The 42,008-nt window shown below is 68.3% G+C and carries 37 protein-coding genes and 2 pseudogenes; 19 read left to right on the forward strand and 20 right to left on the reverse strand.

All coding sequences use genetic code 11. The features are described 5' to 3' along the window. The 4 genes and pseudogenes from WMK75_RS09840 to WMK75_RS09855 all read left to right on the forward strand — a co-directional run. A pseudogene (locus tag WMK75_RS09840) lies at positions 1 to 572 on the forward strand (DNA recombination/repair protein RecA); the annotation flags it as partial. A 111-nt stretch (positions 573 to 683) separates the two neighbouring features. After that, positions 684 to 3,341: an alanine--tRNA ligase gene (alaS, locus tag WMK75_RS09845; RefSeq protein WP_347267506.1), complete on the forward strand. Its 2,658-nt coding sequence runs from the start codon at positions 684 to 686 to the stop codon at positions 3,339 to 3,341. Continuing rightward, entirely contained in the window at positions 3,338 to 3,628 is a 291-nt protein-coding gene (locus tag WMK75_RS09850; RefSeq protein WP_347267507.1) for a DUF1330 domain-containing protein, read from the forward strand. Before alaS ends, WMK75_RS09850 begins: the two co-directional genes overlap by 4 nt. Before the next feature lie 65 nt (positions 3,629 to 3,693). After that, entirely contained in the window at positions 3,694 to 4,488 is a 795-nt protein-coding gene (locus WMK75_RS09855) for a class II glutamine amidotransferase (RefSeq protein WP_347267508.1), read from the forward strand. A 105-nt stretch (positions 4,489 to 4,593) separates the two neighbouring features. Here the strand turns inward: WMK75_RS09855 and WMK75_RS09860 are convergent, their stop codons facing one another. The 3 genes from WMK75_RS09860 to WMK75_RS09870 form a co-directional block, all read right to left on the reverse strand. Then, entirely contained in the window at positions 4,594 to 4,815 is a 222-nt protein-coding gene (locus WMK75_RS09860; protein WP_347267509.1) for a hypothetical protein, read from the reverse strand. Between the two features lie 165 nt (positions 4,816 to 4,980). Continuing rightward, on the reverse strand, positions 4,981 to 5,379 hold the full coding sequence (locus WMK75_RS09865) for a carboxymuconolactone decarboxylase family protein (protein WP_347267510.1): 399 nt from the start codon (positions 5,377 to 5,379) through the stop codon (positions 4,981 to 4,983). Further along, a complete protein-coding gene (locus WMK75_RS09870; protein ID WP_347267511.1) occupies positions 5,379 to 6,197 on the reverse strand; it encodes a cyclase family protein in 819 nt (272 codons plus the stop codon). Before WMK75_RS09870 ends, WMK75_RS09865 begins: the two co-directional genes overlap by 1 nt. Positions 6,198 to 6,374: 177 nt before the next feature. Between WMK75_RS09870 and WMK75_RS09875 the strand changes: the two genes are divergently transcribed. The 3 genes from WMK75_RS09875 to WMK75_RS09885 are packed head-to-tail and all read left to right on the forward strand — an operon-like array spanning position 6,375 to position 8,524. After that, positions 6,375 to 7,667 carry an adenylosuccinate synthase gene (locus tag WMK75_RS09875; protein ID WP_347267512.1) on the forward strand — a complete coding sequence of 431 codons (1,293 nt, stop codon included), beginning with the start codon at positions 6,375 to 6,377 and terminating at the stop codon, positions 7,665 to 7,667. Between the two features lie 3 nt (positions 7,668 to 7,670). Continuing rightward, positions 7,671 to 7,883, forward strand: coding sequence for a DUF2842 domain-containing protein (locus WMK75_RS09880; RefSeq protein ID WP_347267513.1), 213 nt, complete (start codon positions 7,671 to 7,673; stop codon positions 7,881 to 7,883). Next, positions 7,880 to 8,524, forward strand: a complete 645-nt coding sequence (locus tag WMK75_RS09885) for a thiamine diphosphokinase (RefSeq protein ID WP_347267514.1) — start codon at positions 7,880 to 7,882, stop codon at positions 8,522 to 8,524. Before WMK75_RS09880 ends, WMK75_RS09885 begins: the two co-directional genes overlap by 4 nt. Positions 8,525 to 8,548: 24 nt before the next feature. Here WMK75_RS09885 and WMK75_RS09890 read toward each other — a convergent pair whose 3' ends face one another. The 8 genes from WMK75_RS09890 to WMK75_RS09925 all read right to left on the reverse strand — a co-directional run bounded on the left by WMK75_RS09890 (position 8,549) and on the right by WMK75_RS09925 (position 19,946). Further along, the gene (locus WMK75_RS09890) at positions 8,549 to 9,670 is read right to left on the reverse strand and encodes an MBL fold metallo-hydrolase (protein WP_347267515.1); all 1,122 of its coding nucleotides are present in this window, start codon (positions 9,668 to 9,670) and stop codon (positions 8,549 to 8,551) included. Next, positions 9,667 to 12,030 (reverse strand): S8 family serine peptidase, encoded by a 2,364-nt coding sequence (locus WMK75_RS09895; protein WP_347267516.1) that lies wholly within the window; start codon positions 12,028 to 12,030, stop codon positions 9,667 to 9,669. The genes WMK75_RS09890 and WMK75_RS09895 overlap by 4 nt, the downstream gene beginning before the upstream one ends. A 3-nt stretch (positions 12,031 to 12,033) precedes the next feature. After that, the gene (locus WMK75_RS09900) at positions 12,034 to 12,801 is read right to left on the reverse strand and encodes a DUF2182 domain-containing protein (protein ID WP_347267517.1); all 768 of its coding nucleotides are present in this window, start codon (positions 12,799 to 12,801) and stop codon (positions 12,034 to 12,036) included. Further along, the gene (locus WMK75_RS09905; protein ID WP_347267518.1) at positions 12,779 to 14,335 is read right to left on the reverse strand and encodes a tyrosinase family protein; all 1,557 of its coding nucleotides are present in this window, start codon (positions 14,333 to 14,335) and stop codon (positions 12,779 to 12,781) included. The genes WMK75_RS09900 and WMK75_RS09905 overlap by 23 nt, the downstream gene beginning before the upstream one ends. A gap of 130 nt (positions 14,336 to 14,465) precedes the next feature. Further along, positions 14,466 to 15,461: an ABC transporter permease gene (locus WMK75_RS09910; RefSeq protein WP_347267519.1), complete on the reverse strand. Its 996-nt coding sequence runs from the start codon at positions 15,459 to 15,461 to the stop codon at positions 14,466 to 14,468. Next, positions 15,454 to 16,461: an ABC transporter permease gene (locus WMK75_RS09915; protein ID WP_347267520.1), complete on the reverse strand. Its 1,008-nt coding sequence runs from the start codon at positions 16,459 to 16,461 to the stop codon at positions 15,454 to 15,456. Before WMK75_RS09915 ends, WMK75_RS09910 begins: the two co-directional genes overlap by 8 nt. Positions 16,462 to 16,480: 19 nt before the next feature. After that, on the reverse strand, positions 16,481 to 18,175 hold the full coding sequence (locus tag WMK75_RS09920; protein WP_347267521.1) for a peptide ABC transporter substrate-binding protein: 1,695 nt from the start codon (positions 18,173 to 18,175) through the stop codon (positions 16,481 to 16,483). A 67-nt stretch (positions 18,176 to 18,242) separates the two neighbouring features. Beyond that, positions 18,243 to 19,946, reverse strand: coding sequence for a peptide ABC transporter substrate-binding protein (locus WMK75_RS09925; RefSeq protein WP_347267522.1), 1,704 nt, complete (start codon positions 19,944 to 19,946; stop codon positions 18,243 to 18,245). Positions 19,947 to 20,138: 192 nt separating this feature from the next. Between WMK75_RS09925 and WMK75_RS09930 the strand changes: the two genes are divergently transcribed. Next, positions 20,139 to 21,968: an ABC transporter ATP-binding protein gene (locus WMK75_RS09930; RefSeq protein WP_347267523.1), complete on the forward strand. Its 1,830-nt coding sequence runs from the start codon at positions 20,139 to 20,141 to the stop codon at positions 21,966 to 21,968. Between the two features lie 63 nt (positions 21,969 to 22,031). Beyond that, positions 22,032 to 23,201 (forward strand): M20 aminoacylase family protein, encoded by a 1,170-nt coding sequence (locus tag WMK75_RS09935; RefSeq protein ID WP_347267524.1) that lies wholly within the window; start codon positions 22,032 to 22,034, stop codon positions 23,199 to 23,201. Between the two features lie 106 nt (positions 23,202 to 23,307). Here WMK75_RS09935 and lpdA read toward each other — a convergent pair whose 3' ends face one another. Genes lpdA through queA form a run of 4 tightly spaced genes read right to left on the reverse strand, consistent with a single transcriptional unit; the run spans position 23,308 to position 27,686 of the window. Next, entirely contained in the window at positions 23,308 to 24,699 is a 1,392-nt protein-coding gene (lpdA, locus tag WMK75_RS09940) for a dihydrolipoyl dehydrogenase (protein WP_347267525.1), read from the reverse strand. 42 nt (positions 24,700 to 24,741) lie between these two features. Further along, positions 24,742 to 25,326: a DUF924 family protein gene (locus tag WMK75_RS09945; RefSeq protein ID WP_347267526.1), complete on the reverse strand. Its 585-nt coding sequence runs from the start codon at positions 25,324 to 25,326 to the stop codon at positions 24,742 to 24,744. A gap of 60 nt (positions 25,327 to 25,386) precedes the next feature. Next, positions 25,387 to 26,631 (reverse strand): MFS transporter, encoded by a 1,245-nt coding sequence (locus WMK75_RS09950; RefSeq protein WP_347267527.1) that lies wholly within the window; start codon positions 26,629 to 26,631, stop codon positions 25,387 to 25,389. Positions 26,632 to 26,633: 2 nt separating this feature from the next. Next, positions 26,634 to 27,686: a tRNA preQ1(34) S-adenosylmethionine ribosyltransferase-isomerase QueA gene (gene queA / locus WMK75_RS09955; protein WP_347267528.1), complete on the reverse strand. Its 1,053-nt coding sequence runs from the start codon at positions 27,684 to 27,686 to the stop codon at positions 26,634 to 26,636. 118 nt (positions 27,687 to 27,804) lie between these two features. Here queA and WMK75_RS09960 point away from each other — a divergent pair, with 118 nt between their 5' ends. Next, positions 27,805 to 28,095: a (2Fe-2S)-binding protein gene (locus WMK75_RS09960; protein WP_347267542.1), complete on the forward strand. Its 291-nt coding sequence runs from the start codon at positions 27,805 to 27,807 to the stop codon at positions 28,093 to 28,095. Then, positions 28,043 to 28,528, forward strand: a complete 486-nt coding sequence (gene bfr / locus WMK75_RS09965) for a bacterioferritin (protein ID WP_347267529.1) — start codon at positions 28,043 to 28,045, stop codon at positions 28,526 to 28,528. Before WMK75_RS09960 ends, bfr begins: the two co-directional genes overlap by 53 nt. 73 nt (positions 28,529 to 28,601) lie before the next feature. Here bfr and WMK75_RS09970 read toward each other — a convergent pair whose 3' ends face one another. Next, entirely contained in the window at positions 28,602 to 29,288 is a 687-nt protein-coding gene (locus tag WMK75_RS09970; RefSeq protein WP_347267530.1) for an HAD hydrolase-like protein, read from the reverse strand. Between the two features lie 103 nt (positions 29,289 to 29,391). Between WMK75_RS09970 and glmU the strand changes: the two genes are divergently transcribed. The 3 genes from glmU (at position 29,392) to WMK75_RS09985 (ending at position 33,320) form a co-directional block, all read left to right on the forward strand. Beyond that, a complete protein-coding gene (gene glmU, locus WMK75_RS09975) occupies positions 29,392 to 30,732 on the forward strand; it encodes a bifunctional UDP-N-acetylglucosamine diphosphorylase/glucosamine-1-phosphate N-acetyltransferase GlmU (RefSeq protein WP_347267531.1) in 1,341 nt (446 codons plus the stop codon). Position 30,733: 1 nt separating this feature from the next. Beyond that, the gene (gene glmS / locus WMK75_RS09980; RefSeq protein ID WP_347267532.1) at positions 30,734 to 32,551 is read left to right on the forward strand and encodes a glutamine--fructose-6-phosphate transaminase (isomerizing); all 1,818 of its coding nucleotides are present in this window, start codon (positions 30,734 to 30,736) and stop codon (positions 32,549 to 32,551) included. Positions 32,552 to 32,624: 73 nt separating this feature from the next. Further along, a complete protein-coding gene (locus tag WMK75_RS09985; RefSeq protein ID WP_347267533.1) occupies positions 32,625 to 33,320 on the forward strand; it encodes a DNA alkylation repair protein in 696 nt (231 codons plus the stop codon). On the opposite strand, the gene WMK75_RS09990 is transcribed toward WMK75_RS09985, so the two are convergent. Beyond that, on the reverse strand, positions 33,311 to 33,841 hold the full coding sequence (locus WMK75_RS09990; RefSeq protein ID WP_347267534.1) for a hypothetical protein: 531 nt from the start codon (positions 33,839 to 33,841) through the stop codon (positions 33,311 to 33,313). The two genes, WMK75_RS09985 and WMK75_RS09990, sit on opposite strands and share 10 nt — an antisense overlap. A gap of 141 nt (positions 33,842 to 33,982) precedes the next feature. Here WMK75_RS09990 and moaA point away from each other — a divergent pair, with 141 nt between their 5' ends. Further along, on the forward strand, positions 33,983 to 34,990 hold the full coding sequence (gene moaA / locus WMK75_RS09995; protein WP_347267535.1) for a GTP 3',8-cyclase MoaA: 1,008 nt from the start codon (positions 33,983 to 33,985) through the stop codon (positions 34,988 to 34,990). Between the two features lie 7 nt (positions 34,991 to 34,997). Here the strand turns inward: moaA and WMK75_RS10000 are convergent, their stop codons facing one another. Then, the gene (locus tag WMK75_RS10000; RefSeq protein WP_347267536.1) at positions 34,998 to 37,322 is read right to left on the reverse strand and encodes a transglycosylase domain-containing protein; all 2,325 of its coding nucleotides are present in this window, start codon (positions 37,320 to 37,322) and stop codon (positions 34,998 to 35,000) included. 258 nt (positions 37,323 to 37,580) lie between these two features. On the opposite strand from WMK75_RS10000, the gene WMK75_RS10005 reads away from it, so the two are divergent. Then, positions 37,581 to 39,002 (forward strand): ammonium transporter, encoded by a 1,422-nt coding sequence (locus tag WMK75_RS10005; protein ID WP_347267537.1) that lies wholly within the window; start codon positions 37,581 to 37,583, stop codon positions 39,000 to 39,002. Between the two features lie 56 nt (positions 39,003 to 39,058). Here WMK75_RS10005 and WMK75_RS10010 read toward each other — a convergent pair whose 3' ends face one another. Then, positions 39,059 to 40,060: a polyprenyl synthetase family protein gene (locus tag WMK75_RS10010; protein ID WP_347267538.1), complete on the reverse strand. Its 1,002-nt coding sequence runs from the start codon at positions 40,058 to 40,060 to the stop codon at positions 39,059 to 39,061. 75 nt (positions 40,061 to 40,135) lie between these two features. Between WMK75_RS10010 and WMK75_RS10015 the strand changes: the two genes are divergently transcribed. From WMK75_RS10015 to WMK75_RS10025, 3 genes are read left to right on the forward strand one after another with little or no spacing between them, the layout of a single operon-like run. Continuing rightward, positions 40,136 to 40,348, forward strand: a complete 213-nt coding sequence (locus WMK75_RS10015; RefSeq protein WP_347267539.1) for a DUF2007 domain-containing protein — start codon at positions 40,136 to 40,138, stop codon at positions 40,346 to 40,348. Beyond that, positions 40,341 to 41,099 (forward strand): methyltransferase, encoded by a 759-nt coding sequence (locus WMK75_RS10020; RefSeq protein ID WP_347267540.1) that lies wholly within the window; start codon positions 40,341 to 40,343, stop codon positions 41,097 to 41,099. Before WMK75_RS10015 ends, WMK75_RS10020 begins: the two co-directional genes overlap by 8 nt. 58 nt (positions 41,100 to 41,157) lie before the next feature. Continuing rightward, positions 41,158 to 41,322, forward strand: coding sequence for a YdcH family protein (locus WMK75_RS10025; RefSeq protein ID WP_347267541.1), 165 nt, complete (start codon positions 41,158 to 41,160; stop codon positions 41,320 to 41,322). 608 nt (positions 41,323 to 41,930) lie between these two features. Here the strand turns inward: WMK75_RS10025 and WMK75_RS10030 are convergent. Then, a pseudogene (locus tag WMK75_RS10030) lies at positions 41,931 to 42,008 on the reverse strand (transposase); the annotation flags it as partial.

The raw sequence follows: 42,008 nt of genomic DNA on the forward strand, positions 1-42,008 counted from the left end.
TCGAGGGCGACATGGGCGACATGCAGATGGGCAGCCAGGCCCGCCTGATGAGCCAGGCGATGCGCAAGCTGACCGCCTCGATCGGGCGCAGCAACTGCATGGTGATCTTCATCAACCAGATCCGCATGAAGATCGGGGTGATGTTCGGCAACCCCGAGACCACGACCGGCGGCAATGCGCTGAAATTCTACGCCTCGGTGCGTCTCGACATCCGCCGCACTGGCTCGATCAAGGATCGCGACGAGGTGGTGGGCAACACGACCCGGGTGAAGGTGGTCAAGAACAAGGTGGCGCCGCCCTTCCGGCAGGTCGAATTCGACATCATGTATGGCGAGGGCATCTCCAAGGTGGGCGAGCTGATCGACCTCGGCATCAAGGCCGGCGTGGTCGAGAAATCGGGCAGCTGGTATTCCTATGGCGACGAGCGCATCGGCCAGGGCCGCGAGAATGCCAAGCAGTTCCTGCGCGACAATCCCGTTGCCGCCCATGCGATCGAGGACAAGATCCGCGCCAGTCACGGCCTCGATTTCGGCGCCAGCGACGAATCCGACGACGCCCTCGCCGAGGATTGACGCATCCGCCCGCCCCGGCACCGGGGCGGGCCGCAAGGGGCAGCGTTCCGGCTTTACGCTGGCGCCCCCCTCGGCTATTTGCGAAGTCTGCCCCTGCGGAAAGATTGTGCCATGCCCAGCCTGAACGACATCCGATCGACGTTTCTGACCTTCTTCGAACGCAACGGCCACCGCGTCGTCGACTCCAGCCCGCTGGTGCCGCGCAACGATCCGACGCTGATGTTCGCCAATTCGGGCATGGTGCAGTTCAAGAACCTGTTCACTGGCGTCGAGACCCGCGACTACAAGCGCGCCACCACCTCGCAGAAATGCGTGCGCGCCGGCGGCAAGCACAATGACCTCGACAATGTGGGCTATACCGCACGCCACCACACCTTCTTCGAGATGCTGGGGAATTTCAGCTTCGGCGACTATTTCAAGGAAGGCGCCATTCCCTATGCCTGGGAATTGCTGACCAGGAATTTCGGCATCGCGAAGGACCGGCTGCTGGTCACCGTCTATCACACCGACGACGAGGCCGCGAACATCTGGAAGAAGGTCGCGGGACTTTCGGACGACCGCATCATCCGCATCCCGACCAGCGACAATTTCTGGCAGATGGGTCCGACCGGTCCCTGCGGCCCCTGCACCGAGATCTTCTATGATCACGGCGAGCATATCTGGGGTGGCCCGCCCGGCTCTCCGGATGAGGATGGCGACCGTTTCATCGAGATCTGGAACCTCGTCTTCATGCAGAACGAGCAGTTCGAGGACGGCTCGATGCGGGCGCTCGACATGCAGTCGATCGACACCGGCATGGGGCTGGAACGGATCGGCGCGCTCTTGCAGGGCAAGCACGACAATTACGACACCGATCTGATGCGCAGCCTGATCGAGGCCAGCGCCCATGCGACCTCGGCGGACCCGGACGGGCCGGGCAAGGTGCATCACCGCGTCATCGCCGACCACCTGCGTTCGACCAGCTTCCTGATCGCGGACGGGGTCATGCCCTCGAACGAGGGGCGCGGCTATGTGCTGCGCCGCATCATGCGCCGCGCCATGCGCCATGCGCATATGCTGGGCGCGAAGGATCCGGTCATGCACCGTCTGGTGCCGGCGCTGGTGCGGCAGATGGGCGCCGCCTATCCCGAGCTTGCCCGCGCCCAGGCGCTGATCGAGGAGACGCTGAAGCTGGAGGAAACCCGCTTCAAGCAGACTCTGGACCGCGGGCTGCGGCTTCTGGACGACGAGTTGGCGCGTCTGCCCGAGGGCGCCGACCTGCCCGGCGAGGCGGCCTTCAAGCTTTACGACACTTATGGTTTTCCGCTGGACCTGACCCAGGACGCGCTGCGCGAAAAGGGCCGCGCGGTGGCCACGGCCGGTTTCGACGCCGCCATGGCGGAGCAGAAGGCCAAGGCGCGCGCTGCCTGGGCCGGCTCGGGTGAGACCAGGGATGCGGCGATCTGGTTCGATCTGGCCGAGCAGCATGGCGTGACCGAATTCCTCGGCTACGATTCGGAAATCAGCGAAGGGCAGATCCTCGCCCTTGTGCAGGACGGCGCCGCGGTCGAAACCGCGGGCGAGGGGCAGCAGGTCCAGATCGTGGTGAACCAGACGCCGTTCTATGGCGAATCCGGTGGTCAGGTCGGCGACAGCGGCCTGATCAAGACCGAGACCGGCGCCGCGCGCGTCACCGATACGAAAAAGACCAACGGCGTCTTCATCCACATGGCCGAGGTGACGCTGGGCACGATCAGCCCCGGGCAGGGGGCGCAGCTTTCGGTCGATCACGACCGCCGCCGCGCCATCCGCGCCAACCACTCGGCCACGCATCTGCTGCATGAGGCCCTGCGCCGGGCGCTGGGCGAGCACGTCGCGCAGCGCGGCAGCCTGAACGCCCCGGACCGGCTGCGTTTCGACTTCAGCCATTCCAGGGCGATGAGCGCCGAGGAACTGGCCCAAGTCGAACGCGAGGTGAACGATTTCATCCGCCAGAACAGCCCGGTCGAGACCCGGATCATGACCCCTGACGACGCCCGCGCCCTGGGCGCCCAGGCGCTGTTTGGCGAGAAATACGGTGACGAGGTGCGCGTGGTCTCGATGGGTGACCTGGCCGGCTCGGGCAAGGGCGCCCATGGCCGAACCTATTCGCTGGAACTGTGCGGCGGCACCCATGTCGCCCGCACCGGTGACATCGGCATGTTCGCGCTGACCACGGAAACCGCCTCGGCCGCCGGCATCCGCCGCATCGAGGCGCTGACCGGGCAGGCGGCGATGGACGAACTGCGCCGTGTCGATGCCGAACTTGCCGAGGTCGCCGGCATCATCAAGGCCCAGGCCGGCGATGTGGTGAACAAGGTCCGCGCTCTGGCCGATGAGCGCAAGGCGCTGGCCAATGAGGTCGCCCAGCTCAAGCGCCAGCTTGCGATGGGCGGCGGCTCGGATGACAAGCCCAAGGAAATCAACGGTATCAAGCTGATCGCCCGGCGTGTCGATGGCGTCACCGGCAAGGAGCTTGGCCCGCTGGTCGATGAGATGAAGGGCAAGCTGGGCTCGGGCGCGGTGGTGGTGCTGGCCGAGGCCGACGGCAAGGCCACGGTCGCGGCCGGTGTCACCCTGGACCTGACCGGGCGGGTGACCGCGGTGGAACTGGTGCAGGCCGCGACGGCGGCGCTGGGCGGCAAGGGCGGCGGCGGCAGGCCGGACCGCGCCCAGGGCGGCGCCCCCAGTCTTGCGGCCGCCGATCAGGCGATCGCTGCGGTGGAAACGCTGATCGGAGAAAGACCATGACCGCGCTGTGGATCGCCCATGTGAATGTGACCGATGCCGAGGCCTATGGCCGCTATGCCGCGCTGGCCGGTCCCGCGATCGCCGCGCATGGCGGCGTGTTCCTGGCCCGTGGCACGCGCTATGTGCAGCTTGAAGGCAATGATCGCAGCCGCAATGTCGTCGCGCGCTTTCCCAGCCTTGAGGATGCGGTCGCCTGCTACCGTTCGGCCGAATATCAGGCGGCGCTGGAGCACGCCCGCAACGCGGCCGAGCGCGATCTTGTGATTGTCGAGGAGATTCCTGCCTGATCCGACAGGGTGATTCGCCAACCCTTCCGTGCTAGACATTGACGAAAGCAGGGAAGGGGACGGGAATGTGCCGCTGGGCAGCCTATATCGGCAGTCCGATCTATCTGGAGGACATCATCTGCCGGCCCGGCCATTCGCTGGTCCGGCAGAGCCACGGCGCGACGCGTTGCCATACGCCGGTCAATGCCGACGGCTTTGGCATCGCCTGGTATGGCGAGCGTGAGGAGCCGGGGCTTTACCGCGACATTCTGCCTGCCTGGTCGGACAGCAACCTCAAAAGCCTGGCCGCGACGGTTCGATCGCATCTGTTCCTGGCGCATGTGCGCGCCTCGACCGGCACCGCGACCAGCCGCAACAATTGCCATCCTTTCGTCGTCGGCCGCTGGTGTTTCATGCACAACGGCCAGTTCGGCGGCTACGACGGCTATCGCCGCCATGCCGAGGCGCTGATTCCGGACGAATTCTATGCGCATCGCAAGGGCGCGACCGACAGCGAGGCGCTGTTCCTGATGGCACTGGGCGCGGGCCTGGCGGATGATCCCGTCAGCGCGATGCAGCGCGCCACCCGGCAATTCCACGAGCTTGCCCGCTGCCGGGGCGCGGCACCGCATGTGCGGCTGACGGCGGCGTTCTCGGACGGTGATAGGCTCTATGCGCTGCGCTATGCCAGCGACGAAAACGCGCCGACGCTGTTTCACCGCTGGTCCGAGCGGCGCTGCGGCCGGGCGGTGGTTTCCGAACCTCTGGAAAGCGACGAGGGCGACTGGCACGAGGTGCCGGCGCAAAGCTTCTGCATCTTCGAGGGGCAGGGGGTGACGATCCAGCCGTTCCTGCCCGATGCGCTGCGCGACGTGGCCTGAGAACCCGACCTGAGAACCCGACCTGAAAGTGATGGCCGGCCCGCGGGCGGGGGCCGGCCATGGTTTTCCGGGCGCGCCGGCCGCGATCGCGGCGGCGCCGGCGGATCAGAACCAGAGGCGGTCGTTGAAGACGTAATGCGCGATGCCGTCGCGGGTGATGCCCAGGCGGGCCAGTTCGGCATCGGATTTCGCCTTCAGGGTCTCAAGCTCGGTGCGGCGCGAATTGGCGCAGATATAGGCCTCGGTGTCGCTGCGCAGGCTGGCGGCAAGCCGGCTGAACAGGCCCGGTTTCGACATGGTGAAGGAGGTGAATTCGATGGCGGCCATTTGCATTCTCACTTTATGATCAGCGTCTTTCTCTTGACGCCTGATCTAGTCGTGATTTCCGCTCCGAGATAGGCCCGCAATTGCAAGGCTGCCTTGCAGAAACGGGCGGCGCGCTTTTGCCGCATGGTCCGACCGGCCCGCATGGGCCAGCCGGAGGCGGGCGGCTCAGCCCTCGTCAAAGCGCGGATCGACCGGCACCTGCAACGCGGTGGCCAGGGCATTGGTCTGGCTGGCCATGGCGATGACCGCCAGCAGTTCCGCATGGGCCTCGGGCGTCATGCCTTTGGCCCGTGCCGCGGCGGTATGCGAATGCACGCAATAGCTGCAGCCGTTCGCCGTCGAGACCGCGACATAGATCAGCTCCTTGACCAGCGGATCCAGGGCGCCGGGCGCCATGACCGCGGCAAGCCGCGTCCAGGTTGCGCCGAGCAGCGCCGGGTCATGCGCCAGCGCGCGCCAGAAGTTGTTGATAAAATCCGTGCCGCGGGCGGCGCGGATCTCGGCGAAGACGGCCAGCGATGCCGCCGGCGCCTCCTCGTCGGACAAAAGCCTGAGCGTCGCCATCAGACCAGCGCCAGCACGCGGGCCGGGCCGCCGGTGCCGCGCGCATGTTTCGGCGCCCCGACAAAGACCGTCGCGCCCTTGGCGGGCAGTTGCTCGACATTGGCGAGGTTCTCGATGCCGTAATGGCCCGAGGGCAGCCAGGAATTGTGCACGGCGAAATCCGGCGAATTGCCCGGGTCCAGCGACAGCGTGTCCACGGCGATCGCCGCCACCTGCATCTGCGCCAGCAGGTCGGTCGCCGATTTGCCAAAGCCGGGAAAGGCGAAATTGCCATCGGGGGTGTTGCGGAATTCCGGCGTGCCGACCTTGGCCGCCCAGCCCGAGTTCATCGCCACGCAGGCGCCGGCCGGGATGTCGCCATTGGCCTTGATCCAGGCCTCGACATCCTCGGCCTCGAGCATGGCATTGGCGTCGTCACGCGCCTTGGCGGTGATGTCGATGACGCACAGCGGGCAGACCAGCGATTCCGGCGCCAGTTCCGCCACCGACTTGCCGTCCTTCGAGAAATGCAGCGGCGCGTCGATATGCGTGCCGGAATGTTCGAAATAGGTAATCTTCCACAGCTGATAGCCGGACTTGTCGAAATTCACCGCCTCTTCATAGGCGATGCCCGGCACGCCGTCGAAGGTCGGGAAGTTCTCGTCAAAGACATGGGTCAGGTCGATGACCTTGCCACTCGCGGCCTGGGCCAGCGCCGGCCGTGCGCCCAGCGCCGACAGGGCCACCGCCGCCGCCCCCGAGGCCGCGGCCCCGGCGAAAAGCTGGCGCCGGCTCAGCATGGAGGTCTTGACACTTTCGATCACGCAGGCATTGCACATCTTCGGGCTCCGGTTGCGCCGGGACAGCCCCGGCGGGGTGCATGCTCACACGTTGCGGGCGGGGCGCCAAATGTTTTCGCCCGCCCCTGCGGGCGGTGCGCTGCCGAATGCGCTTTTCCCCCGGGGTTTCAGTCACTATACCGTGGGCGGCATTCATGACCGCGAAGGGAAAGCACTATGGCCAATGTGGTGGTCGTCGGCGCGCAATGGGGCGACGAGGGCAAGGGCAAGATCGTCGACTGGCTGTCCGAACGCGCCGACGTGATCGCGCGTTTCCAGGGCGGCCACAATGCCGGCCATACGCTGGTCATCGGCGAGAAGGTGTTCAAGCTGTCGCTCCTGCCCTCGGGCATCGTGCGCGAGGGCAAGATGGCGGTGATCGGCAATGGCGTGGTGCTGGACCCCTGGGCGCTGTTTTCCGAGATCGACAAGCTCTCTGCCCAGGGCGTCGCCATCGGCCCGGATAACCTGATGATCGCGGAAAACACCCCGCTGATCCTGCCGCTGCACCAGGATCTGGACAAGCTGCGCGAGGAAGCCGCCGGAAGCTCGAAGATCGGCACCACCGGCCGCGGCATCGGCCCCGCCTATGAGGACAAGGTCGGCCGGCGCACCATTCGCGTCGCCGATCTGGGCGACGAGGCGACGCTGGACTCGCGCCTCGACCGGCTGCTGGCCCATCACGATGCGCTGCGCCAGGGCCTTGGCGCCACGCCGATCGACCGCGCCGAGCTGCGTGCCCGGCTGCAAGAGATCGCGCCCAAGCTGCTGCAATACGCGCAGCCGGTCTGGAAGGTGATGAACGAGGCCCGCCGCGCAGGCAAGCGCATCCTGTTCGAGGGCGCGCAGGGCAGCCTTCTGGACATCGATTTCGGCACCTATCCCTATGTGACCTCCTCGACCACCATGTCGGGCATGGCGGCCTGCGGCACCGGGCTGGGCCCCTCGGCCATCGGTTTCGTGCTGGGCATCGTCAAGGCCTATACCACCCGCGTCGGCGAGGGCCCGTTCCCGACCGAGCTGGACGACGCCGACGGTCAGCGCCTGGGCGAGGCCGGCCGCGAATTCGGCACCGTTACCGGCCGCAAGCGCCGCTGCGGCTGGTTCGACGCGGTGCTGGTGCGCCAGACCTGCGCCATCTCGGGGGTGAACGGCATTGCCCTGACCAAGCTTGACGTGCTGGACGGGTTCAAGACGCTGAAGATCTGCATCGGCTATGAAATCGACGGCCAGCATTACGACCACCTGCCGACCGCCGCCGCGCTGCAGGCCCGCGTCAGGCCGGTCTATGAGGAAATGGAGGGCTGGCAGGAATCCACCGCCGGCGCGCGCAGCTGGGCCGAATTGCCGGCGGCGGCGATCAAATATGTCCGCCGCATCGAGGAACTGATCCAGTGCCCGGTGGCGCTGCTCTCGACCTCGCCCGAGCGCGACGACACCATCCTCGTCACGGACCCTTTCGCGGATTAGGCCATGAAGCTTCGCACGCGCAAACGCTGGTCGCTGCTGGTCCTGCTGGTGGGCATGCCGCTTTACGTGGTGGCGGCGGTGACGCTGGTGAACTGGCTGGACCGCACCTGGGGCCGGCAGCCGATCCTTGTCGAGTTCGGCGTCTATGTCGTGCTCGGCATGCTCTGGGCGCTGCCCTTCCGCCGGCTGTTTCGCGGCATCGGCAAGGAAGAATGAGCCGGCTGGTCAGCCGCCGGCCGGTGACGCTGATCGGCGGCGCCCCGGTCGGCCGCGCCGATCTGGACGCCGCGCTGGCGCTGGCGCCGGTCATCGCCGCCGCCGATGGCGGGGCCGACCGGGCGCTGGCGCATGGGCTGGTGCCGCAGGCGGTCTGGGGCGATTTCGACAGCATCTCGGATCAGGCCCGGGCAGCGATCCCGGCCGCCAGCCTGCACCCGGTGGCCGAACAGGACAGCACCGATTTCGAGAAATGCCTGACGCGCATCGCCGCCCCCTTCGTCATCGCCATCGGCTTTGCCGGCGCGCGCCAGGACCATTTCCTGGCCACGCTCTCGACCCTGGCACGCCGCATCGGCCCGCCCTGCATCCTGCTGGCCGGGGATGACGCCATCGTCCTGGCGCCGCCGCACATCCGTCTGGACCTGCCGCCCGGAACCCGGGTCTCGCTGTTTCCCATGGCACCGGCGCGCGGGCGCTCGCGGGGGCTGAAATGGCCGATCGATGGGCTCGAACTGGCGCCTGCCGGCCGCGTCGGCACCTCGAACGCCGCCACCGGCCCGGTCATGCTGGAGCTTGAGGGGCCGGTGCTGCTGATCCTGCCGCGCGCGCGACTGCCGCAGCTGGTCCGCGCCCTTTAGGCGCCGCTGGCCGGCCCTGGGGGCTCAGCGGACCTCACCGCTTTGCAGATCGACGGTGAGCGCATCCCTGGCCGGGTCGCGCAGGATCAGCGCATAGCCCGACCGATCCGGCGGGTTGGCGGCGCGGAACTGCGCCAGCGGCGCGCAATCATTGGTGGCGGCGATCACCGGCTGCCGCCCGCTGCCCTGCGCACTGTCGAGGATCATCCGCAGCAATGCCTCGTCCGGGTTGCCATGCCGGCCATTGGCCGAGATCAGATAGATGTCCGCGGTCACGCGGCGAAAGAACTCGGGCGTGGCGTTGCGGGCGCTGCCATGGTGCTGCAGCTTCAGCAGGCGGAAATGCCGGCTACCGTCCGCTGCCAGCAGCCCGGCCTGTTCAAGCCCCTGCAGGATGTGGTCGCCGCGTGCATCGCCGGTCAGCAGCACCTCGCCCGCCGGGGTTGCGGCGCAAAGCACGATGCTGGACAGATTGGGCACGCTGTCGTCGGCATCCGCCATCGCCTGCGCGTCGCCCAGGGCAAAGCGGTCCGTGTTGCGCTCGATCCAGGCGATCCAGTCCTGGCGCAGCGCCTCGAGATTGGGCCGTGTCGGCCCGATCACCGTCAGGCGCGTGCGCCCAAGATCCCAGGTCCGGCCGGCCATCGCCTCCTGGGTGATCGGCCGGCCGGCGGTGGGGCGGTTCATGGCGATGCCCAGCTTGACGGCAAGGCGCTGCAGCCGCGCGCCCTGGGCGATGCCCAGCGTGGCGGCGGCGCCATTCGCGGCGGCGACGCGCACCCGCCCGGCCTGACCCATCATCGCCCGCAGATTGCCGGCGAGCCAGCCCTCGGCATCGTCAAGCACCTCGCCAAAGCCGTTGTGCCAGAGCTCGGCCACCCGCCAGGGGTCGGGCTCGCCATCGGCGCGGGCGCGCTCGATGTCGGCCAGCAGGTCAAGGACACCCGAGATGTGGTCGGTGTCGACATGGCTGACGATCACCGCCTGCAGCGGCTGCCCCGCCGGCAGCACCGCCCGCAGCCAGGGCTGCAATCGCGCCTCATAGCTGCGCGCCACGCCGCCGTCGATCAGCGCAAAGCGCCCGTCGCATTCCAGCAACAGGCAGTCGCCCTCGGCGGCCTCGATGGCGTGGATGCGGCTGCTCATCTTGGCTGGATCCCGATGCAGCCCGGAGGAAAGCTGGCGACCAGGGCGAAATCCTGCGGCGGGCGCAGCGCCTCGGCAAAGATCGCCAGCGTATGCGCGCCGGGCTGCAGATCGGCGCGGATCACCTGGACATTGTTGTGCGGGTCGCGCAGCAGCAGGCCGGGCTGCGCCGGCAGGCTGGCGCGCGGGTCATGGGCGGGAAAGGCCAGGGGTTGCACGGCATCGGCGTTGGCAACCCAGTTCACCGTCCGGCCGTCAAGCCGCCGGTCGAGGATCATGCGAAACAGGTTCTCCAGCGCGCGCGCCGGCACATCGGTCCAGACCAGGGCGATGCGCAATTCGCAAGGCGCGCGAACATTGAATTCCCAGCGCCGCCTCTCGGTTCCGGTGGTGATGCGCAGCGTCTGGTCGCGGCGCCAGGTGTCGATGAAGAACAGCTCGAAGGCGGGCGCGGCCGCATCGGGCAGCGTGCGCGCCATGTCGAGGCGGCCGAAGCCCTGGTGGTAATTCGGCTGCCCCTGCGGCGGGGCGGTGGCATCGTCGCCCTGCAGTCGGGTGGTGCCGTTGATCAGCGCCGCCTTGATCAGGGCGGCGCTGGGTTCGGCATGGCCGGCCGTGGTGCGGAAATACTGCCGCACCAGCGCCGCGCAGCCGGCCACCACCGGCGTCGCCATGCTGGTGCCGCCCATGAAGGCATAGTGGCGGTTGTTGGGATAGGCGCCCCAGAAATGCGACAGCGGCGCGGTGGCGGCGCGCGGCGCGGCGATGTCGGTGCCGGGGGCCACCAGATCGGGCTTGATGCGAAAACTGTCGCAGGGCCCGCGCGAGCTGAAGGCCGCCAGCGCCTGCGCATCGCCCGACACCTTCTGCGAGGCGATGGGATCGGCGTCGAAATCCCGCGGCCAGAGCGCGTTCCAGGTCATCGCCGCATTGCCGCCCCGATCGCGGTCCGAGCGGCTTGCCCCCACGGTCAGCGCATTCTTGGCCGTGGCCGGCGAGCCGAGCGAGGGGTAATCGACGAAACCCGGCGCCGAGGCCAGATGCGGCCGGCAACTGCCCTCGTTGCCGGCGGCGATCACCGGCAGGAAATCGGGATGCGCATGCACGAACTCGTCGATCTGCAGCGCCATGCCGTCATAGCGCGACTGCACATAGGCGCCCCAGCTGTTGTTGTGGATGCGCACACCGGCGTCATGCGCGGGCTGCAGCAGATCGGTCAGCGATGGCGGCAAGCCGCCCAGTTCGCCGTTCACGTCCAGCACCGACTGGAAATACAGCCGCGCGGCCGGCGCCACTCCGCGCAGCGGCGCCGGATCGCCGGCGGCGGCCCCGACCGGGCGCGAGGCGCTGCCATCGCCCAGGATGGTTCCCGCGACATGTGTGCCATGCCCGTCCGGGTCCGAGCCGTCGCCCGGACGGCCAAGCGCCACCACCGTCACCCGCCCGTCGCCGAAATCCGGGTGGCTCTGGTCCAGCCCGGTGTCGGCCACGCCGATCATCTCGCCCGCGCCGTCATAGGGCAGGGCTGGCAGGGGAATGCCGGCCCGGTCCAGCCCGATGATGGCGCGCGCCCGGTCGCAGCGCGGCCGGGGCATGCGTTCCTCGGACAGGCTGGCGACCCCGGGCAGCGCTGCAACCAGGCCGATGTCGGCACGGTTCATCACGAAGCGCAGGATGCGGCCGGCCTGCAGGGTGACGCTGCCGCCAAGATCGCCGATCTGCGCCGCAACCTGCGCCAGCGATCCGGCCTCGTGGCAGATGGCCTCGAAACGCCCCGCCCCGCTGCCGCCGCCGGCCTCTGGCGGTTCTGCCGCAGGCTCACGGTGCAACTCGCGCAGTCCGGCGCCGCCGATCTCGGCCGCCTCGGCCAGGACGGCGGCGGGCGCGAGGGTCTTTGCCGGGCCATAGGGCCGAAGATGGCGCAGGAAGGGCAATCGCCGCAGCGCCGCGGCGCCGTCGGGGGCATGCAGGACCAGGCTGCCCGACGGGTCGCGCTCGAGGATGCGGGCGCCGGCCTCGGCCAGGCGCGCGGCAAGGCTGGCGGTCACCGGCGCCAGGGTGTCGGCCAGCCAGAAGGGCATCTCGGGCTCGGGCGTGGCGCCGGCCAGTTCGCGGTCCACGGGTCGCATGGCCATGGTATCGGGGGCCGCGTCCCCGCCGGCATCGGGTTCTTCGGCATCGGCCTCTCCGGCCTGCAGCACGATGCCCTGCGCCGCCAGGCGCAGCAGCGCCGCCTCCTCGGCGATGCCGGTCACCAGATCCCCGTCACGATCGAAACCCAGCATGCCCAAGGCGGCCTCGTCCCGCAGGGCGGTGAACTCGCTTTCATGCATGGGATAGGCCTTGAAGTGATAGCGCATGGCTCAGATCCTGACGGGCAACGGCGCGGGGCGGGTGAAAGGATGCGGCAGGCGCCAGGCGGGCGGGCGGGCCGGGGCGTTGCGTTCGGCCAGCAGCAGCAGCGAAAGCGCCGCCATCGCTGGCAGATGCAGGGCTGGCAGATGCAGGGCTGGCAGGCGCATGGCAAGCAGCATCACCGGGCCGCAGATCGCCGTGCAAAGCAGGCCCGAGCGCAGCCCGTATCGCGCCGTATCCGCCAACATCGCACCGCCGAAGGCGCGCAGCGAGGGTTTGCGGTGGCAGGCGTTCAGCCAGCGCTGGCGCAGCGGCGCGGCCTGCCAGATCAGCACCGGCAGCAGCGCCAGCGTCAGCGCCGCCGGCGGCAGCGGCTGCGTCAGCACCACCTGCGCCAGTCCCAGCGCGAGCCAGGGCAAGACATGGCCCGCCAGGAAGGCGGCCTGCGCCGGGGCGCGCAGCCGCGGCAGGTTCGCGCGCGCCAGCAGCGCCAGTTGCGGCCAGACCAGCAGCGGCTGCATCGCCAGCAGCATCGCCAGCCACAGGACCAGCCCGTGTCCATGCCCGCTCAGCACCTCGCCCTGCGCGTCCAGGCGCACCGTCGCGCCCGAACACAGCGCCACCAGCTGGCCGAGGCGTTCGGGCTGCAAGGCCAGCGCACCCATTAGCACCCAGCCGGCCAGGCTGGCGCCCAAAAGCCATGGCGGCGCTGCGCCGCGCATCAGTCGCAAGGTGCCGCGCAGCCCCATGGCGTCAGTCCCCCAGCCGGAACACATCCAGCCGCCTGACCGAGATCTCGGCCGCTTTGGCGGCGGCATTGACCGGCACGAAGCGCACCTCGAGCGCGGCCAGATCGTCGCCGGCAAGGTGCAGCGCATCAACGATCTCGCTGATCTCGAGGACCTGGTTCAGTCCGCTGCCCGCCGCCGCCCCGTCCGGGTCGCTGGCCGCCCGGGCGCCGAACAGCGACACCGAACCGGCCAGGCGGTCGGCGTAATCGGCGGGATCGCCATGTTCGGGCATGTCGAGGTAAAGCGCAAAGATCGCGGCATCGGCCGAGCCGAGGATGCCCTCGAGTCGCAAAAACACCCGTGGCGGTTCCTTTGTGGCGGTGCCGCGGGTCTGCGTGGTCCGGGTCAGACTGCCGCGCAGCCGCGTCACCGCAGGGGCGTCCATGCGCACCCGGGCGCTGCCGCGGCCGCGCAGCCGCACCAGCCCGTCGCTGGCGCCGATCAGTTCCGGTCCCTGGCTGGCTGACATGGCGGCCTCCTGCACCAGGATCGCGCCGGCGGGCGAGATCGCCTGGCTGCCAAGCGCGTTCATGCGCCGGGCGATGCGCGGCATCAGCACCGGCACCGCCTCGTCGTCATAGGCATAGTCCAGCGGCATGGCCCGGCTGTCCAGCACATCGCGGGCGGTAAAACTCCAGCTTCGGCCACCGCTGAGCGGCAGGGTGAAGGCACGGTCCGAGGGCCCGTCCAGCCAGTCCGTGTCGGTCGGGTCGGCATGGCCGCCCATGCGGCGCCAGACGCTCCACAGCCGGTCGATATTGGCGTGATGTAGCCAGAAGATCGGATCCAGCCCGGCGGTCTGCGGCATCGACATCAGGCCCAGATTGCGCCAGTCGTTCGGATCCGTGCCCGGTGCCGCGCCGCCGACCGCGCCATGCACATTGTTGTGCGGCAGCGATTCAAGGCCGCCATTGGTCTGGCCAAAGTGGTGAAACAGCGTGGCCGGGCCGCCAAAGCCCGGGGGAATGTCGCCGGCGCCGCCGGTAAATCCCGTCTCGGAAAGCGCCGCGAGCGAGACCGAGCCGGCGTCGATGCGGATCGGCAGCGTGCCGTCGCCATGGCGCCGGGCGGTGAACAGCGGATTGGCGCTGCCGTCGGGCATGGTCGGCTGGGCGAATTCTTCGGGCAGGGTGCGCGCCTCGGCGGTGGAAAGGCTGTAGTTCCAATAGGGCAGCGCCCAGTCCTGCGGCCCGCCCTCGGCCAGGATGACGGCGCGCAGCATGTCCTCGAGCGCATGCAGATAGCCGCGGTGCCAGGGCAGGAAATACCAGCTCTGGTGCTGGCATTGCAGCCAGAACTGCTGCTGCACCGCCGGCGCGGGCAGGGCGGTCGCGGCGTCGATATAGCCGAATTCCTGCCAGATCACCGGGTGAAAGCCGTGGATCGCCGCCATGAAGGACCAGCTGTCCGGGCTGGCGATCGGCCGTGCCTGCAGGATGCGGATCGCCCTGGCATACCACAGCAGCACATCGCACCATGGCCCGCCCATGCTGCGGATTTCCTTGCGGATGAGTGTCATCTGATTGCCCTCTGACCTGAAACGGCCGAACCGGCAGAGCCGTCGATGAAATGCCGCCATCCTATCACGGACGCGCGATCCCGCATAGCAAAACAGTAGGGCAATGCCGCCGCCAGGGGCCCCGCGGCCCTCAGCGTCCGCGGATGCGGGGGTCCATGGCGTCGCGCAGCCCGTCGCCGATATAGTTCACCGAAAGCACGGTCAGCGAGATGAACATGCCGGGCAGCACCACGCGCCAAGGATACATCTGCATCTGGTCCACCGCGTCGTAAAGCAGCCGGCCCCAGGTGGGAAAGTCCGGCGGAAAGCCCAGACCCAGGAAGGAGAGGGCGCTTTCGGTGATGATCGCGGTGGCGATCCCCAGCGTCGCCGCCACCATGATCGGCGAGACGACATTGGGCAGCACATGGCGCAGGATCATCCGCGGCGCCGGCGTGCCGATCGAGCGCGCCGCCAGGATGAATTCGCGTTCCTTCAACCCCAGCACGTCGCCGCGCACGATGCGCGCCGTCTGCATCCACGAGGTGACGCCAATGGCCGAGACGATCAGCAGGAAGGTGCCCCCGGCCGGGCCCATGGCCTTGCTCAGCGGCTCGCGAAACAGCGTCACCATCAGCAGCAGCAAGGGCAGCAGCGGCAGCGCCAGGAACAGCTCCGTCACCCGCATCAGCGGCGCGTCCAGCCGGCGGAAAAAGCCTGAAAGCACGCCGATCAGGCTGCCCAGCGTCAGCGCGATCAGCATGGCGGTCAGCCCGACCGAGATCGACACCCGCCCCCCCGCCATCATCCGCGCCAGCATGTCGCGCCCCAGCTGGTCGGTGCCCAGGGGATGCGCCAGGCTGAAGCCCTTGTTGCGCGCCCGGTAGTCGACAAAGGTCGGGTCGATCTTCCACAGCAGCGGGCCGAGGATCACGAACAGGATCACCGCCACGAACAGCACCAGCGCCACCATGGCACCGCGATGGCTGCGGAACTGTCGCCAGATGTCGCGCCATTGACTGCGCGAGGGCGCCCCGGCCTCGACCGGATTGGCGGGCGGCAGCGCCTCGGAGCCGGGGGCGGCGGCATTGGCCGCGCTCTCGTCCAGCTGCAGGCGCAGGTCCTCGGGGCGCGAAGGTTCAGTCATAGCGGATCCTCGGGTCCAGAAGGCCGTAAAGCAGGTCGGCGATCAGCGTGAACAGCACGATCAGCCCCGCGAAGATGAAGGTCAGCGTCAGCACCATCGGGATGTCATTGGCATTGATCGCCAGGATCAGCAGCTGGCCAAGGCCGTTCACCTTGAACACCTGCTCGGTGATGATGGCGCCGCCGAAGACCGCCGGCAGCCCCAGGGCGATCACCGTCACCACCGGGATCAGGCTGTTTCTCAGCACATGTTTCATCACCACCACGCGTTCGGACAGGCCCTTGGCGCGGGCGGTGCGCACATAGTCCTGGCGCAGGTTGTCAAGCATCGAGGCGCGCATGAAGCGGCTGATCTGCGCGGCGTTGTAAAGCGCGAGCACGGTGACCGGCATCACCATCTGGCGCACCTGCACCAGAAAGCTGTTCCAGTCCGTCACCTTGTGCGTGGTGTCATAGATCGAGGGAAACCATTGCAGGTTGATCGCGAACACGATGATCAGCACCACGCCGGTAAAGAAGGTCGGCAGCGAGAAGCCGATCATCGAGATGAAGGTGCCGAGCTGGTCGAACCAGGAATATTGCCGATAGGCCGAGATGATGCCGATGGGCAGCGCGATCAGCACGCCGATGACATAGGACATGCCGACGACGGTCAGCGTCTGCGGCAGGCGTTCGGCGATGGTGTCAAAGACCGGGCCGCGCGACTGGAAGCTGATGATGCGCTGCATGTCGGTGCTGAAGCCGGTGCCGAAGGCGCGGTCGAACCAGTAGAGCGGCTCGACCCAGAAGAACTGCTTCAGCCACAGGACGTAGCGGATATACCAGGCCTGGCCCAGTCCCAGTGCCTCGCGCATGCGTTCCTTGACCTCGGGCGGTACGGTCAGCGGCACGTCGCCCAGCGGATCGCCGGGCGACGCCTCGAGCAGCAGGAAGATCACCAGCGAGATGAACAGCAGCGTCGGCACCGCCAGGGCCAGCCGGCGCAGGGCAAAGTTCAGCATGATGTCCTCCTGCCGCGAATCATTCGCCGCGGCTCCAGTCCGCGACGTTCCAGAGCTGACCTTCCCAGCCGTTCGGCTGGACGCCCGCAAGCGAGTTGACATGCGCCGAGACCATACCGCGGTGGATCAGCGGCAAAAGGTAATTGCCGTCTGCGGTCAGCTGGTCGGTCAGGCGCTTGGCGACCTCCTGGCGCAGGGGCGGCTCGCCGGTGTCGTGCAACTCGGCGACGGCGCGATCGAAGGCCGGGTCGCAGAAGCGCACGGAATTGTTGCCCTGCCACTGGTTCTCGGCCGAGGGGATGCGGGCGCAGACGAACTTGTTCAGGAAGGATGCCGGATCGGGAATGTAGAAGGCATCGGTGAACATCTGCGCATCGGCATAGAATTTCTGCTGCGAATCGGGGTTGCCGGGATCGCCGCCGAAAAAGGCCGAGCCGTCGACCGCCTTCAGCTCGGTCTCGACGCCGATATCGGACCACCATTGCTTGACCAGCGCCTGCACGTCCTGGCGCACCGGGTTCACCGTGGTCTGGAACACCATGCGCAGCCGCCTGCCGTCCTTTTCGCGGATGCCGTCGGCGCCCGGAACCCAGCCGGCCTCGTCCAGCAGCCTGTCTGCCGCCGCGATGTCCTGGGTCAGACATTCGTCGCGCCCCGAATTATAGGCCGCGGGCACCGGCACGATGGTGCAGGTAGGTTTGCCGGCCGGGCCATAGGTCAATTCCGCCAGGATCGGCCGGTCGATGGCCATGGACAGCGCCCGGCGCACCTTGGGATCGGTCAGGAAGGGATGCGGATGCTTGACGGTCGAACGCTCGCCCTCGGGCAGGTCGGCACTGGGGTCGGTCTGGTTCAGCTCGATCCGTTCGACCATCGAGCCGAAGCTGACCACCAGCTTGCCCTTGCCCTTGGCCTCCATGGCCGCGACCGCGTCGGGCGGCAGCTGCAGGTTCCAGGCAAAGTCGTATTCGCCCGATTCCAGCACCGCACGCGCCGCCGCCATGGCGTCGCCCCCGCCCTTGACGGTGACGCTGTCGAAGGCGGGTTTCGCCGGGTCGCGGTAATGGTCATTGATCGCGAACTGCGCCACGTCGCCGGGGCGGAATTCCGTGACCTTGAAGGGGCCGGTGCCGATGGGGCCAAAGTTCTGCGCACTGCAGCTTGCGCCCGCCGCGCCCTTGCAAGATTCGAACTGCGCCTTTTGCAGGACCGGCGTGCGGCCGCCGACGAAGGCCTGCAGCGGCGCGAACTTGGGCTTGGCAAAGTTCAGCCGCACATGCGTGGCGTCCAGCGCCTCGACCGAGGAGATGCCGTCGAATTCGGCCAGCACTGCGCAGCCAAAGGCCGGGTCCATGCAGTATTCGGCGGTGAATTTCACGTCCTCGGCGGTGACGGGCGTGCCGTCGGACCATTTCAGCCCCGCCTTCAGCCGCCAGGTGACCGAGGTGAAATCGGGCGCGATGTCGCCGTTTTCCAGCGAGGGGATGCGGTCGGCCAGCACCGGTTGCAGGCTGCCGTCATCGGCGACGATCGCCAGCGGCTCGATCACCATCGAGGCCGGGTCCACATCCTTGGCCCCGGTCGAGAGATAGGGGTTCAGCACGGTGGCCGCCTGCCAGTAAAGCACCTTCAGCGGCCCGTCGCCGCCACGCTCGGCCAGGGCGGGCCCGGCAAGGCCCAATGCCAGCGCCGAGACGATCAGTCCAGATTTCATCGCAGTCTTCCACCAATGATTCGAATGGGTTCGGGCCGGTCCGGCGGGACCGGCCCGGCCAGCATAGTCACGGCTTGACGCGATACCAGTCCGCGACATTCCACAATTCGGTGTCCCAGGCATTCAGCACCACCCCGCCCAGGCTGTTGGCATGCGCCGAGGCGGTGCCGCGATAGACCAGCGGCACGATGGCGTCGCTGTCCCTGGTCACCATGTCGTTCATCCTGCGGCCCATGGCGGCGCGTTCGGCGGGATCGACGATGCCGCTGAGCTCGGCCACCAGCTTGTCATATTCCTTGTCGCAATAGCGGCTGGTGTTCTCGCCCTGCCACTGGTTGTCCGGCCCCGGCGCCTTGTCGCAGGTGTTCTTGGCCAGATAGGGCTCGGGGTTGTTGCCCTCGAAGGTGTTGGCATACATTTCCACGTCGGCATAGAATTTCTGCAGCGTGTCGGGCGAGCCTGCGTCCGAGCCGAAGAATACCGAAGGGTCGATGACCTTCAGCTCGGTCTCGATGCCGATGTCCTGCCACCACTGCTTGATCAGCGCCTGAAAGTCCTGGCGCACGGCATTGACCGAGGTCTGGAACACCAGCTTCAGCCGCTTGCCGTCCTTTTCGCGGATGCCGTCGCCGCCCGGGACCCAGCCGGCCTCGTCTAGCAGCTTCTTCGCACCCTCGACATCCTGGGCCAGGCAGTCGGTATTGTCCGAGGCCCAGGCCGCGGGCGCCGGCACGACATTGCAGGTGGGCTTGCCGGCGATGCCATAGCCCACCTCGACCAGCAGCTGGCGGTCCACGGCCTTGGACAGCGCCTTGCGGACAGCGGGATCGCTGAGGATCGGATGCGGATGTTTCAGCGTCGAGCGCTCGCCCTCGGGCAGGCTCGAGGAGGGGTCGGTCAGGTTCACATGGATGCGCTCGACCAGCGTGCCGAAAGCGGCCGAGACCTTGCCCTTGCCGGCGGCCTCCATGGTGGCGATCACGTCGGGGGACAGCTGGGTGTTCCAGGCATAGTCGAACTCGCCGGTCTCGAGGACCGAACGCGCCGCCGCCGCGGCATCGCCGCCGCCCTTGATCACCAGTTTCGCGAAGGCGGGCTTGGCCGGGTCGCGGTATTCGGGATTGGCCTCGAAGCTGATCACGTCATTGGTGCGAAACTCGGTGACCTTGAACGGGCCGGTGCCGATCGGGCCGAAGTTCTGCGCGGTGCAGGTGGGCGCCGCGGCGCCGAGGCATTTCTCGAACTGCGCCTTCTGCAGGATCGGCGACTGCCCGCCGACAAAGGCCGAGAACGGGTCGGGGCGCGGCGTGGTGAAATTGACCTTCACCGTCAGATCGTCCAGCGCCTCGACCTTCTCGACGCCCTCGAATTTCGCCAGCTGCGCGCAGCCGCCCTCGGGGTCCATGCAATATTGCGCGCTGAACACCACGTCATGGGCGGTCAGCGGCGTGCCGTCGGACCATTTCACCCCTGGCAGCAGCTTCCAGGTGACGCTTTTCAGATCCTCGGCGATGCCGCCATTCTCAAGCGAGGGGACCTCGGCGGCAAGGCGCGCGATCACCTTGCCATCGGGGTCGAATCCGGCCAGCGGCTCAAGCACCATGCTGCCGGCGATGATGTCCTTGGTCCCCGAGGACAGATAGGGGTTCATCGTCGAGGGCGCCTGCCACAGCACGACATTCACCTGCCCGTCGCTGCCGCGCTCGGCCAGGGCGGCGGGGGCGAAGAGCGCCGTGGCCGCGGCACCCAGCAGCATGGTTCTCAGTCTCATCGCTTTCTCCTGTTGGCTGGATCTCGCATCGGCAGGGTGGCGGGGCACCATGGTCTGCGGCGGCCTTGCGCCCCTGATCCAGGCAAGTTTCAGACCGATCCCGCGCGAAAAGCAAGAATCATCTTCGGCTTTCCGGTTGCATTGCACGCACGCAGGATTAGCCTTGGGCATTGCAAGCGGATGGGGGCATTCATGCTGGACCGGGAAGCGCTGGTTTCCGTCGACAGGCTGCGCGTCGAATTCCAGACCCATGACGGGCCGGTGACCGGCGTGCGCGACCTGTCCTATGACATCCGTCCGGGCGAATGCCTGTGCGTGGTGGGCGAATCGGGTTCGGGCAAGTCGGTCAGTTCGCTGTCGCTGATGCGGCTGGTCGAATTCGGCGGCGGCGAGATCGCGCAGGGCCGGCTGCTGTTTCAGCGCGCGGACGGCGAAAGGGTCGATCTGGCCCGGCAGGACAGCCGCGCCATGCGCGGCATCCGCGGCAATGAGATCGCGATGATCTTCCAGGAGCCGATGACGGCTTTGAACCCGGTCTTCACCATCGCCGACCAGTTGTCCGAGGGGCTGATCACGCATCGCGGCCTGTCGCGCGCCGAGGCCCGCGCCCGGGCGCTGGATCTGCTGCGCGAGGTGCGCATCCCCGAACCCGAGCGGCGGCTGACGCAATATCCGCATGAGTTGTCGGGCGGCATGCGCCAGCGGGTGATGATCGCCATGGCCATGGCCTGCCGCCCGCGGCTGCTGATCTGCGACGAACCGACGACGGCACTGGATGTGACCATCCAGGCCGAGATCCTGGCGCTGATCGACCGCCTCAAGCGCGAAAACGACATGGCGGTGCTGTTCATCACCCATGACATGGCGGTGGTGGCGCAGATGGCCGACCGCGTCGTGGTGATGTTTCGCGGCGAGAAGGTCGAGGAGGGCCCGGTCACCGAGATCTTCGAGAACCCGCGCCAGCCCTATACCCGGGCGCTGCTGGCCGCCGTGCCGCGCCTGGGCGAGATGGAGGGACGCGACACCCCCGAGCCGATGCGGCTGATGCGCGGGGCCGAGGCCGGGGCCGCGCCCGCCGCGCAGTTGCCGGCCGGGCCGCTGCTGGTGGTGCGCAACCTCTGCACGCGATTCGCCGTCAAGGGCGGGCTCATGCGGCGCACCGTGGCGCAGGTGCATGCGGTCGAGGATGTCTCCTTCACGCTGAATGCCGGCCAGACGCTGTCGCTGGTGGGCGAATCGGGTTGCGGCAAATCCTCGGCCGGGCGCTCGATCCTGCGGCTGGTCGAGCCGTGCTCGGGCTCGGTGCATCTGGGCGGGCAGGACATCCTGGCGCTGGCGCCGGGCGATCTGCGCCGCGCCCGGCGCGAGATGCAGATGATCTTTCAGGACCCCTTTGCCAGCCTCGACCCGCAGATGCGGCTTTATGACCAGATCGAGGAGCCGATGCTGAACTTTGGTATCGGCAATCGCGACGAAAGGCGCCAGCGCATCGAGAACCTGTTCGACCGGGTGGAACTGCCGCGCGGCTTCATGCGCCGCTATCCCCACGAGATGTCGGGCGGCCAGCGCCAGCGCATCGCCATCGCCCGCGCCCTGGCGCTGAACCCGAAACTGGTCATCGCCGACGAGGCGGTGTCGGCGCTGGATGTCTCGGTGCAGGCGCAGGTGCTGAACCTGCTGATGGAACTGCAGCGCGAACTGGGCATCTCGATGCTGTTCATCAGCCATGACATGGCCGTGGTCGAGCGCGTCAGCCATCAGGTCGCGGTGATGTATCTGGGCCGCATCGTCGAGATCGGCTCGCGCCGACAGGTGTTCGAAAGCCCGCGCCACAGCTATACCCGCCAGCTGATGTCGGCGGTGCCGGTGGCGGACCCGCGCCGCAAGAAGATCTCAGAGGACCTGCGCTTTCGCCCGATCCCCTCGCCGATCCATGCCGCCGGTTACGCGCCGCCGCCGTCGCGCTATGCGGAGGTTGCCCCCGGCCATCTGGTGCTGGTCGATCCGCCCACCCATGACTGAGCGTGCCGCGCGACCTTGCGGCGGCACGCGAAAGCGCTAACCTGCCCGCGAAGGAGAAGCCCCATGCCCGTCAAGAACCGCTTTGCCGAACTGCTGCCCGAAATCACCGCCTGGCGCCGCGATTTCCACCAGCATCCCGAACTGCAATTCGAGGTGCACCGCACCGCCGGCAAGGTCGCCGCGCTTCTGCGCAGCTTCGGGGTCGACGAGGTGACCGAGGGGGTGGGCCGCACCGGCGTCGTCGGCGTCATCAAGGGCCGCAGCGACAGCCGGGGCCGGGTGATCGGGCTGCGCGCCGACATGGACGCGCTGCCGATCCGCGAGGCCACCGGCGCCGAACACGCCTCGCGGACGCCGGGGGTCATGCATGCCTGCGGCCATGACGGCCATACCGCCATGCTGCTGGGCGCCGCGCGCTATCTGGCCGAGACGCGCAATTTCGACGGCACCGCCGTGCTGATCTTCCAGCCGGCCGAAGAGGGCGGCGGCGGCGGCCAGGTCATGATCCAGGACGGGCTGGTCGAGCGCTGGGGCATCCAGGAATTTTACGGCATGCACAACATGCCCGGCTATCCAACCGGCACATTCGCCATCCGCGAGGGCGCGATGATGGCTGCGGCCGACACGATCGAGATCACCGTCACCGGCAAGGGCGGGCATGCGGCCAAGCCCAATGACACCATCGACACTGCGCTGGTGGCGGCGCAGATCATCGTGGCGCTGCAATCCATCGTCTCGCGCAATGTCGATCCGCTGCAAAGCGGGGTGATCTCGATCTGCGCCATCGAAACCGACAGCACGGCGCATAACGTGATCCCGCAGGTGGTCCGGCTCAGGGGCACCGCCCGCAGTCTGGCCCCCGAGGTGCGCGACCAGCTCGAGGAAGGCATCATCCGCGTGGCCACCCATACCGCCGCCGCCTTCGGCGCCACGGCCGAAGTGCTCTATGAGCGCGGCTATCCGGTGACCAGCAACCATCCCGAGGCCACCGTGCATGCCGCCGAGGTGGCGCGCCAGATCGCCGGCGATGTCGATATGGACATGCAGCCGCTGATGGCCGGTGAGGATTTCAGCTACATGCTGAACGAACGCCCCGGCGCCTATATTTTCGTGGGCAACGGCGACACCGCCATGGTGCACCACCCGGCCTATGATTTCGACGACAATGCCATTCCGGCGGGCTCGAGCTGGTATGCCGGCATGATCGAGGCGCGGATGCCGGTCACCGCCTGACGCAAGGCCGGGGGTTTCACTCCCCCGGATCCCCGTGGGATATTTGGGCAAGAAAGAAGAAGGGGGCCAGCCGGCCCCCTTTTCGCATCGGAAGTGGATGGTCGCATCAGAAGTGGATGGCGCGGCCATAGGCCGAGAGCGTGGCCTCGTGCATCATCTCGGACAGCGTCGGATGCGGGAAGACCGTCTCCATCAGCTCGGCCTCGGTGGTTTCCAGCGTGCGGCCGACGACATAGCCCTGGATCAGCTCGGTCACCTCGGCGCCGACCATATGCGCACCCAGCAGCTCGCCCGTCTTGGCGTCGAAGACGGTCTTGACCAGGCCATCGGGCTCGCCCAGCGCGATCGCCTTGCCGTTGCCCATGAAGGGGAAGCGGCCGACCTTGACCTCATAGCCGGCGGCCTTGGCCTTTTCCTCGGTCAGGCCGACCGAGGCCACCTGCGGGTTGCAATAGGTGCAGCCGGCAATCGAGTTCGGCTTGATCGGATGCGGGTGCTGCCCGGCAATCAGTTCCGCGACCATCACGCCTTCGTGGCTGGCCTTGTGCGCCAGCCAGGGGGCGCCTGCGACATCGCCGATGGCGTAAAGGCCGGCGATGCCGGTGCGGCAATATTCGTCGGTCACGACATGGGTGCGGTCGACCTTGACCCCCAGCGCCTCGAGGCCGAGGTTTTCCACATTGCCGACGATGCCGACGGCCGAGATCACCGTGTCGAAGTCATGGGTCTCGGTCTTGCCGCCGGATTCGATATGGGCGGTGACCTTTCCCTTGGCGCGGTCGAGCTTCTTGACCGTCGCCTTTTCCATGATCTTCATGCCCTGCTTGACGAACTGCTTTTTCGCCAGGGCCGAGATTTCCGCATCCTCGACCGGCAGCACCCGGTCCATCACCTCGACCACCGTGGTATCGGCGCCCAGCGTGTTGAAGAAGCTGGCAAATTCGATGCCGATGGCACCCGAGCCGATGACCAGCAGCTTTTTGGGCATGCGCGGCGGGTTCAGCGCGTGCTTGTAGTTCCAGACCAGATCGCCGTCCGGCTCAAGGCCGGGCAGTTCGCGGGCGCGGGCGCCGGTGGCCAGAACGATGGCCTTGCCGGTCACTTCCTCGGTGCCCTTGTCGGTCTTGACCGAGATCTTGCCGGGGCCGGCCAGCGTTGCCTCGCCCATGATCACCGTGACCTTGTTTTTCTTCAGCAAATGGCCGACGCCGCCGGCAAGCTGCTTGGAGACCCCGCGCGAGCGGCTCACCACCGCGGGCAGGTCATAGCCGATCTTGTCGGCGGAAAGGCCGAATTCCTTGGCGCGATGCATCAGGTGGAACACCTCGGCCGAGCGCAGCAGCGCCTTGGTCGGGATGCACCCCCAGTTCAGGCAGATGCCGCCCAGGTGTTCGCGTTCGATACAGGCCACCTTGAGGCCGAGCTGGGCGCCGCGAATGGCGCAGACATAGCCGCCCGGGCCGGAACCGATCACCACCATGTCGAAGGACTGCGCCATGGATTACCCCCTCTGGAAAAAGATAGTTGAGCGTTAAACCATTTATTCGAGAGCATCAAGCGACAGCTTGCCCGAGACCAGCGCAGCGTAGCCCCCCGCCGCCATCACACGGGCTTCAGCCGCGGTCGGCACCCGGCCAAGCGCGGCGTTGCGCCAGGGAAAGCGGCCAAAGCGCGCGATCGTGTCGCGGTGCAGTTCGGCGTGGCGCAGATTATCGCCCGGCATCCGGTCGCGAAACAGCGCGACGGCGCGGTTCTGGTCGGCCAGATCCTCGCTGTGCTCGAAGGGCATGTAGAAGAACTGCCGGGCCGGCGGCGCGATGGCCATGTCCTGGCAGGCGGCGATGGCCGCGTCGGCAAGGCGGTGCGCCAGTGCGTCGGTGGCAAAGGCGCGGGCGTCGTCGCGGAACATGTTGCGCGGGAACTGGTCGGTCAGGATCAGTGCCGCCAGTGCCCCCTCGGGCGTCGCGGCCCAGGCGGGGGCCAGGGTCGCGGCCTGGTCCCAGCAGGCGCGAAAGCGGCGGCGGATGGTGTCGTCCAGCGCGTCCGAACGGGCATACCAGCCGGCCTCGCCGACCTCGTCCAGCCAGAAGCGGGTGATCTCGTCCGGTGTGACGGCTGCGGCCATGGCCTGTCCCCCTTGCTTGGGGGATGGTCGCAGAGCCGCGCGCCCGCTGCAAGCCCGTCCTCAGCCCGGGCGGTTGTCGTCCTCGCTGCTGGCGGTCTCAAGCGCGGCCTCGACCGCGACCGGCGTCGCCGAGGGCGAGATGACGGCAAAGTTCTGGTCCTGGGCCGGGGTCGGTCGACGGGTGCGCCGCCAGCCGGTATAGGCCGCCAGCATCGCCAGCAGCACGCCGATATAGACCCAGAACCCGTCCGGTCCCAGAAGCGACATCAGCCAGCCGGTAATCAGCGGCCCGGCCATGGCGCCGACGCCGTTGATGAACAGCAAACCCGCCGAGGCCGCGGCCATGTCGCTGTTGTCGAGAAAATCGTTGGTATAGGCCAGAAGCAGCGAATAGACCGGGTTGGCCACGCCGCCGATCAGCGCCGCCGCCAGGATCAGGCCCCAGATGCCGGGCTGCAGCAGCACGGTGGCGGCGCAGATCGCCGCGCCCGCCGCCGCCAGCACCAGCACGATCACCCGCCGGTCGCCGTGGTCGGACAGCCAGCCGATCGGATATTGCAGCATCAGCCCGCCGACATAGATCGCCGCCACGAAGGCCGAGATGTCGCCCACGCCGAGCCCCTTGCTCGAGCCCCAGACCGAGGCCATGCCGAACAGCGCCGAAAACACCCCGCCCATCAGGAACATGCCGATGCAGCCCAGCGGCGAGACGCGAAACAGCGCGCCGAAGGTCATGCGCTGCAGCGTGGCGAATTGCGGCGCCGGCTGCGTCGACAGCAGGATCGGCAGGAAGGACAGGCTGACCAGCACCGAGGGGATGACGAACAGCAGCCAGCCGCCCGGATCGGCGGTGTTCATCAGCAGCTGTGCGGTGATGATGCCCAGCATCTGCACGATCATGTAGGCCGACATCGCCTGGCCGCGCGATTCGTTCGTCGTGCTGGCGTTGAGCCAGCTTTCCGCGGTGATGTAGACCCCTGAAAAGCAGAAACCGATCAGCAGCCGCATCAGCGCCCAGACCGGCCAGTAGGGCGCGGCGGCGTAAAGGATCAGCACCGAAGATATCGACGAGGCGAGCGCCGCAAAGACCCGCACATGCCCGACCCTCTGGATCAGGCCCGGCACCACCCGCGATCCCAGCAGGAAGCCGCCGAAATAGGTCGCCATCACCACCGACATCTGCCCGGTCGAGAATTGCTCGAGACTGCCGCGGATGCCCAGCAGCGTGCCCTGCATGCCGTTGCCGACCATCAACAGCAGGATGCCCAGCAGCAATGGCCAGGTGGTGATGATCACGCTGCGCATCGTCAGTCCCCGGGAATCAGCAAGGAGGCATCGCCGTAGCTGAAAAAGCGATAGCCCGATTCGACGGCGTGGCGATAGATGGCGCGGATGCGCTCCTGTCCCATCAGCGCGCTGACCAGCATCAGCAGCGTCGATTTCGGCAGGTGGAAATTGGTCATCAGCGCATCGGTCACGCGAAAGCGGTAGCCGGGATAGATGAAGATTTCCGTAACGCCGCAAAAGGCTCGCACGGTTCCATCCGCCCCGGCGGCCGATTCGATCAGGCGCAGCGCCGTAGTGCCGACCGGGATCACCCGGCCGCCGGCGGCGCGGACGGCGTTGATCGCCGCTGCCGCCTCGGGGGTCACCTCGCCCCATTCGCCGTGCATCCGGTGGCTGGTCACATCCTCGACCTTGACCGGCAGGAAGGTGCCGGCGCCGACATGCAGCGTGACATGCACCAGGCGCACGCCGCGCGCCTGCAGCGCTGCCAGCAGCGGGGCGTCGAAATGCAGGCTGGCGGTGGGGGCGGCGACGGCGCCGGAATGGCGCGCCCAGACGGTCTGGTAATCCTCGCGGTCGGCCTCGTCCGGGGGGCGCAGCGCGGCGATATAGGGGGGCAGGGGCATGGCCCCGACCTCGGCCAGCGCCGCGTCGAAATCCGCGCCGGCGCTGTCAAAGCGCAGGCGCAGCCCGTCGGCGTCGATGCTGGCGACCTCAGCCGAAAGCCGCTCCGAAAAGCGGATCACCTCGCCTTGCCTGAGCTTGCGCAGGGGCCGCGCCAGCGCCTTCCAGCCATCCGCCGCGGGCTCAAGCAGCGTGACCTCGATGCGCGCCACCGCCTCGCCCTGCGGGGTAGCGCGTGCGCGCGTGCCGCTCAGCCTTGCCGGGATCACCCTTGTGTCGTTCAGCACCAGAAGATCGCCCGGACCCAGCAGATCGGTCAGGTCGCGCACCTGCAGGTCGCGGATCTCGTCGCCCCGGGCCAGCAGCAGGCGCGCGGAACTGCGCGGCCGCGCCGGGCGGGTGGCGATCAGCCCCTCGGGCAGGTGAAAGTCGAAATCGTCCAGCCTCATGCCCCGGCTTGTCACCCTGGCGCCGGGGGCAGTCAAGCGCGGTTGATGCGAAAGTGAAACGCTCGGGCTTTACATGACCGAGGGAAATGGTAAACATCCACCAAACCGGGGTGAGTCCATGATCGTTTGCCACTGCACGCAGATTTCCGACCACGAAATCCGGACCGCCATCGACTGGATGCGCGCCGCCGACCCGGAAACCATCATCACGCCCGGCAAGGTCTATCGCACCCTTGGCAAGCGCGCCGATTGCGGCGGCTGCATGTCCTTGTTTCTGGACACCATGCGCGGATGCGATAGTCTGGCCGTGCCCCCGGGCCTGCGGGGGCTGAGAGCCAACCGCCAGGGGGAAAACCATGAAGGGCGACGCCAAGGTCATCGAGTATCTCAACGCGGCATTGCGGTCTGAGCTGACGGCGGTCAGCCAGTATTGGCTGCATTACCGCCTGCAGCAGGACTGGGGTTTCGGCAAGATCGCCGACAAGTCGCGTGGCGAATCGATCGAGGAGATGCACCACGCCGACCGCCTGATCCAGCGAATCATCTTCCTCGAAGGTCATCCGAATCTGCAGAAGCTGGACCCGCTGCGTATCGGCCAGAACCTCAAGGAAACGCTCGAGGCGGATCTGGCGGCCGAATACGATGCGCGCAAGCTGTATATCGAGGCGCGGGAATATTGCGACAAGGTCGGCGACTATGTCAGCCGCAGCCTGTTCGACGCGCTGATGACCGATGAAGAGGGTCATATCGACTTCCTCGAGACGCAGCTTGGCCTTTACGGCCAGATCGGTGCGCAGGCCTATGGCCAGCTGAACGCGAAATCGGCCGACGAGGCGGAATAGGCTGCGCCTATCCGTGTCATCGCGCAAAAGGGGCCCTCGCGGCCCCTTTTTAGTGCCGGCGGGCCGCAGGGTCTCAGGCGGCGTCCGTTGCCAGCCATTGCGCGGCCAGCGCCGGCAGATCGTCGAAATGCGCCAGCATCGCCTCGGGGGCCAGCCGCGACAGCGCCGGGCCCTCGGGGCCGAAGGCGACCAGCGCCACGCGCACGCCGGCGGCGCTGGCTGTGCGGCGGTCGGTCTCGGTGTCGCCCACCAGGAATGATTGCGCCACCTCTCCGCCCGCCGCCGCCACTGCCGCGGCATAGGGGCGGGGATCGGGCTTGCGGACCGGCAGGCTGTCGGCGCCGATCAGCGCCGCGAAATGCCCGCGGATGCCGAGGTCGCGCAGCAATTGCTCGGCCAGGCCGGCGGGCTTGTTTGTGCAGACCGCCAGCCTGTGACCGTCCCGGGAAAGCCGCCTCAGCGCCGCCTCGGTGCCGGGGTAAAGCCTTGTGTGCACGGCGATGGCGGCGCCGTAATGGCGCAACAGATGGCAATAGTCCTCGTCCTCGGCGCCGGGCGGCAGCAGCATGTCGCCGGGCATGCGCGCATAGCCCGCGCGCAGCATCGCCCGCCCGCCGTGAAAGGCGATCAGCGCATCGGCGACCGGGTCCAGCAGTTCTGCAAGGCCGCGGGCGCGGAAGCAGGCATTGGCCGCCGCGATCAGATCCCCCGAGGTGTCGGCCAGCGTGCCGTCCAGATCGAAGACCACCGTGCCCGCCATGCTGAAACCTTTCGTCAGGATGTTTGATCCGGCGGGGGCTTTCCCCGCTGCCTGCCCCTAGGTAGAACGCGCGCGAGGGATAGAAAACAGGCAAGAGGCAGGGATGTCGGAAAAACCCGTGGCACTGATCGTTCTGGCCGCCGGCCAGGGCAGCCGCATGCAGTCGGACCTGCCCAAGGTGCTGCACCGGCTGGGCGGCGTGCCGCTGCTGGCCCATGCGCTGGCGGCGGGCCGCCGGCTGGAACCCGAGGCGGTGATCGTCGTTGCCGGCCATGGCGCCGAGGCGGTGCGCCGCACCGTGGCCCGCCTCGATCCCGAGGCGCGGATCGCGCTGCAGGAACAGCAGCTTGGCACCGGGCACGCCGTGCAGCAGGCGCTGCCGCTGCTCGAGGATTTCGAGGGCCGGGTGATCGTGCTTTACGGCGACACGCCCTTCATCGCCGATGAGACGCTGCAGGCCCTGGCCGCGCATCCCGCCGATATCGCGGTGCTGGGCTTCGAGACCGCCGATCCGGGCCGCTATGGCCGGCTGGTGATCGGGCCGGCCGGGCTTGAGCGCATCGTCGAATACAAGGATGCCGACGATGCCACCCGCGCCATCCGGCTGGTGAACTCCGGGGTGCTGGCGGCGGATGCCGGCCTGTTGCGCGACTATGTCGCCCGGCTGGGCAACCGCAATGCCGCCGGCGAATACTATCTGACCGACGTGCCCGGCCTTGCCCGCGCTGACGGGTACCGCGTCGAGGTGGTCACCTGCGCCGAATCCGAGACCCTGGGCATCAACACCCGCGCGGAATTGGCCGAGGCCGAGGCGGCCTTCCAAGCCCGCGCCCGCGCCCAGGCGCTTGAGGACGGGGTGACGCTCAGCGATCCGGGCACGGTGTGGTTTTCCTTCGACACCTGCATCGGCCGCGATGCGATCATCGGCCAGAACGTGGTCTTTGGCCCCGGCGTGACCATCGAAAGCGGCGCCGAGATCCTGCCCTTCTGCCATCTCGAGGGCTGCCATGTCAGCGCCGGCGCTACCGTCGGCCCCTTTGCCCGGCTGCGCAGCGGCGCGGAACTGGGCGGCGACGTGCATGTGGGCAATTTCGTCGAGATCAAGAACTCGGTCCTCGACGAAGGCGTGAAGGTCGGCCACCTGACCTATCTGGGCGATGCCGAGATCGGCGAGGCCACGAATATCGGCGCCGGCACCGTCACCTGCAATTATGATGGCGTGGGCAAGCACCGCACGGTGATCGGGGCGCAGGCCTTCATCGGCTCGGACACCATGCTGGTGGCGCCGGTGCGGGTGGGCAACCGCGCCATGACCGGCTCGGGCTCGGTGATCACCCAGGACGTGCCCGATGACGCGCTGGCGCTGGGGCGGGCGCGGCAGGTGAACCGGCCCGGACTTGCGGCCCGGCTGATGCAGGCGCTGCGCCAGAAGAAGGACGACTGACATGTGCGGCATCATCGGCATCCTGGGCGGGCACGAGGTCGCGCCGCAACTGGTCGAGGCGTTGAAGCGCCTGGAATACCGCGGCTATGACAGTGCCGGCGTTGCCACGGTGAACGAGGGCGGGCGGCTGGACCGGCGCCGTGCGGTGGGCAAGCTGGTCAACCTTTCGGACCGGCTGGTGCATGAGCCGCTGACCGGACACGCCGGCATCGGCCACACGCGCTGGGCCACGCATGGCGCCGCCACCGAGGCCAATGCCCATCCGCATCGCCGCGGCCCCGTCGCCGTGGTCCACAACGGCATCATCGAGAATTTTCGCGACCTTCGCGACGAGGTGATCGCCCTGGGCCTGCAGCCGGAATCGCAGACCGACACGGAAACCGTGGCGCTGCTGACCGCCTGGCACATGGGGCAGGGCATGGCGCCGATTGCTGCGGCGCGCGCGACGCTGGCGCGACTGCAGGGCGCCTTTGCCCTGGCCTTCCTGTTCGACGGCGAGCCCGACCTGATGATCGCCGCCCGCAAGGGCAGCCCGCTGGCCATCGGCCATGGCGATGGCGAGATGTATCTGGGCTCGGACGCGGTGGCGCTGGCGCCCTTCACTGACCGCATCACCTATCTCGAGGACGGCGACCACGCGATCCTGTGCCGCGCCGGGGCCGAGATCTTTGATGCCGATGGCCACCCGGTCGCGCGCGAGATCGCCCAGATCGACGTGGGCGCCACCCTGATCGACAAGGGTGGCTACCGCCATTTCATGGCCAAGGAGATTGCCGAGCAGCCGGTGGTGCTGGGCGATGCGCTGAACCATTACATCAAGGGCGAGCGGCTGGTGCTGCCCGAGGCGCTGGATTTCCGTTCCGTGGACCGCCTGGTGCTGGTCGGCTGCGGCACCGCCTATTACGCGGCCCATGTCGCGCGCTATTGGTTCGAGGCGCTGGCCGGTCTGCCCTGCGATCTGGATGTGGCCTCGGAATTCCGCTATCGCGAGCCGCCGCTGTCGCCGAAAAGCTGGGCGCTGTTCGTCAGCCAGTCCGGCGAGACCGCCGATACGCTGGCGGCGCTGCATTACGCCCGCGGCAAGGTGGCCAGGACCGTCGGCGTGGTGAACGTCGGCACTTCGGCCATTGCGCGCGACGCCGATATCGCCCTGCCGACGCTGGCCGGGATCGAGGTCGGCGTGGCCTCCTCCAAGGCCTTCACCTGCCAGTTGGCGGTGCTGGCGGTGCTGGCGCTGAAGGCGGCGCATGACCGCGGCCGGCTGGATGACACGGCGCTTGCCGCGCATCTGGCCGATCTGCGCGCGCTGCCGGGGCTGATGAGCCAGGCACTGGCGGTCAGCGGCGAATGCCAGCGGCTGGCGGGCTGGCTCTCCGAGGCGCAGGACGTGCTTTACCTGGGGCGTGGGGCGCTTTATCCGGTAGCGCTGGAAGGGGCGCTGAAGCTCAAGGAACTCAGCTATATCCATGCCGAGGGCTATGCTTCGGGCGAATTGAAACACGGGCCGATCGCGCTGATCGACCGCAATGTGCCGGTGGTGGTGGTGGCGCCGCGCGACGGGCTGTTCGACAAGACCGTGTCGAACATGCAGGAGGTCATGGCCCGGCACGGGCAGGTGCTGCTGATCTCGGATGCCGAGGGGCTGGCGGCGGGCGGTCACGGGGTGCGGGCCGGCCTGGCGATGCCGGCGGGCGGCGGGGTGTTCCAGCCGATCCTCTATGCGCTGCCGATGCAGTATCTGGCCTATCATACCGCAGTCGCCAAGGGCACGGATGTGGACCAGCCGCGCAACCTGGCGAAATCGGTGACCGTGGAATAGGGGGCTTTGTCCCCGCCGCCCCGGCCCTTGCGGGCCAGGGCGACTCCTCCAGGACATTTGGGCAAGAAAGAACATGCAGGAACTGGAGGAGTTGAGGGCGCTGGGTGATCCCGCAAAGGCAGCCGAGATGGCGGCCTATCACAAGGCGCCGCGCGTCTATCTGGGGGTGGCGGTGCCAGTCATCGACGATCTGGCGCGCGGCTGGCGGGCCGGGCTGGACGTGGCGGGGCGGGTCGATCTGGCCGGCCGGCTGTGGGACAGCGATGTGCATGAGGCGCGCATTGCCGCGGCAAAACTGCTGACCCAGGCCCGCATTCGGCCGGATGCAGCAGTCTGGGGACTGATCGTCGGCTGGGTTCCGCAATTCGATGCCTGGGCGATTGCCGATCACGCGATGAAGGCGGGCGAGCGGCGGCTTCTGGCGGAACCGGCGCGGCTTGATGAGGTCGAGGGTTGGTTGGGGCATCCCTTGTTCTGGGTGCGGCGCGCGGCGCTGGTCGGAACCCTGCCCTGGACGCATGTCCGCAACCCCAGGCCCGAGGACCTGGCGCGGCGCGAGCGGCTGCTGTCCTGGCTGACCAGGCTGGCCGATGACCGCGAGTGGTTCATCCAGAAGGCCATCGGCTGGTGGCTGCGCGAACTCTCCAAGCACGATCCGCAGCGCGTGCGCGACTGGCTGGCGGCAGACGGCGCCCGGCTGAAGCCCTTTGCCCGGCGCGAGGCCGGGCGCTGGCTGCCGGAAAACCGCCGGCGCGGCGATCAGTCCTGATAGACCTCCAGCGCGGGCAGGTCGGTCAGGCTGACGCCCAGTGCCTGCAGCGCCGCCATCGAAACCTGGCTGCCGCCGCCGGCGGGCCCGCCCAGCGGCATCAGGCGCACCCTGGCGAATTTCCCGTTCGCCGGGTTGACGATCTTGCCGGCGGAATCGGCTTGCACCAGCGGTGTGCGGATCCACAGCCCGGGCAGCGAGGGATCGCCCAGCGAAGCGATGGTGCTTCCCAGCCGCCGGCCGGTTCCGGTCGAGACCGGGGTCGGGGCCGGCTCGGGCACCGTGGCGGCGGGGGATGCGGCGATGCCGATCGAGGAGCTCGTCAGGCTTTTGCCGGGCGTGCGCGGCGCTGTCCCCTTGAGCGAGGGGCCGGGGATGACCACGGCGCCGGTGGCCGGGTCGGTCATGCTGTCGATCACCGCCACGGTGCCGGGCGCCTCAGGCGCGCGGGCATTCTGGCTGCAGGCCGCCAGCGCAAGGATGGTCAGGGCGCCGGCAAGGCGCAGGGGGGGCCGGGTCATGGGGTGCCTTTGCTGCTGCGTCGCCCCGAAGGCTAGACGCCGCGCCCCGGTCGCGTCCAGCGAAACCCGCGGTTGCGGTTACAGGATCATCAACGGATTGCCCGGCTTGTGCGGCCATGGCGCGGCACCTATCTTGCCGGCATGGAAACGCTGCCCCCCCTGATAGATCCATTCGCCCGGCCGATCACCTATTTGCGGGTCTCGGTCACCGACCGCTGCGATTTTCGCTGCACCTATTGCATGGCCGAGCACATGCAGTTCCTGCCCAAGCGCGACCTGCTGACGCTTGAGGAACTGGACCGGCTGTGTTCGGCCTTTGTCGGCCTTGGGGTGCGCAAGCTGCGCATCACCGGGGGCGAGCCGCTGGTGCGGCGCGACATCATGACGTTCTTTCGTGCCATGTCGCGCCATCTGGGTCAGGGGCTGGACGAGCTGACCCTGACCACCAATGGCAGCCAGCTGGCGCGCTTTGCGGCGGAACTGGCCGAATGCGGTGTGCGACGGGTCAATGTCTCGCTGGATACGCTGGACGAGGGGAAATTCGCGCAGATCACCCGCTGGGGCCGGCTGCCGCAGGTGCTGGAGGGCATCGAGGCCGCCACCCGTGCCGGGCTGCGCGTCAAGATAAACGCCGTGGCGCTGAAGGGCTTCAACGAGGACGAGCTGTTTTCGCTGCTTGACTGGTGCGCCGGGCAGGGCCACGACCTGACCTTCATCGAGGTCATGCCCATGGGCGACATGGGCGAGGAACAGCGGCTGGATCAGTATTGGGCGCTGTCGGATTTGCGCGCACGGCTGGCCGGGCGCTTCACCCTGACCGACCTGACCGAACGCACGGGTGGGCCCGCGCGCTATGTGCGGCTGGAGGAGAGCGGGCAGAAGATCGGCTTCATCACGCCGCTGACGCATAATTTCTGCGAAAGCTGCAACCGCGTGCGCGTCACCTGCACGGGCGAGCTGTTCATGTGCCTGGGGCAGGAGGACCGCGCCGACCTGCGCGCGCCTCTGCGCGCCAGCGCCGATGACGCGCCCCTGCGCGACGCCATCCGCGCCGCGATCGCCCGCAAGCCCAGGGGTCACGATTTCGACTATTCCCGCCAGCATGTCGCCGGGCAGGTCAGCCGCTTCATGAGCCATACCGGCGGCTGAACGCCGCCTATTCCTGGAATACCCCCTGGATGCCGCGCAGGGCCTGGGTCAGCGCGTCCTCGCCGCCGTCGGCGGGGGCCAGCCCGGCCTCGGCGCCGTCGCTGGTCACCGTCTCGGCCGGGAAGGTCGGCGGGGCATTGCCCGCCGGCGCGCCGGGATCGGGCAGGACGCGACCGACCGTTGCCCCGGCCTGGGGCTGCGGCGCGGCCTGGCCAAGCGCCTCGGAAAGCGCCGCGGCCAGCGGGTCCGCGGCGCCGTCCGCGCCGGTGCTGACCACATGCGGCACCGCGCCCTCGGCGTCAAAGACGAAACTGCCCAGCGGCTCGACTGGCAGGCCCTCGTGGATCTCGGCCATCACCGCCTGCCAGACCTCGGCCGGCAACCCGCCGCCGGTCACGCCCTTCAAAGGCTTGTTGTCATCATAGCCCATCCAGACGCCGGTGACATACTGGCCGGTGAAGCCGATGAACCAGGCGTCGCGATAGCTGGAGGTGGTGCCGGTCTTGCCCGCTGCCGGTCGGCCGGACAGCCGCGCCCGCGTGCCGGTGCCGCGTTCGATCACCTGCTGCATCATGCCGATCAGTTCACTCGCCGCCTTTTGCGAGATCACCCGCTGGCCCATGCCGCCGCTCTGGCCGATCAGCGCCTGGTCGTCGCCCTTGATACGCAGTTCGACCAGGCCGTAGGGGCTGACGGCGGTGCCGCCGTTGCGGATGCCGGCATAGGCGGCGGACATGTTCAGCAGCGTCGATTCCGACACGCCAAGCCCCAGCGACGGCCCGCTGGCCAGGTCATGGGCAAAGCCGAAATCCTGCGCCACCCGCCGCACCGCGTCGCGGCCGGCGATTTCCTGCAGGCGGATGGTCGCGGTGTTCAGCGACTGCGAAAGCGCGCGGGTCAGCGTCACCTCGCCCTGGTAGCGGCGGGTATAGTTCTGCGGCGACCACGGCCCCGAGCCGCGCACATTGATTGTCAGCGGTGCATCCAGGACCAAGTCGTTCGGGCCATAGCCCTGGTCCAGCGCCGCGGCATAGACGAAGGGCTTGAAGCTGGAGCCGGTCTGGCGCTGCGCCTGGGTGGCGCGGTTGAAGGCGCCGACCGCCGTCGGGTCGCGCCCGCCGATCATGGCGCGCACCGCGCCGTCCGGCGACATCACCACCACCGCCGCCTCGGCCTTTGATCCCTTGGCCACCTTTTCGTCAAAGATGCGCGTCAGCGCCCGTTCGGCGGCGCGCTGCACGCGCTGGTCGAAGGTGGTCTTGATCGTCACGTCCTCGGTCGTCTCGCTGGTCAGGAAGCCGGGACCGGATTCCATCACCCAATCGGCGAAATACCCCCCTGCCCGCGCCGCCGCCGCCTTGGACAGCACCGCCGGATGCGCCTTGGCATCGGCGAAGCCCGCGTCGTCCAGATAGCCCTGGTCATGCATCAGCCCGAGAATGACCGAGGCGCGGTCCTGCGAGCGCTGCAGGTTCGAGGTGGGCGAGAAATAGCTGGGCGCCTTCAGCAGCCCGGCCAGCATCGCCGCCTCCGAGGCGTTCACCTCGGCCGCCGACTTGTCGAAATAGCGCTGCGCCCCGGCCTCGAAGCCGCGCGCGCCCGCCCCCAGATATGAGCGGTTCATGTAGATGTTCAGGATGTCCGCCTTGGAATACTTGAACTCCATGGCCAGGGCATAGGGCACCTCCTTGACCTTGCGCCAGAGCGAGCTCTTGCGGCACTCGGCCTCGAATTCGGCCTCGGATTTCCAGCGCGTCGGGTCAAAGGTCTCACCAAGGCACAGGAGTTTCGCCACCTGCTGGGTGATGGTCGAGCCGCCATTGCCCTGCAGCGCGCCGCGCCCTTCCGAAAGGTTGATCCTGACGGCGCTGGCGATGCCCTGTGGATCGACGCCGAAATGGCGGTAAAAGCGCCTGTCCTCGGTCGCGACCACGGCATCCTTCAGCACCGGGGCGATCTTGTCGGCGCTGACCATGCCGAAGGTCTCGCCCCGCCAGGCAAAGACCTGGCCCTCGGTGTCCTGCATGGTCACCGAGCCGCGGGCGCGGCCGTCGAACAGGTCCGAGGGCTCGGGCAGGGTGGTGTAGTAATAGGCGCTGGCCAGGAACAGGATCAGCGCCATGGTCAGCCCGAGCCGCCAGAACGAGCCCCAGACCACCCGCCAGACCAGCAGCACCAGCCCGGCGATTCCCCGGGTCACGACATTGCCGCGCCGCGGCCGGCGCGGCGGCCTGCCGCCCGTTCCGCCAGTCTGTTTCTGCCTTTTCTGAGGGGCTTGGTCAAAATTGCGCTTGTCCGCGACAATGCGGCCAGTGCCGGTCGGTTTCGTCATGCCTGCTTTCCTGCCCGGCCGAGTGTTCCGGCCCGTTGCCGCGGAACATACAGGAAAGCACGGGGCTTGAGAACCGCGATGACCAATCGGTGAACTGCCGCGCCCCCGTGCAGCCACCCCCGGATCCGCCTGTTTTTCAGGCAGAGCCCGGATGCGGCGGGCAAGGTTTCGCGCAAGGCTTGTGCCCGGACGGGGTCGGGCGGTTCCCTAGAACACATGAGGGGCTTTGGCGCAACGCAGCAGGAAGGTGCAGGACAGATGATGCGATCAGATGCGATCAGGCGCGCGCGGGCGGCGGTGGCGCTGGCCATGGCGGCGCTGCCGGCGGCAGCACAGCAGGCGGGGGCGCAGCAGGTGGGGGCGGTGGAGAAGGTCGTGGACAAGGGCGACACCGCCTGGCTGATGGTCTCGGCCATCCTGGTCATCGCCATGTCGGTCCCGGGCCTGGCGCTGTTCTATGGCGGGCTGGTCAGGGCGCGCAACATGCTGTCGGTGCTGATGCAGGTGCTGACGATCTTTTGCGTCATCGCGCTGCTCTGGGTCGCGGTGGGCTATTCGCTGGCCTTCAGCGGCGCCGGCAGCGCGGCCGAGGCGGGGCCGGCCACGCCCTTCATCGGCGGGCTGTCGAAGGCGTTTCTGGCCGGCATCGGACCGGCCTCGCTGGTCGAGACCTTCAGCGCCAATGTCCTTGTGCCGGAATATGCCTTCGTCATCTTCCAGATGGCGTTTGCCTGCATCGCCGGGGCGCTGATCACCGGCGCCGTGGTCGAGCGGATGAAATTCGCCGCCGTGCTGCTGTTCGTGGTGATCTGGTTTCTGTTCTCATATCTGCCGATGGCGCATATGGTCTGGTGGTGGGGCGGGCCCAGCGCCCATGACGCGCCCTCGGGCTATCTGTTCGGCCATGGCGCGCTGGATTTCGCCGGCGGCACCGTCATCCACATCAACGCCGGTGTCGCGGGCCTGGTCGCGGCGCTGGCGGTGGGGCCGCGCCTGGGCTACGGGCGCGAGCTGATGGCGCCGCACAACCTGCCCTTCACCTTTCTGGGCGGTTGCCTGTTGTGGGTGGGCTGGTTCGGCTTCAACGCCGGCTCGAACCTCGAGGCCACGGGCACGGCGGCGCTGGCGATGCTGAACACCGCGGTGGCGACGGCGGCGGCGGCGCTGGCCTGGGCCGGAGGCGAATGGCTGCTGCGCGGGCATCCCTCGCTGCTGGGCGGGATCTCGGGAGCGATCGCGGGGCTGGTCGCCGTCACCCCGGCCGCGGGATTCGTGGCGCCGATGGGCGCCATCGCCATGGGGCTGGTCGCCGGATTCGCCTGCATGTGGGTGGTGATCAGCCTCAAGGCGCGGCTGGGCATCGACGAAAGCCTCGACGTGTTCGGCATCCACGGCGTCGGCGGCATCATCGGCGCGCTGCTGACCGGGGTCTTTGCCGCGCCCTCGCTGGGGGGAACCGGCGTCTATGACTATGCCGCCGGCGCGGTGGCGGAATATGATATCGCCGGACAGGTGCTGAAACAGGCGCTGGGCGTGCTGGTCGCGGTGGTCTGGTCGGCGCTGGTGTCGCTTGCGGCCATCGGCCTGGTGCGCGCCCTGACCGGGCTGCGCGTCGCGACGGTGGACGAACGTCAGGGCCTCGACATCACCACGCATGGCGAAAGCGCCTATAACGGCTAGGCCGGCCGCCAGACAGGGCAGGGGGCCCGGCACTGGCCGGGCCATGCCCCATTGCGTCAGGACAGGCGCGAGACGACGAAATCCGCCAGATCCGAGAGGATGGCGCGCAGGCCGTGATCGGGGGCGGCGGCCAGCGCCGCCCTGGCGCGCGCGGCCCAGGCCAGGGCGTCGGCGCGCGCCGCGTCCAGCGCCCCCCGGCGCCGCAGGATCGCCAGCGCGGTTTCCAGGTCGCCTTCCTCCTGCCGGCCAAGGCCGATGGTGCGTTCCCAGAAGGCGCGCTCATCGGCATCGGCGGCGGCGATGGCCTTGATCACCGGCAGCGTCAGCTTGCGTTCGCGGAAGTCGTCACCGGTGTTCTTGCCGATCACCGGCGCGCTGCCGCCATAGTCCAGCAGGTCGTCGACGATCTGGAAGGCGATGCCCAGTGCGTCGCCATAGTCGAACAGCGCCTGCTGCGCCCCGGTCTCGGCCCCCGCCACCACCGCGCCGGCCTCGGTCGCGGCGGAAAACAGCGCCGCGGTCTTGCCGCGCACGATCTGGATATAGGTGTCCTCGCTGGTCGCGATGTCCTGCGCCGCAGTCAGTTGCAGCACCTCGCCCTCGGCGATGGTGGCGCTGGCGTTGGACAGGATGCGCATGACCTGCATGCTGCCGGTGTCGGCCATCAGCTGAAAGCTGCGCGCGAACAGATAGTCGCCGACCAGCACGCTGGATTTGTTGTCCCACAAGAGGTTGGCCGTCGGCCGGCCGCGGCGCTGCCGGCTTTCGTCCACCACGTCGTCATGCAAAAGCGTGGCGGTGTGGATGAACTCGACCGCCGCCGCCAGCAGCACATGGCTTTCGCCCCGATAGCCGCACAGGTTTGCCGCCGCCAGCACCAGCATCGGCCGCAGCCGCTTGCCGCCGGCCTCGACCAGATGCGCGGTCACCTCGGGGATGCGGGGGGCATGGCGGCTGGCCATGCGCGCGCGAATCAGCGCGTTGACCCGGTCCATATCCCCGGCAAGTTCGACTGAGAGCCGGTCGAGCGGCTTTGAGACGTTCTCGTTCATGCCCATCTGCCATTCCCTTTGGCCGCAGGCATTGCCATGTCATGGACATAATCGCAACCGCCCCGTAACAATTCCGGCATCATGAAACAGCTTCTGCGCACCACAGACCCGCTTCTGATCACCCGCGCGGCCGATCTGCTGGCAGCCGAGGGCATCACTGCCTTCCCGGTGGACCAGCACATGAGCGTGCTTGAGGGCTCGCTCGGGATCCTGCCGCGCCGGCTGATGGTGGCCGACCGCGACCTGTTCATGGCGCGTGCCATCCTGCGCGACAACCGCATCCACCATGACTGACCTGCGCGAGGACGCGTTCCTGGGCGGACGGCTGGCCATTGCCCAGCCGGCGCGCGGCTATCGCGCCGGGGCCGATGCGGTGATGCTGGCCGCGGCCTGCCCGGCGCGCGCCGGCGAAAGCGTGCTGGAACTGGGCTGCGGCGCCGGCGTGGCCCTGCTGTGCCTTGGCGCGCGCGTGCCGGGGCTGCGGCTGGTCGGGCTGGAGCTGCAGCAGGATTACGCGGCGCTGGCGCGGCGCAACGCGGCGGCCAATGGCATCGAATCCATGATCTTGCAGGGCGATCTGGCGCGGATGCCGGCCGAGCTGCGGCAGATGGGCTTCGATCACGTCATCGCCAACCCGCCCTATTTCACCGCCGGCACGCCCGCCCCCGACGCGGGCCGCGAACGCGCCCGCCACGAGCTGACGCCGCTGGCCGACTGGCTCGAGGCCGGGCTGCGCCGGCTGCGGCCGGGTGGCCGGCTGACGCTGATCCAGCGCGCCGACCGGCTGGCGGTGATTCTCTCGGCACTGCAGGACCGGGCCGGGGCGCTCACCATCCTGCCGGTCGCGGCGCGCGCCGGGCGCGAGGCGGGGCGCGTCCTTGTGACAGCGCGCAAAGGGGGCAGGGCGCCGCTGCGGCTGCTTTCCCCCTTTGTCATGCATGAAAAACCGTCACATTCCGGCGATGCCGAGGACCTGACCGCCGCCGCGCAGGCGGTGTTGCGCGCCGCCGCGCCGCTGACGCCGATCACCGGCGATTTGAGGTGACAATGTGACGGTTCTGTGCTGCAATTCCTTGGCTCGATCAATCCAGGAGGAGGACGGAATGTCGGTTGAATCCCATGTGCAGGAGCTTCGCCGCAAACACCAGTCACTGTCCAACGCCATCGAGGCCGCGCATCGCAGCCCGGGCGTCGACGACCTCGCCATTGCCCAGATGAAAAAGGAAAAACTGCGCCTCAAGGAAGAGATCTCGCGCCTGTCGCACTGAGCCGCGCGCGGGATGTCATCCGTCCCGCGCCGCCCGGCCGGCGACAGCAACGGCGCCTGCCCGGCCTCGGGCCCGCCGCCAACACGTTCCAGCAGGACGCGACCGGGCCGCAGCACGACTGCGGCCCGATCCTTTTGCCGCCGGGCCACGGCAGCTGCGCCGCTTCCGTGACCGCAGGGCGCCTCCCTTCCCCCCCCCGCCCCGAAAACCTCGGGCCGCGGATCCCTGCGGTGGCGGGCGGCACAGTTTCAGCCTCACCCGCAGCCGCTCGCGCCGGGCGGGGCCAGGGATCTCGGCCCCTGGGCCTGCGGCATCCGAGGCAGTGAGCGGGTTCCGCCGCATGGCGGGAACTCCGCTTCAAGCCCGGCAGCAGGCAGGGACTGCCCCGACGGCAGTCTTTGGCAGCCCGCGGCCTGTGCCGTTCCTTGCTCGATCCGCCTGTCGAAAGGGCCGACGACCCTGCCCAACCCGTCATCCCGCACCCCCGCATGGCGACGGGGCCGCAACCAGCCCTTTGCCATGCCGGGCGGGAACGCGGGTCCGAGGAGCCAATCTGCGGGCAATGACCGGATAACCCGCTGAAGGCTGCTCCCGGGCCGTTGCTTATCCACCCGTGCGATGGCGGCCTTGAGGCCAGTATGGGCGTCGCTGATCACCAGCCTGACCCCGCCGAGGCCCCGGGCGCG

Source organism: Paracoccus sp. (in: a-proteobacteria), from assembly GCF_039808215.1.
Classification (GTDB): Bacteria; Pseudomonadota; Alphaproteobacteria; order Rhodobacterales; family Rhodobacteraceae; genus Paracoccus.

Bases quoted from the DNA above. Each gene is read 5' to 3' on its own strand.
- alaS (WP_347267506.1), top strand. From the start codon at position 684: ATGCCCAGCCTGAACGACATCCGATCGACGTTTCTGACCTTCTTCGAA.
- WMK75_RS09850 (WP_347267507.1), top strand. From the start codon at position 3,338: ATGACCGCGCTGTGGATCGCCCATGTGAATGTGACCGATGCCGAGGCC.
- WMK75_RS09855 (WP_347267508.1), top strand. From the start codon at position 3,694: ATGTGCCGCTGGGCAGCCTATATCGGCAGTCCGATCTATCTGGAGGAC.
- WMK75_RS09860 (WP_347267509.1), bottom strand. From the start codon at position 4,815: ATGGCCGCCATCGAATTCACCTCCTTCACCATGTCGAAACCGGGCCTG.
- WMK75_RS09865 (WP_347267510.1), bottom strand. From the start codon at position 5,379: ATGGCGACGCTCAGGCTTTTGTCCGACGAGGAGGCGCCGGCGGCATCG.
- WMK75_RS09870 (WP_347267511.1), bottom strand. From the start codon at position 6,197: ATGTGCAATGCCTGCGTGATCGAAAGTGTCAAGACCTCCATGCTGAGC.
- WMK75_RS09875 (WP_347267512.1), top strand. From the start codon at position 6,375: ATGGCCAATGTGGTGGTCGTCGGCGCGCAATGGGGCGACGAGGGCAAG.
- WMK75_RS09880 (WP_347267513.1), top strand. From the start codon at position 7,671: ATGAAGCTTCGCACGCGCAAACGCTGGTCGCTGCTGGTCCTGCTGGTG.
- WMK75_RS09885 (WP_347267514.1), top strand. From the start codon at position 7,880: ATGAGCCGGCTGGTCAGCCGCCGGCCGGTGACGCTGATCGGCGGCGCC.
- WMK75_RS09890 (WP_347267515.1), bottom strand. From the start codon at position 9,670: ATGAGCAGCCGCATCCACGCCATCGAGGCCGCCGAGGGCGACTGCCTG.
- WMK75_RS09895 (WP_347267516.1), bottom strand. From the start codon at position 12,030: ATGCGCTATCACTTCAAGGCCTATCCCATGCATGAAAGCGAGTTCACC.
- WMK75_RS09900 (WP_347267517.1), bottom strand. From the start codon at position 12,801: ATGTGTTCCGGCTGGGGGACTGACGCCATGGGGCTGCGCGGCACCTTG.
- WMK75_RS09905 (WP_347267518.1), bottom strand. From the start codon at position 14,335: ATGACACTCATCCGCAAGGAAATCCGCAGCATGGGCGGGCCATGGTGC.
- WMK75_RS09910 (WP_347267519.1), bottom strand. From the start codon at position 15,461: ATGACTGAACCTTCGCGCCCCGAGGACCTGCGCCTGCAGCTGGACGAG.
- WMK75_RS09915 (WP_347267520.1), bottom strand. From the start codon at position 16,461: ATGCTGAACTTTGCCCTGCGCCGGCTGGCCCTGGCGGTGCCGACGCTG.
- WMK75_RS09920 (WP_347267521.1), bottom strand. From the start codon at position 18,175: ATGAAATCTGGACTGATCGTCTCGGCGCTGGCATTGGGCCTTGCCGGG.
- WMK75_RS09925 (WP_347267522.1), bottom strand. From the start codon at position 19,946: ATGAGACTGAGAACCATGCTGCTGGGTGCCGCGGCCACGGCGCTCTTC.
- WMK75_RS09930 (WP_347267523.1), top strand. From the start codon at position 20,139: ATGCTGGACCGGGAAGCGCTGGTTTCCGTCGACAGGCTGCGCGTCGAA.
- WMK75_RS09935 (WP_347267524.1), top strand. From the start codon at position 22,032: ATGCCCGTCAAGAACCGCTTTGCCGAACTGCTGCCCGAAATCACCGCC.
- lpdA (WP_347267525.1), bottom strand. From the start codon at position 24,699: ATGGCGCAGTCCTTCGACATGGTGGTGATCGGTTCCGGCCCGGGCGGC.
- WMK75_RS09945 (WP_347267526.1), bottom strand. From the start codon at position 25,326: ATGGCCGCAGCCGTCACACCGGACGAGATCACCCGCTTCTGGCTGGAC.
- WMK75_RS09950 (WP_347267527.1), bottom strand. From the start codon at position 26,631: ATGCGCAGCGTGATCATCACCACCTGGCCATTGCTGCTGGGCATCCTG.
- queA (WP_347267528.1), bottom strand. From the start codon at position 27,686: ATGAGGCTGGACGATTTCGACTTTCACCTGCCCGAGGGGCTGATCGCC.
- WMK75_RS09960 (WP_347267542.1), top strand. From the start codon at position 27,805: ATGATCGTTTGCCACTGCACGCAGATTTCCGACCACGAAATCCGGACC.
- bfr (WP_347267529.1), top strand. From the start codon at position 28,043: ATGAAGGGCGACGCCAAGGTCATCGAGTATCTCAACGCGGCATTGCGG.
- WMK75_RS09970 (WP_347267530.1), bottom strand. From the start codon at position 29,288: ATGGCGGGCACGGTGGTCTTCGATCTGGACGGCACGCTGGCCGACACC.
- glmU (WP_347267531.1), top strand. From the start codon at position 29,392: ATGTCGGAAAAACCCGTGGCACTGATCGTTCTGGCCGCCGGCCAGGGC.
- glmS (WP_347267532.1), top strand. From the start codon at position 30,734: ATGTGCGGCATCATCGGCATCCTGGGCGGGCACGAGGTCGCGCCGCAA.
- WMK75_RS09985 (WP_347267533.1), top strand. From the start codon at position 32,625: ATGCAGGAACTGGAGGAGTTGAGGGCGCTGGGTGATCCCGCAAAGGCA.
- WMK75_RS09990 (WP_347267534.1), bottom strand. From the start codon at position 33,841: ATGACCCGGCCCCCCCTGCGCCTTGCCGGCGCCCTGACCATCCTTGCG.
- moaA (WP_347267535.1), top strand. From the start codon at position 33,983: ATGGAAACGCTGCCCCCCCTGATAGATCCATTCGCCCGGCCGATCACC.
- WMK75_RS10000 (WP_347267536.1), bottom strand. From the start codon at position 37,322: ATGACGAAACCGACCGGCACTGGCCGCATTGTCGCGGACAAGCGCAAT.
- WMK75_RS10005 (WP_347267537.1), top strand. From the start codon at position 37,581: ATGATGCGATCAGATGCGATCAGGCGCGCGCGGGCGGCGGTGGCGCTG.
- WMK75_RS10010 (WP_347267538.1), bottom strand. From the start codon at position 40,060: ATGGGCATGAACGAGAACGTCTCAAAGCCGCTCGACCGGCTCTCAGTC.
- WMK75_RS10015 (WP_347267539.1), top strand. From the start codon at position 40,136: ATGAAACAGCTTCTGCGCACCACAGACCCGCTTCTGATCACCCGCGCG.
- WMK75_RS10020 (WP_347267540.1), top strand. From the start codon at position 40,341: ATGACTGACCTGCGCGAGGACGCGTTCCTGGGCGGACGGCTGGCCATT.
- WMK75_RS10025 (WP_347267541.1), top strand. From the start codon at position 41,158: ATGTCGGTTGAATCCCATGTGCAGGAGCTTCGCCGCAAACACCAGTCA.